This is a genomic window from Nocardia sp. NPDC003183, from assembly GCF_053590715.1.
The window spans coordinates 452216-509574 of the sequence record NZ_JBSFTG010000003.1; the positions used below are offsets into that span (position 1 = coordinate 452216).

50 protein-coding genes and 1 pseudogene (2 of these 51 running past the window's edge) are annotated in these 57359 nt (G+C 69.5%); 23 read left to right on the plus strand and 28 right to left on the minus strand.

Translation table 11 applies throughout. The annotated features are described in order from the left end of the window. The 8 genes from mvk to hutC all read right to left on the minus strand — a co-directional run. On the minus strand, positions 1–858 hold the 5' portion of the coding sequence (mvk, locus tag ACWDXS_RS13990) for a mevalonate kinase (protein ID WP_449965595.1). 189 nt of this gene lie to the left of the window's left edge; 858 of the gene's 1047 nt are visible here — the first part of the coding sequence; its start codon is at positions 856–858; its stop codon lies off the left edge, out of view. Between the two features lie 36 nt (positions 859–894). Continuing rightward, entirely contained in the window at positions 895–1692 is a 798-nt protein-coding gene (locus ACWDXS_RS13995) for a methyltransferase family protein (protein WP_378627342.1), read from the minus strand. Beyond that, positions 1683–2678, minus strand: coding sequence for a fatty acid desaturase (locus ACWDXS_RS14000; protein ID WP_378988261.1), 996 nt, complete (start codon positions 2676–2678; stop codon positions 1683–1685). The genes ACWDXS_RS13995 and ACWDXS_RS14000 overlap by 10 nt, the downstream gene beginning before the upstream one ends. Before the next feature lie 50 nt (positions 2679–2728). Next, positions 2729–3991 (minus strand): hypothetical protein, encoded by a 1263-nt coding sequence (locus ACWDXS_RS14005; protein WP_387443214.1) that lies wholly within the window; start codon positions 3989–3991, stop codon positions 2729–2731. Continuing rightward, positions 3988–5037 carry a polyprenyl synthetase family protein gene (locus ACWDXS_RS14010; RefSeq protein WP_378656323.1) on the minus strand — a complete coding sequence of 350 codons (1050 nt, stop codon included), beginning with the start codon at positions 5035–5037 and terminating at the stop codon, positions 3988–3990. Before ACWDXS_RS14010 ends, ACWDXS_RS14005 begins: the two co-directional genes overlap by 4 nt. Before the next feature lie 719 nt (positions 5038–5756). Then, positions 5757–6359: a hypothetical protein gene (locus tag ACWDXS_RS14015; RefSeq protein ID WP_378988267.1), complete on the minus strand. Its 603-nt coding sequence runs from the start codon at positions 6357–6359 to the stop codon at positions 5757–5759. 10 nt (positions 6360–6369) lie between these two features. Beyond that, complete coding sequence (locus ACWDXS_RS14020; protein WP_378988270.1) at positions 6370–6696, minus strand: hypothetical protein; 327 nt, start codon at positions 6694–6696, stop codon at positions 6370–6372. A gap of 381 nt (positions 6697–7077) precedes the next feature. Then, positions 7078–7833 (minus strand): histidine utilization repressor, encoded by a 756-nt coding sequence (gene hutC, locus ACWDXS_RS14025; protein ID WP_449966226.1) that lies wholly within the window; start codon positions 7831–7833, stop codon positions 7078–7080. A gap of 85 nt (positions 7834–7918) precedes the next feature. Here hutC and hutU point away from each other — a divergent pair, with 85 nt between their 5' ends. Together hutU and helR are read left to right on the plus strand one after the other, a co-directional pair. Next, positions 7919–9595: a urocanate hydratase gene (hutU, locus tag ACWDXS_RS14030; RefSeq protein ID WP_449965604.1), complete on the plus strand. Its 1677-nt coding sequence runs from the start codon at positions 7919–7921 to the stop codon at positions 9593–9595. A 142-nt stretch (positions 9596–9737) separates the two neighbouring features. Then, complete coding sequence (helR, locus tag ACWDXS_RS14035; RefSeq protein ID WP_449965607.1) at positions 9738–11864, plus strand: RNA polymerase recycling motor ATPase HelR; 2127 nt, start codon at positions 9738–9740, stop codon at positions 11862–11864. Between the two features lie 214 nt (positions 11865–12078). Here the strand turns inward: helR and hutH are convergent, their stop codons facing one another. Beyond that, positions 12079–13638, minus strand: a complete 1560-nt coding sequence (hutH, locus tag ACWDXS_RS14040) for a histidine ammonia-lyase (RefSeq protein ID WP_449965610.1) — start codon at positions 13636–13638, stop codon at positions 12079–12081. Positions 13639–13891: 253 nt separating this feature from the next. Between hutH and hutI the strand changes: the two genes are divergently transcribed. Next, complete coding sequence (gene hutI, locus ACWDXS_RS14045) at positions 13892–15079, plus strand: imidazolonepropionase (RefSeq protein ID WP_449965613.1); 1188 nt, start codon at positions 13892–13894, stop codon at positions 15077–15079. Further along, positions 15076–15996: a formimidoylglutamase gene (hutG, locus tag ACWDXS_RS14050; RefSeq protein ID WP_449965616.1), complete on the plus strand. Its 921-nt coding sequence runs from the start codon at positions 15076–15078 to the stop codon at positions 15994–15996. Before hutI ends, hutG begins: the two co-directional genes overlap by 4 nt. 15 nt (positions 15997–16011) lie before the next feature. Here the strand turns inward: hutG and ACWDXS_RS14055 are convergent, their stop codons facing one another. Genes ACWDXS_RS14055 through ACWDXS_RS14065 form a run of 3 tightly spaced genes read right to left on the minus strand, consistent with a single transcriptional unit; the run spans position 16012 to position 18073 of the window. Continuing rightward, positions 16012–17295, minus strand: coding sequence for an ArsB/NhaD family transporter (locus ACWDXS_RS14055; RefSeq protein ID WP_378988291.1), 1284 nt, complete (start codon positions 17293–17295; stop codon positions 16012–16014). Between the two features lie 14 nt (positions 17296–17309). After that, on the minus strand, positions 17310–17768 hold the full coding sequence (locus ACWDXS_RS14060; protein WP_378988294.1) for a CBS domain-containing protein: 459 nt from the start codon (positions 17766–17768) through the stop codon (positions 17310–17312). A gap of 29 nt (positions 17769–17797) precedes the next feature. Then, positions 17798–18073 (minus strand): hypothetical protein, encoded by a 276-nt coding sequence (locus ACWDXS_RS14065; RefSeq protein ID WP_378988297.1) that lies wholly within the window; start codon positions 18071–18073, stop codon positions 17798–17800. A 176-nt stretch (positions 18074–18249) separates the two neighbouring features. Here ACWDXS_RS14065 and ACWDXS_RS14070 point away from each other — a divergent pair, with 176 nt between their 5' ends. Together ACWDXS_RS14070 and ACWDXS_RS14075 are read left to right on the plus strand one after the other, a co-directional pair. Then, positions 18250–19266 carry a histidine kinase gene (locus ACWDXS_RS14070; protein WP_449965620.1) on the plus strand — a complete coding sequence of 339 codons (1017 nt, stop codon included), beginning with the start codon at positions 18250–18252 and terminating at the stop codon, positions 19264–19266. Next, positions 19263–19916, plus strand: a complete 654-nt coding sequence (locus ACWDXS_RS14075; protein ID WP_364405344.1) for a response regulator transcription factor — start codon at positions 19263–19265, stop codon at positions 19914–19916. The genes ACWDXS_RS14070 and ACWDXS_RS14075 overlap by 4 nt, the downstream gene beginning before the upstream one ends. A gap of 54 nt (positions 19917–19970) precedes the next feature. On the opposite strand, the gene ACWDXS_RS14080 is transcribed toward ACWDXS_RS14075, so the two are convergent. Genes ACWDXS_RS14080 through ACWDXS_RS14090 form a run of 3 tightly spaced genes read right to left on the minus strand, consistent with a single transcriptional unit; the run spans position 19971 to position 22196 of the window. Continuing rightward, positions 19971–21164 (minus strand): cation:proton antiporter, encoded by a 1194-nt coding sequence (locus ACWDXS_RS14080; RefSeq protein ID WP_378988475.1) that lies wholly within the window; start codon positions 21162–21164, stop codon positions 19971–19973. Between the two features lie 10 nt (positions 21165–21174). Beyond that, on the minus strand, positions 21175–21657 hold the full coding sequence (locus tag ACWDXS_RS14085; protein ID WP_378988303.1) for a cation:proton antiporter regulatory subunit: 483 nt from the start codon (positions 21655–21657) through the stop codon (positions 21175–21177). A 59-nt stretch (positions 21658–21716) separates the two neighbouring features. Further along, a complete protein-coding gene (locus tag ACWDXS_RS14090; RefSeq protein ID WP_378627311.1) occupies positions 21717–22196 on the minus strand; it encodes a cation:proton antiporter regulatory subunit in 480 nt (159 codons plus the stop codon). A 333-nt stretch (positions 22197–22529) separates the two neighbouring features. Between ACWDXS_RS14090 and ACWDXS_RS14095 the strand changes: the two genes are divergently transcribed. Next, on the plus strand, positions 22530–22865 hold the full coding sequence (locus ACWDXS_RS14095) for an STAS domain-containing protein (protein WP_378988309.1): 336 nt from the start codon (positions 22530–22532) through the stop codon (positions 22863–22865). A 63-nt stretch (positions 22866–22928) separates the two neighbouring features. Here ACWDXS_RS14095 and ACWDXS_RS14100 read toward each other — a convergent pair whose 3' ends face one another. After that, positions 22929–23966 carry an LLM class F420-dependent oxidoreductase gene (locus ACWDXS_RS14100; protein ID WP_378627308.1) on the minus strand — a complete coding sequence of 346 codons (1038 nt, stop codon included), beginning with the start codon at positions 23964–23966 and terminating at the stop codon, positions 22929–22931. 150 nt (positions 23967–24116) lie between these two features. Here ACWDXS_RS14100 and ACWDXS_RS14105 point away from each other — a divergent pair, with 150 nt between their 5' ends. Continuing rightward, positions 24117–24776 (plus strand): cyclodeaminase/cyclohydrolase family protein, encoded by a 660-nt coding sequence (locus ACWDXS_RS14105; protein ID WP_378988312.1) that lies wholly within the window; start codon positions 24117–24119, stop codon positions 24774–24776. Between the two features lies 1 nt (position 24777). Here ACWDXS_RS14105 and ACWDXS_RS14110 read toward each other — a convergent pair whose 3' ends face one another. Continuing rightward, positions 24778–25662: an NADP-dependent oxidoreductase gene (locus tag ACWDXS_RS14110; protein WP_449965627.1), complete on the minus strand. Its 885-nt coding sequence runs from the start codon at positions 25660–25662 to the stop codon at positions 24778–24780. A gap of 75 nt (positions 25663–25737) precedes the next feature. Between ACWDXS_RS14110 and ACWDXS_RS14115 the strand changes: the two genes are divergently transcribed. The 3 genes and pseudogenes from ACWDXS_RS14115 (at position 25738) to ACWDXS_RS14125 (ending at position 28293) form a co-directional block, all read left to right on the plus strand. Next, complete coding sequence (locus ACWDXS_RS14115; protein WP_449965630.1) at positions 25738–26181, plus strand: winged helix-turn-helix transcriptional regulator; 444 nt, start codon at positions 25738–25740, stop codon at positions 26179–26181. Positions 26182–26412: 231 nt separating this feature from the next. Next, positions 26413–26829, plus strand: a pseudogene (locus ACWDXS_RS14120) (L,D-transpeptidase); the annotation flags it as partial. Between the two features lie 111 nt (positions 26830–26940). Beyond that, entirely contained in the window at positions 26941–28293 is a 1353-nt protein-coding gene (locus ACWDXS_RS14125) for a hypothetical protein (protein ID WP_449965633.1), read from the plus strand. Between the two features lie 179 nt (positions 28294–28472). On the opposite strand, the gene ACWDXS_RS14130 is transcribed toward ACWDXS_RS14125, so the two are convergent. Beyond that, entirely contained in the window at positions 28473–29324 is an 852-nt protein-coding gene (locus ACWDXS_RS14130) for a bifunctional 5,10-methylenetetrahydrofolate dehydrogenase/5,10-methenyltetrahydrofolate cyclohydrolase (RefSeq protein ID WP_449965636.1), read from the minus strand. Between the two features lie 163 nt (positions 29325–29487). Between ACWDXS_RS14130 and ACWDXS_RS14135 the strand changes: the two genes are divergently transcribed. Together ACWDXS_RS14135 and ACWDXS_RS14140 are read left to right on the plus strand one after the other, a co-directional pair. Then, positions 29488–30360, plus strand: a complete 873-nt coding sequence (locus ACWDXS_RS14135) for a YdcF family protein (protein ID WP_379311979.1) — start codon at positions 29488–29490, stop codon at positions 30358–30360. 58 nt (positions 30361–30418) lie between these two features. After that, positions 30419–31222: a putative protein N(5)-glutamine methyltransferase gene (locus ACWDXS_RS14140; protein WP_378988330.1), complete on the plus strand. Its 804-nt coding sequence runs from the start codon at positions 30419–30421 to the stop codon at positions 31220–31222. A 136-nt stretch (positions 31223–31358) separates the two neighbouring features. Here the strand turns inward: ACWDXS_RS14140 and ACWDXS_RS14145 are convergent, their stop codons facing one another. Both ACWDXS_RS14145 and ACWDXS_RS14150 read right to left on the minus strand, forming a co-directional pair. After that, positions 31359–32186: an SDR family NAD(P)-dependent oxidoreductase gene (locus ACWDXS_RS14145; RefSeq protein WP_378627296.1), complete on the minus strand. Its 828-nt coding sequence runs from the start codon at positions 32184–32186 to the stop codon at positions 31359–31361. 42 nt (positions 32187–32228) lie between these two features. Continuing rightward, positions 32229–33803 (minus strand): succinic semialdehyde dehydrogenase, encoded by a 1575-nt coding sequence (locus ACWDXS_RS14150; protein WP_379311977.1) that lies wholly within the window; start codon positions 33801–33803, stop codon positions 32229–32231. A gap of 147 nt (positions 33804–33950) precedes the next feature. Between ACWDXS_RS14150 and ACWDXS_RS14155 the strand changes: the two genes are divergently transcribed. Then, positions 33951–34631, plus strand: coding sequence for a TetR/AcrR family transcriptional regulator (locus ACWDXS_RS14155; protein ID WP_378988336.1), 681 nt, complete (start codon positions 33951–33953; stop codon positions 34629–34631). Here the strand turns inward: ACWDXS_RS14155 and ACWDXS_RS14160 are convergent. Then, complete coding sequence (locus tag ACWDXS_RS14160) at positions 34605–35522, minus strand: DMT family transporter (RefSeq protein WP_449965642.1); 918 nt, start codon at positions 35520–35522, stop codon at positions 34605–34607. The genes ACWDXS_RS14155 and ACWDXS_RS14160 overlap by 27 nt on opposite strands. A gap of 262 nt (positions 35523–35784) precedes the next feature. Between ACWDXS_RS14160 and ACWDXS_RS14165 the strand changes: the two genes are divergently transcribed. The 3 genes from ACWDXS_RS14165 to ACWDXS_RS14175 all read left to right on the plus strand — a co-directional run bounded on the left by ACWDXS_RS14165 (position 35785) and on the right by ACWDXS_RS14175 (position 39536). Further along, positions 35785–36486, plus strand: coding sequence for a response regulator (locus ACWDXS_RS14165; protein WP_378656277.1), 702 nt, complete (start codon positions 35785–35787; stop codon positions 36484–36486). Further along, positions 36483–37520, plus strand: a complete 1038-nt coding sequence (locus ACWDXS_RS14170; protein WP_449965646.1) for a HAMP domain-containing sensor histidine kinase — start codon at positions 36483–36485, stop codon at positions 37518–37520. Before ACWDXS_RS14165 ends, ACWDXS_RS14170 begins: the two co-directional genes overlap by 4 nt. Positions 37521–37592: 72 nt before the next feature. Beyond that, positions 37593–39536 (plus strand): DUF4153 domain-containing protein, encoded by a 1944-nt coding sequence (locus ACWDXS_RS14175; protein ID WP_449965649.1) that lies wholly within the window; start codon positions 37593–37595, stop codon positions 39534–39536. Between the two features lie 49 nt (positions 39537–39585). Here ACWDXS_RS14175 and recD read toward each other — a convergent pair whose 3' ends face one another. Genes recD through recC form a run of 3 tightly spaced genes read right to left on the minus strand, consistent with a single transcriptional unit; the run spans position 39586 to position 48325 of the window. Next, positions 39586–41520, minus strand: a complete 1935-nt coding sequence (gene recD, locus ACWDXS_RS14180) for an exodeoxyribonuclease V subunit alpha (RefSeq protein WP_387443171.1) — start codon at positions 41518–41520, stop codon at positions 39586–39588. Continuing rightward, entirely contained in the window at positions 41517–44879 is a 3363-nt protein-coding gene (locus ACWDXS_RS14185) for a UvrD-helicase domain-containing protein (protein WP_449965654.1), read from the minus strand. The genes recD and ACWDXS_RS14185 overlap by 4 nt, the downstream gene beginning before the upstream one ends. Further along, a complete protein-coding gene (gene recC, locus ACWDXS_RS14190) occupies positions 44876–48325 on the minus strand; it encodes an exodeoxyribonuclease V subunit gamma (RefSeq protein ID WP_449965656.1) in 3450 nt (1149 codons plus the stop codon). The genes ACWDXS_RS14185 and recC overlap by 4 nt, the downstream gene beginning before the upstream one ends. Positions 48326–48514: 189 nt before the next feature. On the opposite strand from recC, the gene ACWDXS_RS14195 reads away from it, so the two are divergent. From ACWDXS_RS14195 to ACWDXS_RS14210, 4 genes are all read left to right on the plus strand, one after another. Further along, the gene (locus ACWDXS_RS14195) at positions 48515–48721 is read left to right on the plus strand and encodes a hypothetical protein (protein ID WP_101467248.1); all 207 of its coding nucleotides are present in this window, start codon (positions 48515–48517) and stop codon (positions 48719–48721) included. Between the two features lie 130 nt (positions 48722–48851). Beyond that, on the plus strand, positions 48852–49736 hold the full coding sequence (locus ACWDXS_RS14200) for a serine hydrolase (protein WP_378988357.1): 885 nt from the start codon (positions 48852–48854) through the stop codon (positions 49734–49736). 158 nt (positions 49737–49894) lie between these two features. Next, positions 49895–51316 carry an NAD(P)/FAD-dependent oxidoreductase gene (locus tag ACWDXS_RS14205; RefSeq protein ID WP_378988360.1) on the plus strand — a complete coding sequence of 474 codons (1422 nt, stop codon included), beginning with the start codon at positions 49895–49897 and terminating at the stop codon, positions 51314–51316. A gap of 205 nt (positions 51317–51521) precedes the next feature. After that, positions 51522–52301, plus strand: coding sequence for a hypothetical protein (locus ACWDXS_RS14210; RefSeq protein ID WP_387443165.1), 780 nt, complete (start codon positions 51522–51524; stop codon positions 52299–52301). Between the two features lie 61 nt (positions 52302–52362). Here ACWDXS_RS14210 and ACWDXS_RS14215 read toward each other — a convergent pair whose 3' ends face one another. The 4 genes from ACWDXS_RS14215 to ACWDXS_RS14230 form a co-directional block, all read right to left on the minus strand. After that, the gene (locus tag ACWDXS_RS14215) at positions 52363–53031 is read right to left on the minus strand and encodes an urease accessory protein UreD (protein ID WP_449965663.1); all 669 of its coding nucleotides are present in this window, start codon (positions 53029–53031) and stop codon (positions 52363–52365) included. Beyond that, a complete protein-coding gene (gene ureG / locus ACWDXS_RS14220; protein WP_449965666.1) occupies positions 53021–53728 on the minus strand; it encodes an urease accessory protein UreG in 708 nt (235 codons plus the stop codon). Before ureG ends, ACWDXS_RS14215 begins: the two co-directional genes overlap by 11 nt. A gap of 31 nt (positions 53729–53759) precedes the next feature. After that, positions 53760–54410, minus strand: a complete 651-nt coding sequence (locus tag ACWDXS_RS14225; protein ID WP_379315714.1) for an urease accessory protein UreF — start codon at positions 54408–54410, stop codon at positions 53760–53762. 116 nt (positions 54411–54526) lie between these two features. Continuing rightward, positions 54527–56014 carry an MFS transporter gene (locus ACWDXS_RS14230; RefSeq protein ID WP_387443159.1) on the minus strand — a complete coding sequence of 496 codons (1488 nt, stop codon included), beginning with the start codon at positions 56012–56014 and terminating at the stop codon, positions 54527–54529. A gap of 91 nt (positions 56015–56105) precedes the next feature. Here ACWDXS_RS14230 and ACWDXS_RS14235 point away from each other — a divergent pair, with 91 nt between their 5' ends. Together ACWDXS_RS14235 and ACWDXS_RS14240 are read left to right on the plus strand one after the other, a co-directional pair. Then, a complete protein-coding gene (locus ACWDXS_RS14235) occupies positions 56106–56777 on the plus strand; it encodes a TetR/AcrR family transcriptional regulator (protein WP_449965671.1) in 672 nt (223 codons plus the stop codon). 33 nt (positions 56778–56810) lie between these two features. Beyond that, positions 56811–57359, plus strand: partial view of a zinc-binding dehydrogenase gene (locus ACWDXS_RS14240; protein WP_449965674.1) — the 5' portion only. Its footprint extends 423 nt past the window's final position; the window shows 549 of its 972 coding nt (coding positions 1–549); it begins with the start codon at positions 56811–56813; its stop codon lies beyond the right edge, outside the window.

Here is a 57359-nt window from a genome sequence, read left to right on the forward strand (position 1 = left end):
GCCGTACGCGCCCGCCTCCAGCGCCGCGGCGACCAGTGTGTCGATATGCGGGGTGCTCACGCCGAGTTCGGCGAGCAGGTCCTGGAAGTCGAGCATCGCCCGGCCCAGCGACGCGGCGTCGCCCGCCGCGAGATCGGCCGCGGCGCCGCCGATCAGCTCGCCGGCCCTGGTCAGCACGCGGCGCGCGGACCGCGGGTCCCGGTCGAGCGTGCGGCGCACCCCGGCGACCGCGTGCTGGGTGGACCCGGGCACCCCGGTATCGGCGATCACCAGCGCGGCGTCGAGACCGATATCGAGTGCGGTGGCGGTGCCCTCGCGGAACAGGATCGGGCCGTCGGCCAGCACCGCGCTCGCATCGATGCCGCTGGCTCTGCCGTGCGCGACCTGTTCACCACACTGCACGAATTCGTAGAGCGTGGCGGCGTCGACGGTTCGGCCGTGCAGGTCGGCGACGGCACGCACGGCCGCGCCGGCGCACGCCGCACTCGAGCCGAGCCCGCGAGCGAGCGGAATGTCGCACTCCATCACCACATCGGCGATATGGCCGGTCAGGCCCCAGCGCCGCAACGCCTCCTCGACCGCTACGCGCGGTCCGGACAACGTGTTCTCCGCGGCATTCGGGTTGCCCGCGACGAACCCGAAGTGTCCTTCGGGAACCTCGACGACGCCGCCGGGGGTGCCGGGACGGGCGACCGCCCGCACCGACAGGGTGGGCAGCGGAAACGCGATGGCGGGCGTCCCGTGCACCACGGTGTGCTCACCCAGCAGGATCGCCTTGGCGTGGGCTCGGCCCACGCCACGGACCGGGCCGGTCGCTGTGGAGCTGTGTTCAGTACGTTCTCGAACGGGACTGTTCACGACGATTCCTCTCCAGACTCGGCCCGGCCGTGCCGGTTACCGAGACGATCGGCCGAAAATGGCGCGCACGGACGGGAAGAACGCGGGCACCTGCGCGGCGTACGCGCGATAGGACGCACCGAAACGAGCGATGAGATCGCGCTCCTCCAGGTAGGTTCCGAGCAGGATGTACCCGGTCAGCCCGAGCGCCCACACCAGGTGTCCGACGGTGAACTCACTGGCGAACCAGAACGACACCAGCAGACCGGTCATCAGCGGATGACGAACCAGCTTGTAGACGCCGTTCACCTGCAGACGGTCGACCGTCGCGTCCGGTACCTGGATCACGTACTGGCGGTAGGCCTGACTGATGCCGAGCAGGTGGAAGTGGTTCAGCAGCAGGGTAGCCGCGTAGACCAGCACGAAGCCGATCCAGAACCCGGTGTCGAGCACCACCGCGAGCGCGCCGTCGGCCGACCACAGCACGTGCGGCACCGGCTGCCACGCCAGCATGATCACCCACATCACCAGGCACACGCCGATGATGTAGACGGTGCGCTCGAGCGCCTCGGGCACCCAGCGGGTGATGAACGCCTTGAACGAGGGCCGGGCCATGCCCGAGTGCTGCAGCGCGAACAGCGCGAGCAGCACCAGGTCGATCGCGATCGCGGGGACCGCGGACAGGTGCGGTCCCTTGTCCACCGTCTTGGGCAGCCACCAGCCGCCGGCGAACAGCAGCATCAGCGGCACCGTGATGCCGGCGAAACCGTAGACGGCGAAGGAGAACAGGAACGGGACGAGCCGCGAGGGGCTCGTCACCACACCCCGAACCTGTTGCGGTGACATCAGATCCATGCGAACCACGGCAGGTAGCGTGAGCGAACGGTGCCCGCTTCCAGACGCGACTCCAGGCGCGCCTTCCACTTGTTGCCGTACCCCTCGTTGAGGAAGCCGCCGGGCACGACCAGACGCCAACCCGACTGCGCCACCATCCAATACGGCACGATGACGCCGGGGTTCACGTCACGCATGTAGTCGAGCTTGTCGGGGATCTGGCTCCAGTGGATGCCGGGGTAGCGGTGGTGCACGCTGTGGTAGCCCTGGTTGAAGATCAGGAAGTTGAGGATGTTGCCCGCGTTGTTCAGCGAGGTGCTCGGCTCATCGGTGAATCCGCGTGCGGGAGCGTGGCTCAGCCAGGCGAAGTAGCCGGCGTTGACCTGGGTGATCAGGAACGGCACCCAGTAGAACAGCACGAACTTCTCGAAGCCCGCGACGTACCAGACAGAGCCGATCACGAGGGTGTACACCGCGAGATCGAAGATGAACTGGTGACGCGTCTTACGACGGCGCGGCGCCGGGTTCGCGGCGAACACCGTCCGCACCGTGTGGATCTTGACGACCATGCCGTAGCGGACCCAGTACCAGAGGGCGCCGATGCCCTTGTCCAGGCCGGTGGTCGCGGTGACATCGCCCGGGCCGTCGTTGAACCGGTGATGGTTGAGGACGTGCACCTCGCGCATCTCGGCCGCGGTCAGGTTGCCGGGCAGGCAGCACAGGATGTCGACCACCCGGTTGGGGAACTTGGACACGAACAGCGGGCGATGGGTGTGCATGTGCATCACGCCGATGGTCAGCGAGAGGTTCAGCAGCGAGAGCACGATGATCAGCGGTACCGCGATGTACCAGGTGGAGGTGCCGGGGATGAACAGCGCGGCTGCGGTCATGCCGATCCACAACGCGATGTGGAGCAGCGGGCCGACGTTGGATGCGTGCTCGAGTTTGAACACGCGCCGGCTGAACGGCGGTTTCTCTGTGGGCGCGACGGGCGTTCCGGTGCTCATGGGAGAGCTCCTTCGCTAGTAGTGACGATCATCGAGGAGGTGTTCCCCGACTACTGGTGGCTGCTGTTGTCGAGAGCGGCGAGCTGCAGCCGTGTGGCCAGCGCCCGGATCGCGTCGGGTTCGTGGCTCGGCACCCGCTCCATGGCACCGAAGGCCAGGTGATCGGCGATCATCATGGTGCGGATCGCCGAGTCGGAGAGTTCGCCGGTCAGGCGGCCTTCGGGCAGGGTTTGCACCAGCGCGAAGGTGGTGTCGACGATCAGCGGCATCAACGAGGTTTCCGTCGAAGCCAGGTCGCCCGCACCGAGCACCTGCGAGGCCGACGCCGAGCCGGTGGTGAAATCCGGTGAGGCGTCGAGCATCTGATGGATCGCGGCGTCGCCACTGCGGCGCACACGCTCGAGCATCGTGGTCCAGTAGGTGGACGAGGCGGCGGCCAGCGTGGCCGCGGCGACCGGGCGCCGGAAGGGTGCGGGCGCCCCGACCGCGCCACACAGGAACGCCGAGGTCGTGATCGTCATGTACGCCATCGCCGCCCGCGCGCCCAGGCTCGGCGTGCCGGGACCGAGCTTGGCCAGCAGCGCAAAGCCGCCGAGGGCGGGGGTGAGCTGGCGCAGCATCACCATCCGGGTGAGTTCCTCACGGTCGGCGGCGCCGTAGATCGCGAGTTCGTTGTCGCGCAGGTCGTTGGCCGACTGGGCGATCACGGCGACACAACCCGTCAGTTCCCGCAGATCCGCTTCGGGCAGCACATCTTCGGCGACCAGGGCGCAGGCGTAGTGGGTGATACGGCCGAGCACGCCTTCGCTGTAGGCGACGCGGGTCAGCGGTGCGTCGATATTGCGCGCCATGACCCGGCCCACATCGGTGAGCACCAGCCCGACCCGCTCGCGACCCTGCTCGGACAACGCCGCGAGCAGCGCCCTGATGTCGGCGATGCGCTCGGCGAGTACCCGGTCGACGGCTTCGCTGTCGCGGATCTTGCCCTCGAGCGCGGGCAGCGGCGGTGGGAGGGTGTCGCTCGCGCCGTTGAGGTAATCCACTGCCGCCAGCACGGCGCCGCTGGCTACCGCGCGATCGCTGAGGTCTTCGAAAGCGTCGAGCACACGACAGGCGAGCAGCGCTGCGGTGGCCTCGTCGCGCAAGGTCGCAGGCAGCAGACCGACGGCGATGCCCAGGTTGCGGCCCGCGGGGATCAGCGCGAGCGCGGCCAGTTCCCGCGGTGACCGCGCGGCGCGCAGTGCGTCCAGATCCGGTGCGCGGCGCAGGTTGCGCAGTCCGCGGATCAGGAGGGGAAGTCGTGCTGAGCTCATCGGGAGATCACCTGCTCGAGAAGTTCGCGCAGGTCGTCGCGCGCGAGGGAAGGGGGAAAGACGTCGAGTGCGCGGGTGGCCTTCTCGGTGGCGTCCATCGCGACCAGGCGGGCCGCTTTGGTGGCACCGCTCTCGACCAGGTCTTCCTGCAGGGTCGCGCTGGAAATCTCTGCGTCCAGCCACATTTCGCGGGCGCCGGGCCGCGAGCCGAGCCATTCGATGACCGGCCAGGTCGGCACCCGGCGTTCGAGGTCACCGCCGGCGTCCTTGCCAAGGCCCGGTCCGCCCTCGATGTCGCGGACGTCGTCCATGATCTGGAAGGCGAGCGCGAGCTGGTCGGCGTACTCCATCAGGGCGTAGAGCCGGTCGAGATCGACCCCGCCCGCGGTGCCGCCGTACGCGCACGACAGCCGGAACAGGGTGCCGGTCTTGGCCCCTGCCACGAGTTCGTAGTGGCGGCGCAGCGCGACCTCGTCGATCGAGGGCGGCAGGGTCTCGATGAGCTGACCGTAGGACAGATCGGAGAGCCGGTCGGCGTAGGTGATGCCGGGCGCCTCACCGACCCGCGCGAAGACCTCGGGGTTGTCGGTCAGCACGCGGGCGACGACCTGCATCGATGCGCCGGCCAGGTGGAATCCGGCGCGGGCACTGGTGCGCACGCCGAACGCGGCGGGCACCGACGGTGCGTCGCGGCGCAGCAGCGATCCGTCGCAGATGTCGTCGTGGACCAGCGAGGATTCGTGCAGCATCTCCATCGCGCAGGCCAGGTCGACGGCGTCGCCCAGCGGGGCAGCGGTGTCGGCGGCGTCGGGGAGCAACCCGGCGCAGGCCAGGACCAGCCGGGCCCGCACCCGTTTGCCGGGAGCGGCCAGGATGTGGGTGTAGATCGCGTCGAAATCCTCACCGGTGATGAGCAGTTCCCGCAGTCGTGCGGTGACCAGCGCCAGCTGCTCGGTCGGTCCGGCCGGTCTGGGCATGACCACCACTTGGTCGCCCGAGTGCTGGTCACCCGAGTGCTGTGCTGCGGGTAGCGCGGGATTATCCATAGCGCTGAGCTCCTTTGGTGTGGTCACGATGCGGAGAGGTTCACCGGCAACTGCCGGACACGGGTTTATGGAGTTTCCGGCGGGGCAGTCGTAGGGAGTCACCTCTCGCAGCCGACGGGGTCGAGCGTCCCGTTCGCTGGCTACCGACGGGTAGTTTTGTAGAGGAAGCTCGAGATGTCAAGCATTCCAACATGTTCCAAGTTTGAAACCTACAATTGTGCTGTACCACAATGGTTTACGGACACTTCAGGCGGGGAACACAGCAGCGACAGCCGACTGCCGGTTCCAGGTGTGCGGCGTAATCGCCTGCACTACAACGGCTTCCGCGTCATCGCGATAATCCGGGGGCGAACTCATGAGTCGCGGAGCTGCCCGGGGTAGACACCTCGGGAGTCATCCGGCGATGCGTGGGGTCGACCGCGATACGGTCGGGTCGGCGCTCGCAACGTCAATGTTGTTGGCACACACACGATTCGGGACCAGAGTGACACGAACTGTCCGTCCGTCAACAACTCCGGTGACTGGGACAGCCCTGTGTGAACCATACAATCCGATTCGCGTTACCGCGAGCCGAGGCGCGATCGGGAACCGACCCGAAGGCCCGCGGCGATCCGATATCACGCCCACCGTAACGATGAAACCTGGTGCAGCACTGTTAGTTTCGCTAGCAACGCAGCGGACAGCGAAGCGGCCGAGTGAAAGGCCGCGACCGGGTTCGGTCAGCGGGCGGCGGTGCTGCCCAGGCTGCCGAGGACCAGGAGGTTCGGCGCCGGGTGGTCGACGGACGGGGACGGAGCCGTGGAACGGGCAGGGGGGCGCATGATCGTGCAGCGACGGACCAAAACGGTGCCACAGGCGTGGACGGTGGTGGTGATCAGGTCCTCGGCCAGCGGCAGGTCGTCTTCGCGATAGGCGTAGACCGAGAAGCGCACCGTGCGACATTCGCTGTTCGGGTCGGCCTGCCGAACCGCTTCGGCGGGGCAGCTCGACAGGAGCATGATCGCGGCGGCCAGGTCCGCACAGGGATCACCACCGACCAGCGAGCCGGCGGCGAAGGCAGCGAAAAGTGTGCGCAGGCAAGGCTGTTCGGGTCTCTGCTGGGAGTCCTGGATCTGCGACCAGCGGCGCAAGGCCGGATGGTCGGCGATGTCGGCCCTGCCCTGCCACCGCCGGCGCGCGCAGTCGAGCAGCCGGGCGGACGTCGAGTCCCACACATGGGGCGCCTCGATCCGGGCGACGATCCGCAGTAGGCGGCATTCGTCGGCAGCGGTGGCCACGGGCGGTTCGATGAGCGGCGCCGTCGCCTGTCGGTGCGTCTGCATTGTCGACCTCCTACCGCACGAGAGAAGAACCGAACGGGCGCTGCGCGGCGGCGGAACCACGCCGCCACGCCAGGCGGAACGCCCACGCCGAGGCCAGCACCGACATGACGACGACGGTCGCGATCACCCCGAAGACCACCCCACCGGACCACCCGACACCGTCGTATCGCGCGATCAACGCCGACGCGAGAATCGGGCCCGCCGTGATGAACACGGGAATCAGCAAGATCAACCCGAGGGTCACCAGGCTCGACGGCGTCATCACTGTTTTCGCTGCGGAGAAATCACGTCGAGAGATCATGGTGTGCGGCCCCGACGGCTGCGTGACTGTAGCCATTTCCGCCCTCTCCGTTACCTGAATGGAACCCAGCGAAACTATCGAGTCCCAAACGTACAGCCCCGATCCGGCCAACCGCGTACTTCGTCACGAAACAGTGATAACCCGAAACTGAACCAAATCCGTACAGCAGGCATAACCCCAGCTCAGACAGCATTTACTCGGTAGCCATCAATTTGCTGTTCTTGTTTATCATTCAGATCGGATAACAATTTCAGGGGGCGATCATGCACACGTCAGCCTTCTCGATGAGCATGTCTTCGATCCCATCCGGAAAGCGAACAGTTCGACAATCCGCCTGATCGAAATCTCGTCGCGCAATTACCAAGCGGCGACAGCTGTTTCGAGTCGGGAACATTGTTCGGCGCGCACGACGCGGAGTCAACCCGGCTCGCTACCGAAGCTGCCTTCCAGCCGATTGCGCGAACCCGGATGCACGAGCCGTGCCACGCTGACCAACCCGCCCGACGACCAGGTGCGGCGCCGGATGAGCAGGCACGGCTCGTCGGCGTCGATGCCGAGCAGCACGCACTCCTCGCGGGCGGCCCGCACCGCCTCGACGACATGCTCGCCGCGCAGCAGCGGCGCGACCTCACTGAGGTAGCTGTTCGGGGTGACGGTGGTGAAGTCCTGGGCGAGGTAGTCGGGGGCCTGCGCCGGGTTGACGTAGCGGTCCTCGAGCTGGATCGGCACGCCGTCCTCCAAGTGCACCAGCACCGAGTGGAATACCGTGCCGCCCATGGCATTCGCCATTTCCGCGTCGCCGGGCACCTCGGACCGCACGAACACCACCTCGGTGCGATGACGATGCCCGCGACCGGTGATCTCGTCGGCGATGTTGCGGACCTCGAACAGCGGTGAGGTGGCCTTGCTCGCCGCGACGAAGGTGCCCACACCCATCACCCGGGTGAGCGCGCCGTCGGCGGTCAGGTCACGCAGGGCGCGATTGATCGTCATCCGGGACAGCCCGAGTGCGGCGACGAACTGGTTCTCCGAGGGAATCTGCTCCCCCGCGTTCCACCGGCGCGCTTTGATCTGCGCCATGATCAGCTGCTTGACCCGTTCATACGCCGCGAATTCGCTGCCGAGCTCGCCGTAGAGCGCGGCCAGCTCCGCATCGACCACCTCGATCGCCACCACCGAACATCTCCTCGCCTCGCCCAGAGAATACGTTGCGCTCGAACCTCGTCGGCACTTGTATATACAGGACTATACTGCCCTCATGACCGACGCGACACCGCCTGTCTCCGGCCCCCGTCCCGTGTCCGCTCCGCGCGGCACCGAGTTGCACACCCTCGGTTGGCAGCAGGAGGGTGCCTTGCGGATGTTGATGAACAATCTCGATCCCGAGGTCGCCGAACGCCCCGATGACCTGGTCGTCTACGGCGGGACCGGGCGAGCGGTACGCAGTTGGGCGGCATTCGACGCGATCGTGCGAACGCTGGAGACCCTCGCCGCGGACGAGACGTTGCTCGTGCAGTCCGGGAAACCGGTGGGGGTGTTCCGCACCAACGAGTGGGCGCCGCGGGTGCTGCTGGCGAATTCGAATCTCGTCGGCGACTGGGCCACCTGGGACGAGTTCCGCAAGCTCGAGCAGTTGGGGCTGATGATGTACGGGCAGATGACGGCCGGGTCGTGGATCTACATCGGCAGCCAGGGCATTCTGCAGGGCACCTACGAGACCTTCGGCGCGGTGGCACGCAAGCGATTCGGCGGCACCCTCGCCGGCACCATCACGCTCACGGCGGGCGTCGGCGGGATGGGTGGCGCGCAACCGCTCGCGGTGACGATGAACGACGGCGTCGCGCTGTGCGTGGACTGCGATCCGGCGCGTATCGACCGGCGGATCGCGCACGGCTACCTCGACACGAAGGCCGCGACCTTGCGGGAGGCACTGGATCTCGCCGTCGCCGCGCGTGACGAGCGCAGGCCGCTCTCGATCGGCCTGGTCGGCAATGCGGCCCAGGTCTTTCCCGCACTGCTGGCCATGGGCGCACCGATGGACATCGTCACCGATCAGACCTCGGCCCACGATCCGTTGTCCTACTTGCCGATCGGCGTCGCACTCGAGGACTGGCACACCCTCGCCGAGAAGGATCCGGTCTGGTTCACCACCGAGGCGCAGGCGTCGATGGCCGCGCACGTCGAGGCGATGGTCGGATTCATGGACGCGGGCGCCGAGGTGTTCGACTACGGGAACTCGATTCGCGACGAGGCCCGCAAAGGCGGCTACGACCGGGCTTTCGCCTTTCCCGGCTTCGTTCCCGCCTACCTCCGCCCGCTCTTCGAAGAGGGCCTCGGTCCGTTCCGGTGGGCGGCGCTCTCGGGTGATCCGGCCGATATCGCCGCCACCGACCGCGCGATCCTGGAACTGTTTCCCGGCAACGACCATCTGCGCCGCTGGATCACCCTGGCGGGCGAGAAGGTGAGGTTCGAAGGTCTGCCCGCACGGATCTGCTGGCTCGGTTACGGCGAACGCCATCGCGCGGGCCTGAAATTCAACGAGATGGTCGCCTCGGGTGAGCTGTCGGCTCCCCTGGCCATCGGCCGCGACCACCTCGACTCCGGCTCGGTGGCCTCCCCCTACCGCGAAACCGAGGCGATGGCCGACGGTTCCGACGCGATCGCGGACTGGCCGCTGCTCAACGCACTGCTCAATACCGCGTCCGGGGCGAGCTGGGTGTCGATCCATCACGGTGGCGGGGTCGGGATGGGCCGTTCGATCCACGCGGGCCAGGTGTGTATCGCCGACGGCACCGAGCTGGCCGCGCGGAAGCTGGAGCGGGTGCTGACCAACGACCCGGGCACCGGGGTGATGCGACACGTCGACGCGGGTTACGAGCACGCGGCCGAGGTGGCTCGTGAACGGGGTGTGCGGATTCCGATGCAGGAGGGCTGACCAGCCTGGAAAAGACGAGAGCCCCGGCAGTGCCGGGGCTCTTTCCACTTTCAATATATAGCGTAAACAGGGACTTGCGGCAAGGCCCCGGGGTTGCTGCACAATCATCCGGTCGCACCGGAAAAAGTACAGTTAGGGGCCTATGTCAGCGCACGGGTACGAAGAGGAACGCCGATCCGAGCAAAGCTATGTCGCCGGGTTGTACTCGCGCCTCGATGCCGAGCGGGCACGGGTGAAGGGCCGCTACAGCGCGGCGCTGCGCACCAAGGGCGACTCCCCCATGGAGCGCGACAACGAGGTGCGGGCGCTGGGCAAGGAAGTACAGCGCCTCGACGTGGCCGACAACGGGCTGTGTTTCGGCCGGCTCGACGCGGCCTCGGGCGAGCGGTCCTACATCGGCCGGATCGGGCTGTTCGACGAGTCGAACGATCTCGAACAGCTGCTCCTGGACTGGCGGGCACCCGCGGCGCGCGCTTTCTATGTCGCCACCGCGGCCAACCCGGAGGGCATGCGCCGGCGGCGGCAGTTCCACACCCGCGGCCGCCGGGTGGTCGATTTCACCGATGAGGTGCTCGGCCGCCCCGACGGGAGCGAGGGCGGAACCGACGCCGCGCTGCTCGCCGCGGTCGACGCGCCACGCGGGGACGGGATGCGCGATATCGTCGCGACGATCCAGGCCGAACAGGACGAGATCATCCGCCTGGAGCACCCGGGTGTGACCGTGATCGAGGGCGGTCCCGGCACCGGGAAGACCGTGGTGGCGCTCCACCGCGTCGCGTACCTGCTCTACACCCAGCGCAGGCGGATGGAGCGCCAAGGCGTGCTCGTGGTCGGGCCCAATCCGGCCTTCCTGAACCACATCGCCCATGTGCTGCCCTCGCTCGGCGAGACGAATGTCGTGTTCGCCACCACCGCCGACCTCGTGCCCGGTCTGCGCGCGACGGCGGAGGACACCCCCGAGGCGGCCCGGCACAAGGGTTCGCTGCGAATCCTCGACATCCTCGCCGCGACGATCGCGGATCGCCAGCGACTGCCCGAAGCGCCGCTGACGATCGCGCTGACCGATGTGACGGTGCGGATCGATGCCGCGACCGCGGAGTGGGCCAGGCAGGAGGCGAGGGAGAGCGGGCGCCCGCACAACGAGGCGCGCGCGGTGTTCACCGAGATCATCACCTACGTTCTCACCGAGCGCGCGATCGCCCGGATCGGCGAGGGCTGGCTGACTCGCGACGACACCGAGGCATGGGAACAACTGCGCGCCGACCTGGTCCGCGAGCTCGCCGACAACGACGAGTTCACCGCGGCGCTGGATCAGTGCTGGCCGATCCTGAAGCCGGAAACCGTGCTGTCCCAGCTGTATTCGTCACACGATCGGCTGCGGGCAGCAGGCGCGGACGCGGCGCTGTGGCGGGCCGACGGTGGCGCGTGGACGGTCTCGGACGTGCCGCTGCTCGACGAACTCGTCGACCTGCTCGGCCGCGACACAGCCGCCGACGACTCCGCCGAGCGAGAGCGCAAAGCCGAGGCCGAGTACGCGGCCGGCGTACTGGACACCCTCATCAGCCGCGAAGACCTGATGGACGACGAGGACCACCTGCTCGCCCAGGACATGCTCTACGGCGAAGACCTGGCCGAACGCTTCCTCGAACGCGACACCCGCGAACTCGCCGAACGTGCCGCGGCCGACCGGGAGTGGACCTACGGACACGTGGTGGTCGACGAGGCCCAGGAGTTGTCGGAGATGGACTGGCGGGTGCTGATGCGGCGGTGCCCGAGCCGCTCCTTCACGATCGTCGGCGATCTCGCGCAGCGCCGGTCGGCGGCGGGCGCGAGGTCCTGGGCCACGATGATGGAGCCCTACGTCCCCGGCCGCTGGATCTATCGTGCCCTGACGGTGAACTACCGCACCCCCGCCGAGATCATGGCCGTGGCCGCCGATGTGCTCGCCGAGTTCGCGCCCGATGTCCGCCCGCCGGACTCGGTGCGATCCTGCGGTGTCGCACCCTGGTCGCATCGGGTCACCGACCACGAATTGCCCACCGCGATCGAGGAATTCGTGCGGGCCGAGGCGGGCCGCGAGGGAACGAGCATCGTGATCGGGCCACCCGGGGTACCCGGCACGGTGCCCGCGTCGGCGACGAAGGGCCTCGAGTTCGACGCGGTGCTGGTCGTGGATCCGCAGCGCATCCTCGCCGACGGCCCCCGCGGCGCCGCCGAACTCTACGTCGCCCTCACCCGCGCCACCCAACGCCTCGGCGTCCTGCACTAGACCCCGCTGCCCGAGTCGCTGCGCGGGCTCACCGAGATCGAACCGGCACAGCAGCTGCAGGCGTAGCGCGATCACTGACTGCGGCAATCGCCTTCGCCGTCCGCCCGCGTGGGGCCGATCGCAGGTCAGCGGCAACAGCGTCGATGCCATCGGGCGGATCAGCGCAGGCGAGACAGCGGTCCCAGGCCGGGGTTTCGCTCGCGCGTACCCCCGCTCAGCCGAGCGGACCGGTCACCGATTCGGCGGCGGCGAGCAGCGCGCCGGATGCCGCGAGGCGGACCGCTGCCTCGATGTCCGGGGCGAGGTAGCGGTCGGGCCCCGGGCCGGGGACTCGGTCGCGCAGCGCGGTCAGTACGGCAGCGGTCGCGGGCGCCGGGGTCAGCGGGGCGCGGAGGTCGAGGCCGCGGGCCGCGGTGAGGGCTTCGATGGCCAGGACTCGGGTGAGGCCGTCGAGGGCGCGGCGGAGTTTGCGGGCGGCGGACCAGCCCATCGAGACGTGGTCCTCCTGCATGGCCGAGGAGGGGATCGAGTCGACCGAGGCGGGCGCGGCCAGGCGTTTGAGGTCGGAGACGATGGCGGCCTGGGTGTACTGGGCGATCATGTGGCCGCTGTCGACGCCGGGATCGTCGGCCAGGAACGGGGTGAGGCCGTGGTTGCGGGCATTGTCGAGGAAGCGGTCGGTGCGGCGTTCGCTCATCGAGGCGACGTCGGCGATCACGATGGCCAGGAAGTCCAGCACATAGGCGACGGGGGCGCCGTGGAAATTGCCGTTGGACTCGACCCGGCCGTCGAGGGTGACGACGGGGTTGTCCACGGCACTGGCCAATTCGTGGCCGGCGACGCGTTCGGCGTGGTCGAGGGTGTCGCGGGCGGCGCCGGCGACCTGGGGTGCGCAGCGCAGCGAGTAGGCATCCTGGACGACGGTGCAGTCCGGGGTGGCGTGGCTGGCCACGATCGGCGAATCCGCCAGCACGCGCACCATATTGGCGGCCGCGACCGCCTGGCCCGGTTGCGGGCGCAGTGCTTGCAGGTCGGCGGCGAAGACCTTGTCGGTGCCGAGCAGACCCTCCACGCTCATCGACGCGGTCACATCGGCCAGGCGCAGCAGGGCCCGCAGGTCGTGGCAGGCGAGTACCAGCATGCCGAGCATGCCGTCGGTGCCGTTGATCAGCGCGAGGCCTTCCTTCTCCGCGAGCTCGACGGGGGCGATGCCGGCGTCGGCCATGGCCTGGGCGGCAGATCGCAGCTCGCCGGTCGCGTCCCGGACGGTGCCCTCCCCGATCACCGCCAGTGCGACGTGGGCCAGCGGCGCGAGATCACCGGAACAGCCCAGGCTGCCGTACTCGTAGACCACCGGGGTGATGCCCGCCGACAGCAGCGCGGCATAGGTCCGCGCGACCACCGGGCGCACCCCGGTCCGGCCGGTCGCGAGGGTCGACAGGCGCAGCAACATCAAGGCGCGCACCACCTCCCGCTCCACTTCTGCGCCCGACCCCGCCGCATGCGAGCGAATCAGACTCCGCTGCAACTTCTTGCGTGACTCCGGCGGAATATGACGGACGGCCAGTGCACCGAACCCGGTCGACACCCCGTACACCGGCCTCGGGTCCGCGGCCAGCGCTTCGATCCGCGCACGACTCGCCTCGATGGCGGCGACGGCATCGTCGGACACCACCACCGCGACGCCGTCCCTGGCCACCCGGACCAGATCCCGCGCCGAGACCGGACCCGTGCCGACGACGACCGGTCCGGGCCGATCCGGGCCGATGCTCACGATGCTTCTCCCATCACTGCGGGCTACCCCTTGACGTTCTTGTCTATACAGGTCTATACCTACCGTACGTGTCCTGGCGCGCGTCCGCCGGGCCCGCGCCACCTGATCTCGAAGGAACGCGTCGACCTGCCCGCGCTTTACGATCCGAAGGGCCGCTACGGTGCGAGCAACGTGCCCGCGCTGCTCGCCCGCGCACAGGGTCTATCGCGCGCACACCGCCATACTCGACATCCGCGCCGAGGAGGACTCCTCCATGCCCACCACCGTGCTGACCGATATCGGCACTCTCGTCACCAACGACCCGGCGCTGGGCGAGGGCCCGCTGGGGCTGCGGCGCGACGCCGCGCTGGTCATCGACGACGGGCGGGTGGCGTGGGTCGGTGACAGTACCGCCGCGCCGGCCGCCGACACCGCGTTCGATCTCGGCGGACGCGCGGTGCTGCCGGGGTTCGTCGAGTCGCATGCGCATCTGGTGTTCGCGGGCGACCGCGCCGAGGAGTTCGCGGCGAGGATGGCGGGGCAACCCTATGGGGCCGGTGGCATCCGCACCACGATCGCGGCGACGCGGGCAGCGAGCGACGAGCAGCTCGCGGCGACGGTACAACGACTGCTGGACGAGTCCTTGCGGGCAGGCAGCACCACGGTCGAGTGCAAGAGCGGCTACGGGCAGACCGTGGCCGACGAACTGCGCAGCGTCCAGATCGCGGCCCGCTGCACCGACGAGGTGACGCTGCTCGCCGCGCACGTGCCGCCGCCCGAATACGCCGGGCGCGCCGACGACTACGTGACGATGGTGTGCGAGGAGATGATCCCGCGGTGCGCGCCGTACGCCCGGTGGATCGATGTGTTCTGTGAGCAGGGCGCCTTCGATCGCGATCAGGCGCATGCCGTGCTGACCGCGGGGATCGCGCACGGGCTGGTGCCGCGAGTCCACGGCAATCAGCTGCATCAGGGACCAGGGGTGCAGTTGGCCGTCGAGCTCGGCGCCGCGTCGGTGGATCACGTCTCGCACGTGAATCGTGCCGATATCGATGCGCTCGCGGGCAGCGATACGGTGGCCACGCTGCTGCCGGGCGCCGACTTCTGTACGCGCAACAGCTATCCCGATGCCAGGGCACTGGTGGACGCGGGGGTCACCGTCGCGCTCGGCGCGGACTGCAATCCGGGCACCAGCTACACCACGAGCTTGCCGTTCTGTATCGCCCTGGCGGTGCGGGAAATGCACATGACACCCGACGAGGCGGTCTGGGCGGCAACCGCAGGTGGTGCGAAGGCGTTGCGGCGCACCGATATCGGTTCCCTCTCCCCCGGTTTTTGTGCCGATGTCATCGCACTCGACGCCCCCTCGCACCTGCACCTCGCCTACCGCCCCGGCGTTGCGCTGGTCGGTCAGGTGTGGCGCGAAGGAGCCCTCGTCGCGAATCGAGGTGGGGTGCGGTGACTTCCGAATCCGCCTGGACCGGTCGCGTCGACGGCACGACGCCGGAGCACCTGCGCTGGCATCAGGCCGTCACGCCGTACGAGCCGGGCAACGACGATCCCGGCGCCTGTGTTTTCGTCGGCTTCGCCTGCGAGGAAGGCGTGCGCCGGAACAAGGGCCGCCTCGGCGCGGCGGCGGGCCCGGACGCGCTGCGCCGCGCGTTGTCGCCGATGGCGCTCGCCACCGAGCTGCGCGCCTTCGACGCGGGGACGATCGCCGTCACCGACGACCGGCTGGCGGACGGTCAGCGACGACTGGGCGAGACGGTGTCCGCGCTGCTGGACGACGGCGCTTTCCCGGTCGTTCTGGGCGGCGGCCACGAGGTCGCCTACGGCACCTACCTCGGACTGGCCGGTTCGGCTCGCCGCGTCCCGGGCAGCGTCATCGGAATCCTCAACCTCGACGCGCATTTCGACCTGCGCCCCGATCCCGTGCCCAGTTCCGGCACCCCGTTCCGGCAGATCCTCGAGACCGGCGACGACGTCCGGTACGCGGTGATCGGGATCAGCCAGCCCAGCAACACCCGGGTCCTGTTCGACACCGCGGACAGATTCGGGGTGCGTTATCTCCTCGACGACGACTGCGAGCCAGTCCGGGTCGCCGCCTTCGTCGACGACTTCCTGGCCGGGATCGACCTGCTGTATCTGACGATCGATCTCGACGTCCTCCCCGCCGCGGTGGCTCCCGGTGTGAGTGCCCCCGCGGCCTACGGTGTCGCGCTGTCCACGATCCAGGCCGTCTGCGACCGCGTCGCCGCCTGCGGCAGACTCGCGGTTGTCGATGTCGCCGAACTGAATCCGCGGCTCGACATCGACAACCGCACCGCCCGCACCGCCGCCCGGCTGATCCACCGGATCGTCACCCGCCACGTCGGGTGAGCACCGTCGCGGGACTCAGAAGTACCGGATCCACACATAAATCCAGGCGATGACACTGCTGAGCAGCGTGACCAACATGCCGTACTTGGTGAACTGCCAGAAGGTGATCCGCTGTCCCGCGCGGGCGGCGATCCCGAGGGCGACCACATTGGCGCTGGCCGCCACCGCCGTGCCGTTCCCGCCGAAGTCGGCGCCCAGGGCGAACGCCCACCACAGCGCCTGCCCGGTAGCTGGATCCGGTGCGCCCGCGACGATGTCCTCCACCACCGGCGCCATGGTCGCGGTATAGGGAATGTTGTCGACGAACGCCCCGAGAATCGCCGAACCGAACACCAGCGCGGTCGCGGCCAGGAAGTAGTTGTCCCCGACCCAGCCGATCGCGGCGTCACCGATCGTGGCGATCACCCCGGTGTGCACCAGGCCCGCGACCATCACGAACAGACCCATGAAGAACACCAGCGTCGGCCATTCCACCTCGTGCAGGACATCGCCGATGTCGAGGCCGGAGACCAGCACCATGATGCCCGCGCCGACCAGCGCGATCACCGACGGCGCGACGTGCAGCACGCTGTGCAGGCAGAAGCCGACGACCACACCGGTGAGCACGATCATCGAGCGCACCAGCAGTTTCGGATCGCGGATCGCGCGCCGTTCCTGCAGCGCCATCACCGCGTCGACCGAGGTGGGATCGGTGCGCAGCGCCGAGCGGAACAGCACCCGGGTGAGCGCGACGAACAGCACGAAGGTGATCACCACGATCGGGGCCATGTGCACGAGGAAGTCGTTGAACGTCAGCCCGGCCCGGCTGGCGATGATGATGTTGGGCGGGTCACCGATCAGCGTCGCCGCGCCGCCGATATTGGACGCGAGCACCTCGGCGATCAGGAACGGTTGCGCGGCGATGCCGAGACGTCGGCACACCACCAGCGTCACCGGGGCGACCAGCATGATGATGGTGACGTTGTCGAGAAACGGCGACGCGACCGCGGTGATCAACATCAGCATCACCATCAGGCGATACGGGTTGCCGCGCGAACGTTTGGCCGACCAGATCGCCAGGTAGTCGAACAGGCCGGTCTGCTTGATGACGCCGACGATGATCATCATCCCGAGCAGCAGGAAGATGACGTTCCAGTCGATGCCCTCGTGGGCGGAATAGAAGACCTCGTCGCCGGGGATCAGGCCGAGCAGAGCCATCGCGCCCGCGGCGATCAGGACGGTTTTAACCTTGTCGGCTTTCTCCGTGGCGATGAAGAAGAAGGCGATCACGAAGATGACGACGGCGAGCGCTGCAGCCATGCGCGGCGTGACGTTCAGTCGCCGGGGCCGACGACAGCGAGGCTGGTCAGCAACCGTTCCAGGGTGATCGCGCCGCGCAGGGTGCGCGAACGGTCGACCACGGCGATGAGCGGACTGTGCTTGCGCGCCATCAGGATCGCGATTTCGAGCAGGGTCGCGTCGGGGGGGACCGTGGCCGGCTTGCTCGCGCCGTCGGGCAGACAGTCGCCGACGGTGAGGCTGCCGGGTTCCTGCCAGAACAGGTCGGCGTGCACCTCGTCGATCGTGCGGACCAGCGTCGGGTCGTCGTGATAGGAGGCCGGAATCGCCAGGCGTAGCACCTGGGTTCCCGGCAGGACCGCCACCGGCCGGTCGAGTTCGTCGACGACGATCAGACCGGGCAACCGGTTGACGACCATCAGCCGCACCGCACGGGCGACGGGGTCGCTGGTGCGAACGGTCGGCAGGTTCATCGCGATATCGCGTGCGCGCATGGCATGGCTCCGGGGGGATTCGACGGTGCTCACGGCTGGGCCTGCCGTCCGGTCAGGTGGTCCAGGCGTTGTTCCAGGCGGGCGAGCCGGTCGCCGAACGGCCGCGAACGCATGAGCTCGGCGACCTGGTCGGCCTCGTCGGGTTCCAGTTCGATGTCGACCGTCGGTTCGTCGCTGCCCCCCGCGTAGGCGAGCAGGCGTCGCGCACCCGACGAGTGCGTCAGCAGGGCGAAGCGAATGCCGTGGCGGGTGTGGAAGCTGTGCAGCACACCGGCTCCCGGGATCGTGGTCCGGTCGATATCCATGGCCGGCGGTCCTTCCTCGGATCGTCGAAAGCGTCTGATCGAAGTCTGGTTCGCGCAGGTGGCGGGCACTATCGGCCGTGACACCCATTTCCTGGGCAGGTCGGTGCCGGTCAACGGGTGCGGGATGGGTGCTGGGCACCATGGACAGAACGCGGGGGCGCCAGCATGCTGGTGTCATGAACCGTCTCGCAGCGCTGCGAGCAGGACGCTCGCGGCGAATCCGAACGCCGGTGACGGCGTTGTTCTGGCGGATCTGCTTGCTCAACGGCGTGATCTTCACCCTCGGCACGCTGATCTTGGCCTTCTCACCGGCCACGGTGTCGGCCCGGCTGCGCCTGACCGAGGTGCCGGTGCTGGTGATCGGGCTCGCGGTGATCCTGACGGCGAACGCCGTGGCGCTGCGCACCTCGCTGGCTCCGCTCGACGAGCTGGTCGCCTCCATGCGCCGCGTCGATCCGCCCCGGCGCGCGGTCCGCCTCGAGCGCGGCGCGAGCGGGGACTTCCATCAGCTGATCGAGACCTTCAACGCGATGCTCGACCGCTTGGAAGCCGAACGTTCGGTCGCCGGTGGGACCGCGCTGGCCGCCCAGGAAGGTGAGCGGCGGCGCATCGCCCGCGAACTGCACGACGAGATCGGCCAGAGCCTGACCGTGGCGCTGTTGCGGCTCAAACGGGTTGTCGACCGGGCGCCCGCCGACCTGCGCGAGGACGTCGAGCAGGCGCAGGAAACAGTGCGCGGTTGTCTGGACGAGGTGCGCGGGATCGCCGCGCGGCTGCGGCCCGACGTGCTCGAGGAACTCGGCCTGCACAGCGCGATCACCGCGCTGTGTCACGAATTCAGCCGCACGGCAGGCATTTCCGTGCGCCGCGAGGTCGACCCGGCGATCAGCCGCCTCGACCCCGACATCGAACTCGTCTGCTACCGGGTCGCTCAGGAGAGCTTGACGAACGTGTTGCGCCACGCCGACGCCGACGAGGTGAGCTTGCTGATCGCACCGCGAGCCGGCACCGTGCTGCTGCGGGTGACCGACAACGGTCGCGGCGGCGCGGTCGAGGACGGGGCGGGCATCCGCGGGATGCGCGAGCGCGCGATGCTGATCGACGCCACGCTGACCATCACGTCCCCGGCATCGGGCGGTACCGCGGTCGAACTGATCGTCCCGGTCGCCGCACGCGAAGGAGTGCCCGCATGAGCGCGCCGACCCGGATTCTGCTGGCCGACGACCACGCCCTGGTGCGCAGCGGGTTGCGCATGATCCTGGACAACGAACCGGACCTGCTCGTGGTCGCCGAGGCCGCCAACGGGCTGGACGCGGTCACCGCCCTCGCCGACGACGGCATCGACCTGGTGATCCTCGATATCGCCATGCCACGGATGACCGGCATCCAGGCCGCCCGCGAGATCACCAGGAACAACCATCCGGTGCGCATCCTGATGCTGTCGATGTACGACAACGAGCAGTATTTCTTCGAGTCGCTGAAGGCGGGCGCTTCCGGCTACGTGCTGAAGTCGGTGGCCGATCGTGACCTCATCGAGGCGTGCAGGGCCACGATGCGCGGTGAGTCGTTCCTCTACCCGGGCGCGGTCACCGCACTCGTGCGCGACTACCTGCAACTCGCCCGGCAGGGCTCCGCGCTGCCGGAAACGATCCTCACCCCGCGCGAAGAGGAGGTGCTCAAGCTGATCGCCGAGGGGTACTCGGCGCGCGAGATCGCCGCCGAGCTGGTGATCAGCGCGAAGACCGTCGACCGGCATCGTGCCAACATCCTGCAGAAACTCGGCCTGCGCGACCGGCTCGACCTGACCAGATACGCCATCCGCGCCGGATTGATCGAGCCGTGAGAACACCGAGGGCCCCCGCAGCGAACGATCGCGCGGGGGCCCGGACACGGGTGGTTATTCTGCGTGCGGGTCGACCGTCACACGCTGCTTGCGACCGACCACCAGTCGCATCACCGGTTCCACGATGCGGGCGCCGATCGGGCCGATGATGGCCATCAGCAACACGTACGTGGTGGCGAGTGCGGCGAACTCGGCGGGCACCGCTCCGGCGGCCACCGCCAGGCCGGCGATGACGATCGAGAACTCACCGCGCGCGACCAACGCGGTACCCGCGCGAGCGCGGCCCAGTTGCGAGGCCCCCGCCCGTTTGGCCGCCCACCACCCCGTGGCGATCTTGGTGACGGTGGTGACCACCGCCAACAGCACCGCCCAGCCCAGCACCGGCGGAATACTCGCCGGATCGGTACTCAAACCGAACAGCACGAAGAACATCGCCGCGAACAGATCACGCAACGGTTCGAGGATCTTGGTGGCGTCGTGCGCGGTCGAATCCGAGATCGCGATACCGAGCAGGAACGCACCGACCGCCGCCGACACCTGCACCGCCGAAGCGATACCCGCCACCAGCAGCGCCGAACCGAGCAGCTTGAGCAGGAAGATCTCCCGATCCTCACTCGCCACGATCGCCGAGACGTACCTGCCGTATCGCAGCGCGACGATGAGCACCAGGGTCACCGCGACCAGCGCGATACCGACCGTGGTCATCCCCGCCACGAATCCGACACCGGCCAGCACGGCGGTGAGCACCGGCAGGTACACCGCCATCGCCAGGTCCTCGAACACCAGGATCGACAGCACCGTCGGCGTCTCCCGGTTACCCAGGCGGCCGAGGTCGTTGAGTACCTTGGCGACGATTCCGGAGGACGAGATGTAGGTGACGCCCGCCATCGCGATCGCCCCCGTCGGCCCGAGGCCGAGCATCAGCGCCACGATCACACCGGGAGTCGCGTTGAGCACCAGGTCGAGCAGACCGGCGGGCCACGATTTACGCATGCCGGTGACCAGTTCACCGGCGGTGTATTCCAAACCGAGCAGCAACAGCAGCAGCACGACGCCGATCTCGCTGGCGATGTGGATGAAGTCCTCCACCTCGTGCAACTCGATCAGACCGCCCGTACCGAAGACCAACCCCCCGAGCAGGTAGAGCGGGATGGGCGAGAGGCCGATGCGGGCGGCGATCCGCCCGAGCACCCCCAACCCGAAGAACACAGCCCCCAGCTGGATCAATGCCAGCGCGGTTCCACTGATCTCCACCGGCTCAGCCGTCGGTCAGGATCGAAGCGGCGGCGTCGAGTCCGGCATTGGTGCCGACCACGACGACCATATCGCCGCCCGCGAACACGAACTCCGGTCCCGGCGATGCCAGGACCTGGCCCGCGCGCAGAACCGCCACGATCGAGGCGCGGGTCCTGGTCCGCAACTCGGTGTCGCCCAACCGTCGTGACGCATAGGGCGAACTCGGCGGTACCAGCATCGACCGCGTGCTCACTCCATCGAGTTCGCGATGTTCCTCGCGCAGTTGCGCGACCAACTGCGGTGCGCCGAGCAGACTCGCCAGCGTGCGGGCTTCGACAGCGGACAGTGGAATCTGGACCGTGGAATCCGGGTCGCCGACCTTCGTGAAAATCAGATCGGTACCACCATCGCGGTGGTCGACGATGCCGATCCTGCGGTCCACCTTCGACAGTGAAAACTCTTTGCGGACACCGATTCCCGGCAGGGATGTCACTTCTACATTCATGGGATCACCTAACCTCAGCTAGGGATACCTTACCTGCCCTTTACTATCGGCATGGATTGTCAGCCGGCGTCGAGGAGCCGTCCCGCCGCGTCCAGACCCTCGTCGGTGCCGACCACAACGACAAGATCACCGGGGATGAAAGTGAAATCCGTTCCCGGCGAAGGAGTCACCTCACCCGCGCGCACCACCGCCACGACCGAGGCCTTGGTGCGCGTGCGCATCTCGGTGTCGCGCAACGGCCTACCGTCGAACGGGCTGCCGCGATCGATCGCGAACTGCCTGGTCGACAGCTCGCCCGCGCTGTGGGTCTCGCGTGTCTTCTGCACCACCTGCGGTGCGCCGAGCAGGCCGGCCAGCACACCGATCTCGGTGTCGGACAGGGGAATCGAGGTGGTCGAGTCGTAGTCGCCCGCTCGCGAGACGACCAGGTCGACGGAGCCGTCGCGATGTTCGATCACGCCGATCCGGCGGCGCGCCTCCGCCAGCGGAAAGTCCTTGCACACGCCGATTCCCGGTAAAGGCGTCACATCGATGTTCACGCCCTCACAGTACGACCAGATGGGAATAACACCAGCCCCTACCCTGCGCACCGGGCATACCAGGCGAAACAGCTCGCGGCCCTCGGGCTGTTCGCCTCGTTGACGATGGCGGTGACGACACAGTCGAGATCATCGGACTCGACGCCGCCGCCGACGCCGGGCACGAGCGCCTGTCCGGCTTCGGCGGCGAGGAGCCACCAGCACCGCCGCAACCGAGGCCGACCATGGCGATCCCGTGGCGAGCAACCGCGGTAGCTTGCGTATTCGGGCAAAGTTGTGTGTTGTTGAACAGTGACCAACTCTTCCGGAGACGCGTATCCACTCACGGACACGATGACCACCACGACGGCGGTACACGACGGCGTCACGGTGCTGACGGTGACCGGCGAGGTCGACCTGGCGACCGCACCCGCGCTCGATGCCACCATCGAGGCCATCCTGGCCGAGAAACCGGCGGCGCTGGTGATCGACCTGACCGCGGTCGGGTTCCTGGCGTCGGCGGGCATGGCGACGCTGGTCGCCGCGCATCAGCGGGCAGGCGAGACCACCGCGATCGCGGTCGTGGCCGACGGACCCGCCACCAGTCGTCAGCTGAAGATGACGAGCCTGGACCAGGTGTTCGCCATGCACACCACTCTGGACGCCGCCTTGGCGTCGTTCACGTCCTGACACAACACAACGCGCCGCCGCCCGGGAATCCTCCGGACGACGGCGCGTTTGTCGTCGGTGGGGTCAGCAGAGCGAGCGCAGCTGCTCGATCAGCTTCACGCGACCGGCCGCGTTCTCGGCGATCGGCGTGACGTTGAGCGTGGTGACGCCCGCCTCGGCCATCGCGGCGATGCGCTCCTTCACGAAGCTCTCCGGGCCGATCAGCGACACGTCGCGCACCAGCTCGTCGGGCACGGCCTGGGTCGCGGCCTGCTTGTCGCCCGCCAGGTACAGCTCCTGGATGCGGTCGGCGGCCTCGCCGTAGCCGTACTTGGTGGCGAGGGTGTGATAGAAGTTCTTGCCCTTGGCACCCATGCCGCCGATGTAGAGCGCCAGGTGCGGCTTCACGAACTCGAGCAGCGGGGTGACGTTCTCACCGATCGCCAGTGCCGGACCGGCGAAGATGTCGAGCTCGCCCAGCGCGGGATCACGCTTGGCCTTGCCCGCGGCGAGCGCGTCGCCCCACACGTCCTTCGCCTTCTCCGGCAGGAAGAAGATCGGCTGCCAGCCGTTGGCGACCTCGGCGGCCAGCTCCACGTTCTTCGGGCCGAGCGCGGCCAGCAGCACCGGGATGTCCGCGCGCACCGGGTGATTGATCAGCTTGAGCTCTTTGCCGAGGCCGGTGCCACGCTCGGCGGGCAGCGGGATCTGGTAGTACTTGCCCTGGTAGTTGAGCTTCTCGCGGCGCCACACCGTGCGGCAGATTTCGAGGAGTTCGCGGGTGCGCCCGATCGGGGCGTCGTAGGGGACGCCGTGGAAGCCCTCGATGACCTGCGGGCCCGACGCGCCGATGCCGAGGATGAAACGGCCGTCGGAGACGTAGTCCAGGCCCGCCGCGGTCATCGCGGTGAGGCTGGGGGTCCGGGTGTAGAGCTGCAGGATGCCCGAGGCCAGCTGCACCCGCTCGGTGCGGGCGGCCAGGAAGCCCAGCGCGCTCACCGCGTCGAACGAGTACGCCTCCGGCACGAAGACGATGTCGAGGCCGGCGCGTTCCAGGTCGGCGACCTCGGCCGCCGTCTCCTTGAAACCGTCCGTGTAGTTGATGCTCAATCCGATCCGCATGCACCCAACATAGCCCCGGACAACACGCGCACCCCGACCGGTCGGTCTGTCGGCACAGGTGCTGGTCGAGCGGGGTGCGTGGGCGGGCACGCGGTAGCGTTGAGGGGAAGATTCCACGCAATTCTCGCCGCATCGAAAGGCCACCCCGTCGTGTCGCAGCCCACCGTGTCGCCGCAGCAGATCGCCCCCTCCTTCGGTTCGGTGACCTTGGAGCACTACCTGTCGGAGCTGGCCGCGAAGGTGCCCGCCCCCGGCGGCGGGGCCGTGGCCGCGCTGCACGCCGCGCAGGCCGCCGCGCTGGTGGCGATGGTGGCGCGCTACACCACCCGCGCCAAGGACGCGCAGAACCGGCCGGTGATCGACCAGATCATCGTGGCCGCCGACGCCGCGCTGGCCAGGTCGCTCGCGCTCGCCGACGCCGACGCGGCCGCGTTCACCGCCGTCGGCGCGGCCTACAAGCTGCCCAAGGACACCGACGCCGAGATCACCGCCCGCACCGCGGCGATCAACGCGGCACTCGTCGAAGCCGCGCGGGTGCCCGCCGCCGTGGTCGACGAGGCCGACGAAATCCTCTCGCTGGCCGCCGAACTGCTGCCGATCGGCAATCCGAACGTGGTCACCGATATCGGCGCCGCCGCCGACGCCGCCCGCGCCGCGGCGATGAGTTCGCAGCTCAATATCGAGATCAACGTCGGCTCGCTGCCCGCCGACCTCGGCGACCCGTTCGCCGCCGCGCTGTTGCGCGTCGATACCATCGCGGCCCGCGCCGACGCCCTGCACGGCGACGTGCTGCACGCGGTCCGCGGCTGAGTCAGCGGTCCGCGGTGAGCACGATCTTGCCGCGGACCCGACCGGATTCGCTGCGCCGATGCGCGGCGGCGAGTTCGGTGATCGGCAGGATCTGCGCGATGTCGACGGTCAGCTCCCCGCGGTCGACCGTCGCCGCGAGCTCGTCGAGCACGGCCGTCGTCGGATCGACATAGAATCGGCGCACGCGCGAATCCGGGTGTGTCGCAGGGCCTTCGGCGGCCACCACCTGCCCGGTGCCGCTCAGGACGGTCAATGATCGATCCGTGTAGTCGCCGCCGATCAGGTCCACCACCAGGTCGACCTCGCGCACCGCGGTGGTGAAATCGGTGGTCCGGTAGTCGATCGGTTCGGTGACGCCCAGTTCGCGGAGATAGGCGTGATTGCCGGTCCGCGCGGTGGCGGCGATCGTCGCGCCGCGTCGCGCGGCGATCTGCACCGCCAGATGCCCGACACCACCGGCCGCCGCGTGCACCAGGACCCGCTCGCCCGGCCGTACCGAGGACAGTGCCTGCCAGGCGGTGACCCCGGCCACCGGCAGTGCGGCCGCGTGCACCGGGTCGATCGAGGCGGGTACGCGGGCAAGTCGATTCTCCTGCGCCACTACGTATTCCGCGTTGGCGCCGCCGAACACCATGCCGTATACCGCGTCTCCCGGCGCGAAGCGTGTCGCCTCGTCACCCACCGCGGCGACGATCCCGGACACATCGAGCCCGAGCACCAGCGGCGGCTCCCCCAACTGCCGGATCACACCGCTGCGCACCTTCCAGTCCGCGGCGTTGACGCTGGTCGCCACGACGCGCACCAGCACCTCCCCCGGACCCGGTGCCGGCCGCGGCACCTCTGCCCTTTCGAAGACGTCCGGACCGCCGAAAGATCTCTGCACCATCTGCCACATACCGCCGAGTCTGCGCCGACTGGTGTCCCAGCGGTAGTAGGCACCTTTCGGATACCGTGGTACCCCGTGGATACCGTCAGGGGCGATCAGAGTTCGGTAGAGGCGTTCCTGCGGGACTGCCCCGCGCGGCAACTGCTGTCGGTACTCGCCGACAAATGGGTCCTGCTGGTTCTCGGCAGTCTGCGCGAGGCGGGCGGGCCGGTGCGTTTCAACGCCCTGCGCAGGCGCCTGGACGGCATCACCCAGAAGGTGCTCACCCGAACGCTGCGCGACCTGGAACGCGACGGCCTGGTCCGGCGCGAGGTATTCCCCACGATGCCGCCCCGGGTGGAGTACAGCATCACCGCGCTCGGGGCGGATCTGGGGCGGATCAGCCAGGCGATGGGTGCCTGGGTGGTCGAACACCACGCGGAGATCACCGCCGCCAGAGCCGAATTCGATGCCGCGCGCACCGCCGAACCGGCCCCGGTGCCGCAACCAGGGCGCCCGCTGTCACCGGTCTCGAAGTGAGAACGGTTTATCGGGGCCCCGACCTGCGTGAACGCAAGACGACACACCGTTGACCCCGTCGGCCGTTACCACTTCGATAGGTCGAGTTGATCATGGCGGCCTAGACTTGGAATCCGCCTACGAGTGAGTGAAGGGGTGGCGTTTATGAGGAGCGCATTTCGTGTCCTGTTCGTCGCGATCATGGCGGCAATACTGGCCGCAGCCTGGTCGGGAGCCGCGTCCGCGGACCTGATCGGAGGCCAGCGCACCCAATACGGCGGTGGCACTTACGCCGAGGCCAACCTGTCGACGCACACCTTCACTGTCAGCCAGGGTGGACAGGTAGTGCGGGTGATGCCCGCGTCGATGGGCAAGCCCGGATTCGAGACTCCCACCGGCACCTTCAGCGTGCTGGAGAAGGATCGGTCGGTGGTGTTCGACTCGCGCACCATCGGCATCCCGCTCGACGACCCCGAGGGCTACATCATCGACGGTGAATACGCCGTGCGCCTCACCTGGGGTGGCGTGATGGTGCACTCGGCTCCGTGGTCGGTCGACTCGCAGGGCAACGCCAACGTCAGCCACGGCTGCATCAACCTCGCACCCGACGACGCCGCCTGGTACTACGAGAATGTCGGCATCGGCGATGAGGTCTATATCCACTGGTAAACATTTTCCCTCGTGGCATTCGGCGAACGCGCCGTCAGGGCAGTATCGTGCCCGTAACGAAATCGTTGCGGGACATACCCTGACGGCGACGAGCCTGATGAAGGTGGGGCGATGGATCGACCGGAAGCGCACAGACCGATCGGGGCTCGACAGCACGACCCGGGATCGGCCGGTGCTCCGCTCGCGGCTGTCACCCCGATTCGACGGTCCCGCGACCTGAGCGCGCCACGGCCCCGCCGAGCGAGCGATCAGCCCGCCGGCGGCGCCCGCCACCGGATCGAAGGCGGACCGACGACACCGGCCGGTATTCCGGTCATCTCGGCGGCCCGGCTTCGCGACGCCGAACACGACGAGGTCGTTCCCGTCGTTCCGGCGGACGCCACCGTCACCGATCGGCTGCCCGTGGTCGGCGGGAAATTCGATCCCGGTGCGCGCCACCGCCTCCCGGACACCGCGTTCTCGATCGACGACAACGGCCCCGACACCGATCAACTGCCGATCGTCACCGCTTCCGGCCCCGCGTGGGCGGCTCTCGAACATCCGAGGCCCGGCTACGACGCCGCGGCGACCTGGCATTCGCGTCCCACACCCGAGTACCCCGGTGCGGACACCTTCCCACCACGCCCGGCGGCCGTGCCGACCAGCGGCGCGGACACGTTCCCACGGCGCCTCGCGCCCGAGGACCGTGCGGATACCTTCCCACCACGCCCCGCACCCGAGAACCGTGCGGATACCTTCCCACCACGCCCGGCACCCGATTACCGCGGACCGGACAGCTTCCCACCACGCCCCGCACCCGATTACCCGGACACGGACGCCTTTTCGCCACTCGCCGCTCCCGGCTCCGACGGTGCCGACAGCGAGCCTTCGCGTCCCGCACCCGACTACAACGGTGATGACGAAGTCTTCGCGCGGATGATCGATCGATCCAAGCGACGGCGTGTGCCCCGCTGGGTCGCACCACTGGTCGCGTCGGTGGCCGGCGCCGTGCTGCTCGGCGGCACCTACGTCCAACTACGCGGGCCCGCACCGGCATCCACGGCGGCCAGTACCCCACTCGCACCGAGTTCGGTGAGCCCGGTGACGGCCGAGTGCCCCACCGAACAGATCGGCGCCATGGTGCGGGGCAACGGCGCGGGCGGCACCGAGTCCGGCATCGCGGCGATCATGGCCTTCCAGTACGCGTACTACGTCGCGCGCTCCGGCGACCAGGCCCGGACCCTCGTGGCATCGGACGCGGTCGCACCCTCGGCGGCCGCCATCCAGGCCGGGATCGACTCCACTCCGGTGGGGACCACGCACTGCGTGGAGATCACACCGGGCGCCTACGCCGGGCAGTTCCTGGTCAAGATCACCGCGTTCCGACCGGATTCGGCGCCGAGCACCTACACCCCGCAGCTCGTGGGAACCGCGGAGGTCGGCAACAAGACGCTGATCACTTCGTTCGGAGCCGCACCCCGCTAGACCCCGAACACGGATCGTTGTGCACCACCCCGGCCCCGGTAGTTCTCCCCGCTGACCAGCAGACGACCGCCGGTCTACCGCTATGCCGGTGGCCGGGCTCGGTGCGATGCAGCATCGAGACCGACGGCAGCTGCGTCCTCAGCAGGCGGTAGATCCCGCGACCGGATGGCGAAAGGTGTTCAGGCGCGGGACTTTTCGGCCGCCACGACCACATGGCGCATGAGCAGCGCGGTGGTCACCGGGCCGACGCCGCCGGGGACGGGGCTCAGCGCCGCCGCCTTGCCGATGACCGACGCCGCGTCGACGTCGCCGACGATTCCGCCGTCGGCGGACTCGTTGGTGCCCACGTCGATCACCACGGCGCCGTCACCGATGTGCTTGCCGGTGACCAGGCCGATCCGGCCCGCCGCGGCGACCACGATATCGGCGGGAGCCGTCACCGCGGCCAGGTCGGCGGTGCGTGAATGCGCGACGGTGACGGTCGCGTTCTCGGCGAGCAGCAGCTGAGCGAGGGGCTTTCCGACGATGTTGGAGCGGCCGACCACGGTGACCAGACGCCCCTGCAGCGCGATCCCGTGATGCTTCAGCAGCTCGACGACGGCTTCGGAGGTGGCGGGGACGAAACCGTCGAGGCCGGAAGCGAGCAAGCCGAGCGAGAGTGGGCTGACCCCGTCGACGTCCTTGGTCGCGGCGATCGCCGAACTCACGTCGTCGAGGTTCACGCCCGCGGGCAGCGGGGTCTGCAGCATGATCGCGTCGGTCGCCGGGTCGGCGCTGCGCGCGCTCAGCTCGGCGCGGATCGTCTCGGCGCTCGCGTCGGCGCCGAGATCGATACGCTCGCAAGCTATTCCGAGTCGTTCGGCCGCCTTGCGCAGGGAGTTCACATACCAGGCGCTGGCCGGGTCGTCGTTGGCGACGATCAGCGCCAGCGTCGGCGCGGTGCCCGCGGCGGTGAGCGCGGCCGCGCGCTCCTTCGAGTCGGCGTTGATGGCGGCGGCGAGTTCCTTGCCGGTCAGCGAAGCGGTATCCACGGTGTGACACCTTATCCGCCGCCGGACCGACGACGTGGCGCCGGGCCGCGACGCGCGCAAGCTGGTCGAGGTCCACCGCGGTCCGGACGGGCAGTCGTAGGGTGTCGGCAGCTCTGCTCTGCCAGCACGTACCGAACCGTTCGCGGGAAGGGTTGCGACTGTCGTGAAGATCTCGAAACACTGGAAACACCTGGCCGCCGCTGTCCTGGCGACCGCCGCGCTGACCGGCACCGCGGTCGGTCCGGCCGCCGCGGAAGCCGATGTGGCCGCGCTCTACAACTCAGCACAGCGCCACTTCACCGACGGTGACGACGCCGCGGGACGCGCCGACCTGCGTGCCCTGATCGCCGCCGACCCCCATGACGCCGACGCGCTCGCGCTGCAGGCGATCTGGTCGCACTACGCGGGTGACGGGGCCGCGGTCGGTGACGCCCTGGCCCGGCTCGGCGGCATCGACGCGGGCATGGCGGCGGGCACCAATCGCGTGCTGCACGCGGTGACCGCGGCGGCCGCCACCCTGCCCAACCCACTGCCGGCGCTCGTCGGTCCACAGACCGGCATCGTGGTTCTCGGCTACGGGCTGCTGCCCGACGGCGCGTTGCGCCCGGAGCTGGAGAACCGGCTCACCGCGGCGTGGTTGCAGGCGATCGCCGCACCGTTCTCACCGGTGATCGTGACCGGCGGCAATCCGCAGAACGGCATCTCCGAGGCCGAGGCGATGCGGCGCTGGCTGGTGGCGCGCGGGCTGCCGGGCGATCGGATCCATGTGGAGGACCGGGCCGGGTCGACCGTGCAGAACGCGCTGTTCAGCACGCGACTGCTGCGCGATCTCGGCGCGACCAGCGCGGTGGTGGTGACCTCGCCGAATCACATTCGGCGCGCGGTCGCCGACTTCATCGTCGCGGGGACGACCGTGGTCGGCGCGACGACCTCGCTCGAACAGCTGGTTTCCCAGTTGCCCCCGCCCGCGCGCAACGCCCAGCGCGGGATCTATCTCGACGCGACGCGCACCTTCGAACTCGACACCGAGCGCTGATTCGTCGCACCGCCACCGGCGGTGAAAATTCGGTTGCCCGGTCAGGAACAATCGGCGCATGAGTGGTTCCGGTTTTCCCGAGGTGGTCGTCGAGTTGCGGCGCGCGGGATGTGTATTCGCCGAGGACGAGGCCGCGCTGCTGATCGAGGCGGCCGACGGCGATCCTGGACGCCTCGATGCGTTGGTCGGACAGCGGGTCTCGGGGACTCCGCTCGAATATCTGCTCGGCTGGGTGGAATTCCGGGGGCAGCGGGTGGGGGTGCGTCCTGGCGTTTTCGTACCGCGTCAGCGCACGGCGTTCCTGGTGGAACAGGCGGTCGACGGCGTCGCGCCGGACACGACGCGAGCCTGCGTGGTCGACCTGTGTTGTGGCTGTGGAGCTCTGGGGCTGAGCGCGGCGACCGAGCTCACCGCACGTGGATGCGACGTCGAGCTCGTCGCCGCTGATATCGACCCCGTCGCCGTCGCCTGCGCGCGCGAGAATCTCGCGCCGATCAGCGCGCCGGTCTTCGGCGGTGATCTGTTCGACGCGCTGCCGGTCGACCTGCGCGGGCGCATCGACATCCTGCTCGCGAACACACCGTACGTGCCGAGTGCCCGAGTCGCGGATCTGCCACCGGAGGCACGCGAGCACGAGCCGCTCGCCGCGCTCGACGGTGGAGCGGACGGGCTCGACGTGTTCCGCCGGGTCGCCGAAGGGGCGGCCACCTGGCTGGCACCGGGCGGCACGGTATTGGTGGAAACCGGGGCGGGGCAGGTCGACACCGCGTGTTCGGTGCTCACCGCGCACGGTCTCGCGCCGCGCGTCGCCGAGTCCGGGGAGCATTACGCCACGGTGGTTCTCGGCACCCGGGATCGCTGATCGCGTGGACACCACGACCGTCGAGACCGATCAGTAGCCCGTCGACGAGGCCGCGCGCACTGCCGACGGACGCGGCGATGCCCCCGTCGACCGATCGCCTGCGCGACCCGTCGACGGGGGCACCCGTCCCGAATGCCTACTTGCGTCCGGTGAACTGATCCATCGAGTGGTATACGCCCACCGCGTTCAGGTAGAAGTCGCGAACCTTGATCGGCAGTAGACCGGTCAGTGCCCGGTTCATCCGCGAGGTCCACGGGAGCACCACCAGGGCGCCGCCCTTCTTCATCTCCGACCACGAGGTGTCGACGACCTCGTGCTGCTCGAGCATCGGCGTGAACAGAATGCCCTTCGCGCCGTCGAACATGCCGGTGTTGATGTAGGTCGGGCAGACCGTGGTGACCTTCACGTGGTCGTGGCCCGCCTGCTCGAGCTCGAGGCGCACCGAATCCGACCAGCCCAGCGCCGCCCACTTCGACCCCGCGTACACGGCCATGCGCGGATTGGCGACCAGACCGGCCGACGACGCGATATTGAGCACGCGCCCCTCGCCGGCACCGGCGACCATGCCGGGCAGGAACTCCAGGGTGACGTACATGGGGGCCAAGGAGTTGATCGCCATCGTCTTGTCGATGTCGGCGCGGTTCTCGGTTTCCCAGAAGTAGGTGTTGCCACGCACGATGCCCGCGTTGTTGACGAGGATGTCGATGCCGCCGACCTCCTTGCGCACCGCCTCGCCCGCCTCACGGATCGAGTCCTGCGACGACACGTCCACCACGTAGTGGTGGACCTTGCCGCCCGCGGCGGTCAGCTGCGCCGCGGTCTCGCGCAGCGCCAACTCGTTGATATCCCACAGCACCACCGCGTCGGCGCCCTCGGCAACGGCCTTCTCGGCGAACAACTTGCCGAGTCCCATGGCGGCACCGGTGATGAGGACCCGCTTGCCTGCGACCGTTTCCAACTTCATTCTCGCTACCTACCCCTGCTCGTGTTGCTACTTCTGCCGCGTCTACTTCTGACGCAGCGTCTTCATGACTCCGAAAACCACCGTCATCGTCTTGGCCCACATCTGCTCGGACATGCCGGGCAGCGGCGCGATCGGCAGCACTCGCTGGACCGCGATGGTCTGGGTGTCGATGTACTTCAGCAAGCCTTCGGGGCCGTGGCGACGCCCCTGGCCGGAGATACCGAGACCACCCGAGGGCGCGTCGACGCTGCCCCAGGCGGCGCTGAAGCCCTCGTTCACATTCACCGAGCCGGCGTTGATCCGGGCGGCGATCTCCTTGCCGCGGTTCACGTCCCGGCTCCACACGCTGGCGTTGAGGCCGTAGGCGGTGTCGTTGGCCGCCTCGACGGCGGCTTCGTCGGAGTCGACCTTGTACACCGACACGACGGGGCCGAAGGTCTCTTCGCGGTAGACCGTCATACCGGGCGCCACGTCGGCGAGCACGGTGGGCTCGTAGAAGTACGGGCCGAGATCCGGGCGGGCACGGCCACCGGCGAGCACCTTGGCGCCCTTGGCGACCGCGTCGTCGACGTGCCCGCTGACGGTGTCGAGCTGACGCTGGAAGGTCAGCGAACCCATGTCCCGGCTGTAGTCGAGCTCGCCGCCGAGCGACATGTTCTTGACGTTGCCGACGAATTCCGCGACGAACTGGTCGTACACGGTGGCGTCGACGTAGATGCGCTCCATCGACTCACACAGCTGACCGGCCGACGAGAAGCACGCGCGCACAGCCAGTTTCGCGGCCTTGGAGACATCGGCGTCGGCCAGTACGAGCAGCGGGTTCTTGCCGCCGAGCTCGAGGGAGTAGCCGATCAGGCGCTCGCCGGCCTGCTGGGCGATGGTTCGGCCGGTGGCGCTGGAACCGGTGTAGTCGACGTAGTCGGCGCGCGCGATCACCTCGCCACCGATCTCCCGGCCGCGGCCGAGCACCGCCTGCCACAGACCGCGCGGCAGCCCGGCCCGCTCGGCGGCGTCGATGGCCCACAGCGCGGTGAGCGCGGTCTGGTTGTCGGGGCGCGCGATGACCGCGTTGCCCGCGATCAGGGCGGGCAGCGCGTCGGAGGCCGCCAGCGCGAGGGGGTAGTTCCACGGCGAGATGACCGCGACGACGCCCTTGGGCCGGTTGTGCACCTCGACCGAGGTGAGTACCGGCAGCACGCCGCGCGGCTTGCGGTCGGCGAGCAGTTTGGGCGCGACGGTGGCGTAGTAGCGCGCGTTCAGCGCGACGTCGGCGATCTCGTCGAAGGCGTGCGGCCGGGACTTGCCGGTCTCGGTCTGCACGATGTCGAGGATGGTGTCCTGCTCGGCGAGCACGATGTCGTGGAAGCGGCGCACGATCTCGGCACGCTGCTTCACTGCGACCTTGGCCCAGTCGCGCTGCGCGTGCCGGGCGACCGCGAAGGCACGCTCGATATCGGCGACCGAGGACTGCGGCAGGTCGCCGATCTTGTGGCCGGTAGCAGGCGCGAAGACCGCGACCGACGGCGCGCCACCGGCGACGCCGCGCTCGAACAGGGGCTTGACCAGCGCGGCGGGCAGCGCGGTGGGTTCGGCGGTCAGCTCGGGGGCTGTCGTCATTGTCGGCCCTTCTCCTCAACAGATGGATCGCGCGGAACGGGTCGCGCACGTTCAGCTCATTTACTGAACACTAGTGTTAGATTAATGCCAGCGCCCTGGTTCGTGTCAAGCTTTCAGTGTGCGAGGACCGGCTGTGAGGGAGGTGCGATGACCGAGGAAGCGACGACGGTGCGTCGCGGGCGCCCGCCGCAGACCCAGGAGCAGGCCGAGGAAGTCCGCGCCCGGATCATCGAGGCGACCGCGGCGGTGTTCACCCGCAACGGTTCGCGCGGGTTGAGCGTCGCCCAGATCATCGAAGAGGCCGGGCTGGCCAGGCCCACGTTCTACCGCTATTTCGGCAATGCGTCCGAGCCGCTGCACGCGGTGCTCGACGCGTCCAACGACGGCCTCGTCGGCGGCATCCGCGAGGCACTCGCCGGCACCGACGAGCCGGTCCAGCTGGGCATCCGGCTGATCGACGCGTATGTGGACTGGGCGCGCGGGCACGGCCCGATGCTGCGGCCCCTGTTCGCCGAGCTGCACGATCCGGGCTCGGTGGTGTCGGGCTATCGCGAACGCGCCCTCGACGACATTCGCGACCTGGTGCGCAAGACTTTCGGCGAACTCGGGCGGCCGGTCCCCGCACCGCTGGACCTGGACGCGGCGCTGCACGTGTGCGAGTACATCGTCTACCGGCTCACCGCGGGCAGCGAGCCGGGCAGTGATCCCGATCCGGCGCTGGCGTCCGAGGCCAGGGTGACCATGATTCGCGTCCTGCTGGTCACCCTGGGCACCCGCGACGATCTCGCCTACGCGATGGAACTACCCGGCCTGTTCCCTGATCCGTAGCGCTGCGGGGTCCCCGGCCGCGCGTCCCGCGGTGACCAGGGCGAGCGAGAGCAGCGCCGCACCGCACCAGCCGACGAGACCGAGCCGCTCGTCCAGGAACAGCACCGCCAGCAACGTGCCGGTGAGCGGTTCGAGCAGCGCCAGCAGTGCGCCGGTGCCCGCGCCCGCTGCGGTGAGGCCGCGGAAGTAGCGCGTGTACGCGATGGCCGTCGGAAACAGCCCGAGCGCGAGAGCTCCGAGGATGCCGGGCAGATTCGGGTCGATCGCGGTGCTGGTCAGGGCCGCCGGGAGGGCGAGCAGGATCGCGCCCGCGGTGAACCCGGCGCCGGTAGCGGTGACGGGGTCGAGTTCGGGAACCGGAACCGCGGCGATCACCGTGAGCACGGCGAAGGCGGTGGCCGCACCCAGCGCCATGGCCGCGCCCCACAGCGCCCTCGACCCGTCCGCACCGGGTGCGCCGACCAGCAGCGCGAGGCCGGTGAGGGCGAGCGCGATGCCGCGGGCGCGGGTGCGATCGAGAGCTCGCCTGCCGGTGAGGTACTCGGCCAGGGCGACGACGACCGGGGACATCCCGATGGTGATCAGGGTCGCCAGGCTCACCGAGGACAATGCCACCGCGCCGAAGTAGCAGCCCTGGAACACCGGCGCCAGGACGGCGATCGCGCCGATGCGTCGCCACGCCGGCGCACCACGCGGGATCGCCCGGCGGGTGAGCACGCAGAGTCCCACCAGCAGCAGCCCGCCGACGGCAAGGCGCACGGTGGCGACCGCGATCGGGGACAGACCGGTCGATCGCTGGACGAGGGTGCCGAGCAGGCCGCCGGTCCCCCAGAGGATTCCGGCGACGACGAGATCAGCTGTGCCCGTGCGGGCGGACAGCGAAACAGACATGGATGTGCGCTCCTGCGACAGAAGGTGAGGGGGTCGCGAGAAGCGAGGTGCTGGAGTGAGCAGGCTCGACGGGTCGGCCCGGCGAAACCACGGGCGGCCGGTTCGGCCGGTGCGCGCTACTGACGAGCGCGGCGGGGCACCTCGCTCAGGAGGCGGGCGGCGGGGTGGAACGGAAGCACTCGTGCACGTCGCGAGTGTACTCCACACAGAATCTCTACATTTGGCGTCGCAACCCTCCACACCCGCTCGCTAGGGTCGCACCATGGACAACAGTGGGGGCGGGACAGGACAGGCGGCACGCCGGATCCTGGTGGTCGACGACGAGGTGACGATCGCCGAGTCCGTGGCCGCGCGGTTGCGGGCCGAAGGGTTCACCGTCGACCTGGCACACGACGGGCCCGCCGCGGTGGCGGCGGCGCTGGCGGGGGAACCCGATCTGGTGGTTCTCGACGTGATGTTGCCGGGGTTCGACGGGCTGGAGGTGTGCCGCCGGATCCAGGCCGAGCGCCACGTGCCCGTCCTCATGCTCACCGCGCGCACCGACGAGACCGACCAGCTCATCGGGCTCGGCGTCGGCGCCGACGACTATCTCACCAAGCCGTTCTCGATGCGGGTGCTCGCCGCCCGGGTGCACGCCCTGTTGCGGCGGGTGGATCGGGCCGCCGAGCGCGGCGACACCAGCATCGTCGTCGGCGATCTGCGGATAGACCTCGCCGAACGGCGGGTGTGGCGCGGCGACACCGAAGCACGGCTCACCCCCTTGGAATTCGACCTGCTGACCCGGCTCGCGCAACGTCCGAGGGCGGTGCTGGCCAGGGAACGACTACTCGAGGACATCTGGGACTGGTCCGACGCGGCGGGGACGCGCGCGGTGGATTCGCACGTGAAAGCGTTGCGGCGCAAGCTCGGTGCCGATCTCATCCGCACCGTGCACGGTGTCGGATACGCCCTGGACGCGCGATGATTGCCGCCGACCGCGCCACGAAATTGATGGACCGGATCGCCGACGTGCTGCCGCGGCCGCTGGACCGGCTGCGGTCGATCAAGCTCAAGCTGGCCGTGTTGATGTTGTGCTCGGGCGGTGTCGCGTTCGGGTACTTCCGGCTGAAAATCGGCTGGCTGCCGCCGCGTACCACGGTGGCCGCGATCGGGATCGCACTGCTCACCTCGCAGTTCCTCGCCCACGGGATCACCCGGCCGCTGCGCGAGATGACCGCAGCCGCGCGGCGCATGACCCAGGGCGACTACAGCTTTCGCGTGCGGGCCTCTTCGCGTGACGAAGTGGGGCAGCTCGCGACCGCCTTCAACCAGATGGCCGCCGACCTGGCCGCCGCCGACCGGCAACGGCGCGACCTCATCGCCAATGTGTCCCATGAGCTGCGCACGCCGGTGACCGCGCTGCACGCCGTGCTGGAGAATCTGGTCGACGGGGTGAGCGAACCCGACCCGGCGACGCTGCGCACCGCCCTGGCCCAGACCGAACGCCTCGGCCTGCTCGTCTCGGAACTGCTCGACCTGTCCAGCATCGAGGCGGGCGCGTTCACGCTGGATCGCGAAAACCTGCCGCTGGCACCACTCTTGGCGGAGGTGATCGCCGAAGCCGAGGTGATGACAGCCGCGCTCGGTCGTGGTGTCCGGTTCACCACCGCGATCGAACCCGGCAGCGCCACCGTGTTCGCCGATCGGGCCCGTCTGCACCAGGTGCTGTTCAACCTGCTCGACAATGCCGCCCGGCACGGCCCGTCCGGCGGCGAGGTCCGGGTCTGGGCGTCGACCCACCCCGAGGGGACCGTCCTCGAGATCCAGGACGACGGCCCCGGCATCCCGCAAGCCGAGCGCGCCACCGTCTTCGACCGTTTCACCCGTGGCGGGCGCACCGACGGCGGCGGCACCGGCCTCGGCCTGGCCATCGCCCGCTGGGTGATCGACCTGCACGGCGGCACCATCGCCGTCGCCGACCCCGGCTCCCGCATCCGCGTCGTCCTCCCCACGGGCTGACCTCTACGTCGAAACCACCTACCCGGCACTTCGGTCCCGGGACGCATCCGCACACCTCCAGGAGGGGAACCTATGTCCGACAAGCCGATACCCGAGGCGCCGACGCCCGATCAGGGCACTGCCGAGAACCAGCACACCGCGACACAAGCCACCGACAAGACCGGCGCCGACACGACCACAACCGCGACCGACCCGGCGAGCGAGGCAGTCGCGAGCGGCGTGCCCGACTCCGGCAGCACCGCAGACCCCCGGGTGGGCTGCGATGCGACAGGCGCCGGTACTCAGGCGACAGCTGTGCTCACCAAGACCTCGCCGGACCCGGCCGCGCCGCCCGCGCCGCCCGTCTCGGTCTCGTTCGCGAAATTGCTGGCCGCACCGCCCGGGACCGCCGACCTACGAACCGCAGCGTGGCCGAGTCTGCCACCGCCCATTCCCCCTGTCCCCCCACGCTGGCAGCGGGTAGCGCGCCCACCCGGTGTCCTCCCGGCCGCGGCACTCGCCGGAATCATCGGCGCCACGGTGATCCCGCTCGACCGTCCCGGCATCGGCTGGCTGATCGCGGGAACCGCCATCGCCGGAGCTCTCTGCGTCGTCGACTATCGCGCCCGGTCCGGCGGTCCGTCATCCGAGCCCACCTCGGATTCCGCACCGACGGCCGAAACATCACCCGCGCCGGCTCCGTCCACGCCGGCGCCGTCTGCGACCGACGAAGTCAGCACGAATGCCGCTGAGCCACTATCACTTTCAGATGCCGGTGCACTCGCACCGTCCGACGCCGACGACGTCGTGGCAGCCTCCCGCGCTGTCTCGATCGGCGATCGGGCCTGGTGGGCGGCAGCCGCGATCGTGCTGCTGGGAGTGGGAACGGTGCGGGCGGCGGGCTGGCTGTTCGTGCTGTGTGTGCTCGCGGCGTGTGTCGCCGGGTCGCTGGCGGTGCTGGGACGACGCAGTGTGCGTGGCATCGCGCACGACATGTTCGCGGTGCCGTTGGCGTCGTTCGGGGCGGTGCCGTGGGCGTTCTCGGGGCTGCGGGAGTCGCGATCGGTGGGGACCTCGAGTGTCCGCCGGTACGGGATCTCGGTGGCCGCGACGGCGGCGTTGCTGGTGGTGTTCGTGCCGCTGCTCGGTGGGGCGGACGCGACTTTCGCCAAGCTACTGAACGGGCTCGTCCCGACCGTGGACGGCCCGGCGATGTGGCAGTGGATCTTCTTGTTCGCTGTCGTCACGGTAGGTGTGCTCGGAGCGCTGTATGTGCTTGCCGGGCCACCTTCGCGCGCAACGGATTCGGTGCGGCCGCAGCGACTGTGGTCACGCAGTGAGTGGATGCTGCCGGTCGGGGCAGTGACCGTGTTGTTCGCGGTATTCGTCGGCGCGCAGTTCGTCGCGCTGTTCGGTGGCGACGATTACGTGCAGCGCACCGCTGGTCTGACCTATGCCGAATACGCTCGCAGCGGTTTCTGGCAGTTGTCGGCGGTGAGCATTCTGACGCTGGCCGTGATCCTGGCGATACTGCACTGGTCGGTGCGGGAAACCGCTGCCGACCGCCGGTCGCTGCGCGTCCTGCTGAGCGCGGTGAGCGTGCTGGCGCTGGTGATCGTGTGCTCCGCGCTGGGCCGGATGTGGACCTACCAGCAGGCTTACGGATTCACCGTGCTGCGCCTGCTGGTGACTACCTGCGAGCTGTGGGTCGGCCTCGTCTACGTTCTCGTGCTGGCCGCCATCGCACGACTGCGCTGGAGCTGGGTGCCGCGCGCCGCGATCGGCACGGCGCTGGCCACCCTCATCGCACTCGCGGTGATCAACCCGGAATATCTTGTCGCCGAACGCAATATCGACCGTTGGCAGACCAGCGGCCGCCTGGACGCGGACTACCTGAGCAGTCTCTCCCCCGACATCCTTCCCGCCCTCGACCCGCTGCCCGCACACCTGCGGACACAGATCGAAACCCCCGTTCTCGACGACCTCGACCCCGACCACTGGTGGTCCTGGAACTGGTCTCGCAGCGCGGCCCGCTGACCACCGCAGGCGCGGTCGCTCGTGACGGGCGACCGCGCGTCACCACTCACTATCCCTGTGGCGCAACAGTTCTGGACAGTCCGCTGGCTCGCAGGACCCGGCGGCCGATCGCGGCGCGGATGGCATCCTCGGTACCGATGACGCGGACGTGGGAACGCGCCCTGGTGATGGCCGTGTAGAGGAGTTCCCTGGTGAGCAGCGTGGATTCGGGTTCCGGCAGCACGACCGAGACGGTGTCGTACTGGCTGCCCTGGCTACGGTGGATGGTCATGGCGAAAACCGTGACGACAGCGGGGAATTGGGTGGGGTGAACCAGGTAGGGCTCGCTGCCGCGCTGGAGCGCGGCGCGCAGCGAGCCGTCGGGGCGGCGGATGATGACGCCGGTGTCACCGTTGTAGATGCGGGCTTCGTGGTCGTTGGCGGTGACCAGCAGCGGCTGGCCGGGGTACCAGACCGATTGCGGCCCTTCGGGTCCCGCGCCGCCTGCCGCGGCCCACTCGGCTGCCATGCGGTCCCAGCGTTCCACACCGAACGGACCCTGGCGGTGGGCGCAGAGCAGGCGATGCGACTCGAGGGCGGTCAGCGCGCCGATCGCATCACCCGCCTCGGCGGCGGCCGTGACGGCGAGGGCAGCGGTCGTGACGTCCGCCCGCACCGCGCGAACATCGTCGGGGCCGCACAGCGACACATCGTCGCCTCCCGCACGCAGAATCGCCAGCGCCGCATCGGCATCACCCGCGCGAACGGCGACCGCCAGATCGGCGATGTGGCCGCCGAATCGCCGTCCCCTGGTCAACCGGACGATCCCGCCCTGCAACCGCCGCTGTTCGAGTGCCGTCAGCGAGTGCGCCTGCGTCGCTGGTGGATCGGCCGGCGATCCTTCGGGAGTCCCGGGTACCACATCGCCGTGGAGGCCGAGTACCTCGCGCAGCGCGGGATTGGGCGCGCCGCTCACCGGCCCGGCCACGAGGTCGGCCAGCACGGCGCCCGCGTCGACCGAGGCGAGCTGGTCGGGGTCGCCGACGAGCACGAGGCGAGTATCCGGGCGCAGCGCGGAGAACAGGTGGCTCATCATCGTCAGCGACACCATCGAGGTCTCGTCGACCACGACGACGTCGTAGGGCAGACGGTTGTGCTCGTGGTGGCGGAAGCGGGTGGTGCGGCCGCGCTGCCAGCCCAGCAGGCGGTGCAGGGTCGAGGCGGTGAGCTCGGGCAGGCCGAGGACGGCGGCTTGTTCGCGAACCGCTTCCTGCAGGCGGGCCGCCGCTTTACCCGTGGGGGCCGCGAGCGCGATCCGCAAGGCGGGCAGTTTCGGCGAGGCGGCGCGATGGGCGGTGAGCAGGGCCAGGATCCGGGCGATGGTGTGGGTTTTGCCGGTGCCGGGTCCACCGGCGACGACGGTGGTCCAGTGGGTCGCGGCGAGGGCAGCGGCCAGACGTTGCCGGTCGGGACCCGCGCCGAGCGGGTCGGCGAAGAGCCGATCCAGTTGTGCGCGTACCAGTTCGGTCTCGATGACGGGGTGGTCGGCACTGCGCTCGGTGAGCACTCGTCGCAGGGTCTGCTCCTGCTGGTAGTACCGGTCGAGGTAGAGCAGCGCGCCACCCTCGGCATCGGCTTCGACGATCCGCAACGGGCGCAGCGGACCGGACTGCCCACCGCAGATCAGCGGACTGCGACGCAGGGCCGTGAGCACCCGCTCGGTGTCCGGCCACGGCAGGGTCGCGGGGTCGATTCCCGTGACGCTGTCACGGGTTTCGTCGGCATCGATGCCGATCTCGCGCATCCGGGCCAACTCGAGACACACCGATCCCGAGCGCACCGCGCGCACGGCCAGCGCCGCCGCGAACAACACGTCCTCGCTGTCCTCGCGCCCCATACGACCCAGCCGCACCGCCACGTGCACGTCCGCCGCCGACAGGACCCCCGCCTCGTTGAAGACCCGCAACAACCCGGTCCCCCGCTGCGCCACCTGGATAGATGTCATGATCGCCCCGCCAGTAGGTCCGACAGCGCGACGACGAGTTCCGCCGAAGGATGCCAATCGAAGACACCGTGTCCCGGTGGGGTCGCCGCGCCGATCATGCCCCGCACGAACAGGTATCGGGCGCCGCCGAGATGGCGAGCGGGGTCGTAACCGGGCAGCCGCCAGCGCAGATACCGGTGCAGCGCCACGGCATACAGCAGCGCTTGCAGTGGATAGTGCGAGCGGATCATCTCCGCGACCATGTGGTCGCGGCGATAGTGCTCGACGGTGAGGTCGCCGGTCCCGAGCCGGTTGGTCTTGTAGTCGACGATCAGATAGCGCAGCTCACCCGTCTCATCGGGCACCCGCAGCACCGCGTCGATACTGCCGGTGAGATAGCCGCGCAGCACCGTATCCGGTAGTGCGGCAACATGATCGGCGTAACCGGCGAGATCGTCGTCGGCGGGCAGGTGGGTACGCAGCAGCGCGGCTACGGCGTGCATCCCGGCCGAGCGCGGTCCGGGTGAATCACCACCGCCGAGCGGGAGCTCGAATTCCAGTTCGTTGAGCCGGTCACGGGTCGCGATCGCGGCCAGGGACCCGAAATCGGCCGGGGTACGCAGAACTTCGAGCAGCGCGGTCGCGAGCAGATCGACATCGAGCTCGGCCATCGTGTGCTCTACCGCCTCGACACAGCGCTGGTGGACCTCGGCGGCGAGATCGGGCACCGAGGTGTCGACCGTTTCGAGAACGCCGTGGACCAGTGTGCCGAACTCGGCGCCGTAGGGCAGGTCGTTCATCAGCGACGGGTCGGCTGTGCTGCCGGTCAGGGCGTCGATCGGCGCCTCGGTCGGCTCGTCGTCCGGGCCGGGACCGTCCTCGGGTTCCTCGTCGGCCACGCCAGGGGCGTCGTGCGCGCCCGCGGTGAGCGCCGAATACGACGTGCGCCGCCACTGCTGGTCGAGCGCGCGCGTGAACCCCGCGGCCGCCAGCTCGCCGGTCGGTAGCTCGGAGCGCACCCGCCGGGGCGCCACATCCTCGGGACGGTCGACCACGGTCACCGAGATCACCTCCGATGCGGACGCGGCCCATTCGGAAATCCGTTGCGCCGCAGCGGTGTCGGCGGGAATCTCGGCCCGGCGCGGTACCTGCGCCGATCCCGGGCGCCTGCCCAGCATCATCCGGTGCAGCGGCGCGGCGCCGGTGGTCACCGCGGGCGCCCACCACGCGACGATCTGGCACATCGCCCGGGTCAGCGCCACATACAGCAGCCGCAGTTCCTCCCCCGATTCCTCGGCCTCACACCGCAACTGGCGCTCGCCGTACCCGGGCGCCTCCTTACCGCCGATATCGAGCACCCTGGTGCCGTTGTCGTCGTGGAACAGCAGCGTCGCCGGATACGGATTCTTGGCGCTGTCCCAGGTGAAAGGCAGGTAGACGATCGGAAACTCGAGGCCTTTGCTGGCATGCACGGTGGCGATCTGCACGGCCGCCGCGTCTCGATCGAGGCGGCGACTGCGGCCGCTGACGCTACCGGCCTCCGGCTCGCGCACACGGTCGGCGAGCCAGCGGGTGAGCGCGGTCAGGCCGAGCCCCTCGGCCAGTGCCACCTCGTCGAGCAGCTGCGCGAGATGGCGCAGGTCGGTGAGTTCGCGTTCGCCGTTGTCCACCGCCAGCAGGCGGGGCGCGAGGTCGGTCTCGGTGGCGAGCTTGTCGAACACAGCGGCGAATCCGGCGCGCGCGAACAAGCGCGCGGCGTCACGCAACTGGGTGGACACCCGGCCGACGAGATCCGCACCGCCCGCGTCGATCTCGGCGGCGCTCACCCCGAGGATCGGTGTGCACGCGGCCAGCCGCACCCGGTCACCACGATGCGGTTGTTCCAGGGCCCGCAGCACCCACAGCCAATCGGTCGCGGCGACGGTCGCGAAGACACTGGTGCCACCGGCGAGGACGGAGGCCACCCCGACCCGGTCCAGCGCCGCGCGCACCACATCGATCTGGGAGCGGGTGCGCACCAGTACCGCGATATCGCCCGGCCCGATCGGCCTGCGCACCCGGCCGTCGCCGACCTCGCGCAGCGATTGATCCCCGCCGCGTACAGGTTTGGCGTCGATGGTGGTACCGGATTCGAGCAGGGTGACGATATCGGCGGCCAGGTCGTCAGCCACCTTGGCCCGCTGCCTGCCCACCGACGGGAACCCCGACCGATTGCGCGGACCGGCCCCCGTCCGTGGGAGCACCCGGAGTCGCAGCGGGGCGATGACGTCCGGCTCACCGTGCAGACGGGTCATCGGCCGCGTCGGCGTGACCGGGTAGACGCTGATCTCGGGATGACCCAATTCCGCACCGCCACACAGGTGGTCGATGGCGCGCAGCAGTCCGGCGTCGCTGCGCCAGTTGCGGGTGAGCTCGCTGCGTCGATCGGCCAGCGCGACGGCGTCGAGGTAGCTGAGCACTTCGGCGCCGCGGAAGGCGTAGATGGCCTGCTTCGGGTCGCCGACCAGGACGAGGGTGGCGTGTTGATGGAAGGCCAGGCGCAGGATGTCCCACTGCAACGGATCGGTGTCCTGGAACTCGTCGACCAGCGCGACCCGGTAGCGCTGCCTGATCCGGGCGCGGGCGCGCGGCCCGTGGTCGGCGTCGGCCAGCACGTCGTGCAGCAGGACCAGCAGATCGTCGAAATCACGCAGTCCCGCACGGCGTTTGCGTCGTTCGGTCTCGGCCCGCACGGCACTCGCGAAGGCGACCCGCTCCCCCGCCGCACCGTCGGTGCGCGGGGCGAGGTCGGCGTGCCGGTCGTGGACGGCCGCCAGTGCCAGGGTGTGGGCATCGCGCAGGGTGAACGGGGCGCGGTCGCGGGCGTAGCGGGCCAGATACAGGTCGTCGGCGACGGTGCCGACCAGTTCGTCCACAGATTCGACCAGCCGAGCGCCGGGATCGTGTTCGCCGGCCAGGCCGAGTTCGTCGAGCATCCGCTGGCAGAACGAGTGGGTGGTGGCGATCGTGCCCGCGTCGAAATCGGCCAGGGCGGTGAGCAATCGGTGCCTGCGCGAGCGCACCGTGGCGGGGTCGGTGTCGGCCATCGCGCGGACGAGCTCGTCCTGATGGTGCCGTGCGGTATCTGGTTCGGCCAGGGCGGTCGCCACCGTGACGAAACGGTCCCTGGTGCGTTCGCGCAATTCCTGGGTGGCGGCGCGGCTGAACGTGACGAGGAGCAGTTCGGTGATCGCGATGCCCGCCTCGGCGACATAGCGGACGGCGAGCCCGACGATCGCGTGCGTTTTGCCGGTGCCCGCGCTGGCCTCGAGCACCGTGGTGCCCTGCGGCAGCGGACCGGTGGCATCGAAGGCGGTCGGCGCCGAGACGGTTCCCGTCACGGCTGTCCCTGACTTTCGGCGGCGAGCAGCGGCGCCCACCAGCGGCGCGCGAGGGCACCGAAGTGGGTGCTCTCCGGCTCGCCCGGCCGGCTGGTTTCGGTGGCGAGACCGGCGAATCGGGGTGCGCGGCCCCAGACGTAGCGCAGGTAGCGGTCGGTGTGGTCGCCGAACTTGTCGGGGCCGTTGGGGCCACCGTCGAAGGCGTGTTCGGCGGCGAGCAGGGCGTCGGCGACGCTGTCCCCGCGGAAGCGGCGCTCGGCGTAGGCCGCGGTGGCGGCGGGCGCGCAGGGCAGCGGTTCGCACAGCCCCTCGTCGCGCAACCGGACCAGATCACGCAGGATCGCCAGTGCGGCAGGCGCTTCGGGTGCGGTGATCACCGATCTGGCCACCGGCCTGCTGCGGAATTGCCCCCGCCCGGTGCTGATCGCCTGCCACGAGCGGTCTTCGGTGGCGGCGAGGGCGAGCAGCGACACCCAGGACGCGAGCCGGTGTTTCGGCGCGAGCCGCGAGTAGGTGGTACGCACCAGCGTTTCGCCGCGAACCTCGGGCACGGTGCCCGCGAGGGTGCGGCCGTTGCCGAGGTCGACGGCGATGTCGACGGCGCGCGGGGGCGCCTCGTAATCGGGCAGAGCGGTCCGCACGAGGGTGTCGACGGTGCCCTCCACTTCGTCGAGCACCCTGGCCCCGAAACCGAAGGGGGGCAGGGTGCCCCGGCGCCATTCGGCGGCCCGCAGCCCGGCCGGGTCGGCGCCGGTGAGGCGCGCCGTCAGCATGCGTTCGCCGAGGTCCCACTTGGCCAGGCCGTCGAGTTCGATCGGGAGCTGATCGGCGATGTCCTCGGATTCCTCGGGTACCCGCAGGCCGAGCCGCTGCCACAGGAACGCGCGCACCGGGTGTTCGGCGAACGAGATCAGTTCCGCCAGTGCGACATCCGCGACGGCAGCGGGTGGCAGCGCCGCCGTGAGCAGCGGTGGACGCGGCCGGGACGGGCGCGCGGCGGCGCGGGCACCGGCCAAGGCGACGGTGTCGAAGCTGCGCGGCTTCTCGGGGGCGAAATTGCGCCGGTCGAAAGCCTGCAGAGGATGGCGAAGGTGGACGGCGTCCATGGCCGCCGGACCCACATGGGTGGCGAGCACGTCGAGCAGTTCGGCGACGGGGACAGCGGGCGGACGGGCGGCACCGGTGACCGGGTCCGCACCGGTGTGCAGGATCAGCAGCCTGTCCCCCGCGGCCATGATGGCGTCGAGGAGGAGTTGCCGGTCTTCGCTGCGCGCATCGCGTTCGCCGACCAGCGGGTTCCGGGCCAGCAGATCGTCACCGTCGACGCTGCCGGGACGCGGGAAGACATCATCGTCGAGGCCGAGCAGTACCACCACACGGTGGGGCACCGACCGCATCGGCACGAGCGTGCACACGGTGAGTTCGCCGGTGCGGAAGTTCGCGCGGCCGGGGCCGCCCGCCAGGCGGCTGGTCAGCAGGACCGCCACGTCGGCGAGGCGCAGCGGGGTGTCTCCCGCGTGTTCGGTGGCGGCCACGATCTCACGGCGCGCTTCGGTGCGGATCCAGGCGTGCGCGGTGGGCACGTCGGTGAGCAGCTCGACCGCGCGCAGCAGCACCGCGGTCCATTCGGCGGCGGGGCGCGGGCCGCGCAGGTCGCGCAGGCACACCGCGAGGCGGTCGATGAACTCGGCGAAGCGGCCGGCGAGGTCGACGTCGTTGGAGTCGACATCATCGAGCGGCAACGCCAGATCGAGCCAGTCGTCGCCGGATTCGTCGGCGGTGACACCGAGCAGGATGCGGTCCACCGCGGCGTTGAGGGTGTTCTGGGCGAAATCGGCGAGCCCGAACGCCTCGCGTTGACGCTGCCCGATCCCCCATCGCGCGCCTGATTCGGCCGCCCACTCGCGCAGCCGTTCGATGTCGTCGTCGTCGAAACCGCAACGGCGGCGGACGGTTTCGCTCGCCGCCAGGTCGAGCACCTGCGTCACCGTGACGCGTCCGTCGGCCAGTTCGAGCAGTTCGATCACCACCGACAGCATCGGGTTGGTCACCGCCCGCCCGCGATCGGCGAGCCGCACCCGCAACTGATGCGCCGGGTGTTCACCGTCGACCGGCAGATCCACTCCGGACCCGCGCTGGCCGAACGCCGCCCGCACCAGGGGCGCGAACGCCTCCACATCCGGGCACATGATCAGCACGTCACGCGGCTCGAGCGCCGGATCCGCCGCGAACGTGCTCAGCAGCAGATCCCGCAGCACTTCCACCTGCCGCGCCGGGCCGTGGCACGCGTGGATCTCGACGCTGCCGTCCGGCACCGCGCCGATCCCGGGGACGCGGTCCGCGCGAACAGCGGTCTGCACGGCACCGAGCAGGGTGGGCGCGGCCATCTCGCCGGCGAGGTGGATATCGCTGTCCAGCACCGGGTTCAGGCGCTGCTCCAATTCCCGCACATCCCGGGCCAGCCCCGAGAGCAGCGGGTGGGACACCAGATCCGCGGTGTGGTCGTCCGCGCGCGGACGGACGGCCGCGTCGTTCGCACGGCGATCAGCGCGCACGGCGTTGCCGCCCGGGTCGGCCGTGCCGTCGCCCCCGACAGCCCATTCGCCGAGGCGACCCTGCGCGGGTACGGACGCGTCCTCGTTCACCGCGATGCCGACGGCTACCCGGCCGAGCGCGGCCCACATCGCCGGACTCGGGTGCGCCGACCAGAGGTGAACTTCGCGGTGGGCGGCGAGCGCGGTGACCACGGCCAGCTGATCGGCGGGCAGACGGGTGAGCCCGAACAGGGAGAGCCGCTCGGGCAGGTCGATCGAGGCGGGTTCGGCGCGCAGGTGGGCGCAGGCATCGGCGAGCCGTTCGGCCGGGCTCGGGGCGCCCACGGCGGTGCGCAGGGCGCGCCACAACCGCGGTTGCCAGGCGAGGTCGTCGGGCACCGGCCCGCCCGCGCCGTCGGTGTCCGCGCCCGCCGCCCAGTCGAGCAGGACCTGCGGGCGTTGCGCGGCATAGGAGTCGAAGAGGGACGCGAGGTGGGCGGCCGTGGAGTAGCGCCTGCCGAGACGGTGATCGGTACCGGGCAGGCCGAGATGCCGAGCCAGGACGGCCGCCCAGGGCTGGTCGGCGACCTCGTCGATCACCCGCAGCAGCGTCCACACCAGTCGCTGACCCGCCCACGGATCGTCGGTGGGCGCGACCCCACTCGCACCGGCCAGCACCTCGGCCACCAGGGCCGCAGGCGCGGGAAACGCGATATTCGCGGCCACCCCGTCGCCGGCGCCGGCGACTCCGAGCACACCCGACAACCGTTGCGCCAGCCAGCGCTCCACCCCCTTGGCCGGGACCGCGACCACTTCTGTGGCGAAAGGATCGGCGGGAATCTCACCCAGCAAACGCCCCAGTCCGTCGGCCAGCGCGTCGGCGCGTTCGGCGCGATGGAGGTGCAACGGCATCCGTTGTTTATACGCCCAGCGACCGACCCGCAATCGCGCGGCCCCGCGACCACCACTGCACCGGGCTAGTGAAATACGCCACACCGCAAGATGTCCCGGCCCCGCCTGCGGCACCCTCGGCGCCGGGCGTGGGATCGTGGCGGTTCGGGTGGGACAGTACGGCCGCGGGCGAAAGGCTGGTTTCGTTTCATGATCGCGCAGGTGTTTCCCCTGGTTCCCGGTGGCGGCTTCATCGTCCGTCGAGTGGGCGGGCGCTGGGAGCTGATCAATTCCCGGCGCTACGGGCCTGATCAGGTGCTGCATTCGTGGCCGCTGGACCGACACGGCGAAGCGTTCGAGCACTGCCATCGCCTCAACGGCTGCACCATCGCCACTCCGCACGCCGCACATCACTGACAGCAATTGCGCTGTGCCGCAACAACCCTGAGAGACGGCAACCGTGCGTCTCGGCAGCGTTGTCGCGCCTGATGCCGGATTTGGGGTGAAGTAGTGCATTGCGGCGCCCGGTGTGCGAGTGTGGTCCATCGTGCGTGACCGTTCCCCCTCCACCCGTGTCGTTTCCCGAGTCGCAGCAACTGCCTGCCTCCTCGCCGCCGCGGCCGCCCTCACTCCGGGCGTCCCTGTTCTCACCGGCCCGGCTCATGCCGCGCCGCCCGCGCTGACCCAGGTGTCGGTGCCTGGATTCGACGCCGACCTGAGCTCCCGGATCGCCCGGGCCGACGCCTATCTCGCCGGCCGTCCCGGTGTGGTCGGCTACGTGCTGCGTGACCGCAAGACCGGTGGCATCTACGCCAACGAACACGCCGAGAACCAGGTCTGGACCGCGTCCACGATCAAGCTGGCCATCGCCGCCGACCTGCTCAACCGGGCCCGCGTCGGCGCCATCGGCCTGTCCCCCGACGACCGTTTCAACATCGAAGCGATGCTGGCCACCTCCAACGACCACGCCACCGACGTGCTGTGGCAGAAGTACATCGGCTTCGACCGGATGGCCTACAACAACGCGTTCCGCGCCTACGGCATGGTCAGCCTGATCCCGCAGCCGACCACGACCGCGCTGTTCCCGGACTGGTCGTTCCAGAAGTGCACGGCCGCCGACCTGGATCGGCTGATGAACACCATCCTCGACACCATGCACCCCGACGATCTCGCCTACCTGCTCGACCGGATGCGCTCGGTCGACTCCAATCAGCACTGGGGCGTGTGGGGCGCGGGTGCCTCGATGCGGCCCGGCCTGAAGAACGGCTGGTCGGCCGAAGCCGACGGCTGGGTGGTCAACTCGGTCGGCGTCGCGGGCGCCGGTGAGCGGTACACGCTGTCGATCATGAACGCGCTCGGCGGAGCAGGCGGATACACCGACGGCGCCGAGACCGACACCCGGGTCGCCGAGATCCTTCTCGCAGGTCGCTGACTCGGCGCATCCCGTATTGTCGATCGTGTCGTTTCGATGAGATACCGCGTCACACGCCGCGATCGGGTTCTTGTTGCGACGTCACAACCGGAGCCGACTACGGTTAACCCTGTCATTACCACCGCGGGGCCCACCCCAGTCTGTCGAGGAGCGCGACGATGAGCACTGAGTCTGTCGGGAAGCGGCACCACGTAGTGGTGATCGGTTCCGGGTTCGGCGGTTTGTTCGGCACCCGGCACCTGCGCCGAGCCGATGTCGACGTCACGCTCATCTCGAAAACGTCGACCCACCTGTTCCAGCCGCTGCTGTACCAGGTGGCCACCGGCATCCTCTCGACCGGCGAGATCGCCCCGGCCACGCGGCTGGTGCTGCGCAAGCAGAAGAACGCGCAGGTGCTGCTCGGTGACGTCGTCGACGTGGACCTGGCGAACAAGAAGGTCACCTCGCGACTACTCAACCGCGACACCGAAACCACCTACGACAGCCTGATCGTCGCCACCGGCGCCCAGCAGTCGTACTTCGGCAACGACCACTTCGCCACTTACGCGCCCGGCATGAAGACCATCGACGACGCGCTCGAGTTGCGCGCGCGCATCCTCGGCTCCTTCGAACAGGCGGAGCTGGCCACCACCCAGGAAGAGCGTGACCGGCTGATGACGTTCATCGTCGTCGGCGCGGGCCCGACCGGGGTGGAGCTGGCGGGGCAGATCGCCGAGCTCGCCGACCGAACCCTCGACGGCACCTTCCGCACCATCGATCCCCGCGACGCGCGCGTCATCCTGCTCGAGGGCGCCGGCGCGGTGCTCGGCCCGATGGGTCCCAAGCTGGGCGCCAAGGCGGCCAAGCGGCTCGAGAAGATGGGTGTGGAGATCCAGCTCAACGCCATGGTGACCGATGTCGACGCGCACGGCGTGATCGTCAAGGACGCCGACGGCAGCACCCGCCGCATCGAGGCCGTGTGCAAGGTGTGGTCGGCGGGCGTGCAGGCCAGTCCGCTGGGCAAGATGATCGCCGAGCGATCCGAGGGCACCGAGGTGGACCGGGCGGGGCGCGTCATCGTGGAGCCCGACCTCACCGTCAAGGGCCATCCGAACGTGTTCGTGGTGGGCGACCTGATGTCGGTGCCCGGTGTGCCGGGGCAGGCACAGGGTGCCATCCAGGGTTCGACCTACGCGGCCAAGGCGATCAAGGCCGGGCTGCACGGTCAGACGCCGCAGGAGCGCAAGCCGTTCAAGTACTTCAACAAGGGCTCGATGGCCACGATCTCGCGGTTCGACGCCGTCTGCCAGATCGGCAAGCTCGAGTTCAGCGGGTTCCTCGCCTGGCTCGCCTGGCTGGCCCTGCACCTGTATTACCTGGTCGGCTACCGCAGCCGAATCGTCACGGTGATCGGCTGGTTCGTGTCGTTCCTCGGCCGCAACCGCGGTCAGATGGCGGCGACCGAGCAGTGGATCTTCGCGCGGCTCGCGATCGAGGAGGTCAACGCCGATCAGGCAGAGGCCAAGGAACTCGCGGCCGACGTGGGCGCGCCGCCCGCCACCGCCGAACCGCTCACCGCGGAGCAGCGCAAGATCGGCTGACACAGCTCCACGAAGGCCGGGTGGTTCCGTCGAACCACCCGGCCTTTCTCGTGCCAGTTGCCTTTCCCTCGACCGCTGTTGCGGGTTGCCGACGTTTCGGACCCATCCGAGTCGGGCACCGGTCCGAATGTCGGAGGTCATATGTGTGACCAATCCCCAGGATGAAAGGTGATCTATGGCGACGGGGAAACACAGGGCGCCGAACTTGCAGCGACAGAAGGTAGGTTCGGTCGTCGCAGCCGGAGCGGTACCCCTGGTCATGGCCCTGATCGGCACGGGCACCGCGAATGCCGATCCCGCGCAGGCGGCGGTGACCCAGCCCGAGCATCAGGCCGGACCGGAGTTCGACGCGGTGGCGCCCAACGCCACCCCGTACGTGGGGCAGCCGATGCCCGCGAACACCCGCAGCTCGCTGCAGTGGTCGCGGACGGGGCCGGAAATGGATTACCTGTCCCCGGTGGGACCGCTGCACGCACCGACCGCGGTCGCGCCGGTGCCGCCGATCCTGCCGCCGCCGGGCCAGTTCCGCTTCGGTGACCAGCAGGTTCCGGTGCCGGACTTCGTGCCGGTGGACACCTCGATCCAGATCAACGACGCCGCGGCTAACACCGAGGCCAACCTGGCAACGTTCCTCGACTCGGTCGGGCTCGAGCGCAGCCGCTCGGACCGGATCGCGTCCGAGACCCTCGGTTCGGCGGCCAGGGGTGCGGCGGTCGGTTCCACCGTGGCGATCCCGTTCGCGATGATGGCGAGCACGGGTGGCGCGTTGGCGGGGCTCGTCGCCGGAATCCCGTTCGTGCCGATCGGTTTGGTCGCGGGTCCGATCCTGGGCGGTATGGCCGCGTACATGGCCGTGTCGATCCCCGTCACGGTCGTCGGCGCCGGTATCGGTGCGGCGGTGGGTGCGGCGAGCGGTTTCCTCGCGCCGCCGCGGGGGATGGCCCCCGAGGCCGCCGACAGCGACGCCGAGCTCGTCAACGCTTGATCGAATTCCCAGCGGTGGGAGTCGGGCTCTTGCTGCCCGGCTCCCACCGCCTTTTCGTGAGTTATCCGGGCGCGAACGCGAGCGCGCGCAGGCGGCTGCTCGTGCGGGTGGCGAGCGAGCCGCCCGCGGCCAGCGGGAGCCGAACCTCGTCCACGCTGCCCGACCAGGCAGGACGATGGTCCGGGTAGACCAATTCGCTGTCGAGCGCACGGGCCCCGCTCAGCCGATCGTCGGTCGACGAACCCGCTCCGAGCTCGAGCCGGTGCCGAAGCAACGGCACCTCGCCCAGGTCGGCCAGCAGATCACCGCGCCACCCACCGCCGTCCTCGCCGCTGCGGCCCACCTGCACCCGTTCCCGCAGCCGCAGCCGCGCGTCGGGCGCCACCTGGACCGTGGTCACCACATGATGGTGTGCGCCACCGGCCACGATCGTGGGTTCCGGATCGAAATCCAGTTCGGCGCCTTCGCCGATGTCGAAACGCCAGTGCGCGTGCGACACCATGGTGCCCGTGCCCGGCAGTGCGATCGTCGCCGCCACCGAACGAACCACCAGCCGCGCGCCTGCGCGCACGACGATGGTGATGTCGAGTTCGTCCCCGCCGAGCGGGGTCGCCGCGGTACCGATCAGGTGCACGGTGTCGATACCGGTGTGCCGCCCGGCCAGGCCGCCGATCGCGTCGATGCGGGGCAGCCTGCCCGGTGCGGCGACGATGCTCAGTTCAGTGCGCAACGCCGGTGGCCGCGTCCTGGTCGGCGGCGACCCGCAGCTGCTCGCGCACCCAGGCCAGGACCGGGGTGGCGGCCGGGTCGTCGGTGAGCGAGACCAGGGCGGTGGGGCGGCCGTCGCGGACCTTGGCGGCGTCGCGCTCCATCACACCGAGGTCGGCGCCGACCAGCGGGGCGAGGTCGGTCTTGTTCACCACGAGCAGGTCGGAGAAGGTGACGCCGGGGCCGCCCTTGCGCGGCACCTTGTCGCCGCCTGCCACGTCGACGACGAAGATCTGCACATCGATCAGACCGGACGAGAAGGTGGCCGTGAGATTGTCGCCGCCGGATTCCACCAGGATCAGGTCCAGCGGCGGATTGGACGCGACGAGATCGTCGATGGCGTCGAGGTTGGCGGTGATGTCGTCGCGGATGGCGGTGTGCGGGCAGCCACCGGTCTGTACGGCGGTGATCCGCTCGTCGGGCAGCACGGCGTGGCGGCGCAGGAAGTCCGCGTCCTCGGTGGTGTAGATGTCGTTGGTCAGCACCGCGAGGGACAGCTCGTCGCGCAGCTGCCTGCACAGGGCCGCCACCAGCGCGGTCTTGCCGGAGCCGACGGGTCCACCGATGCCGATGCGCAGCGCTTCACCGGCCGTGCGGTTGCGCTTGGGCCGGTCGTGGCTGTGATCGTGCAGTTCGCCATCGATCAGATGGGGAGGCATGGGGGCTCCATTCTTCTCGGAATCACGGGGGTCAGGACGCGAACAACGGCATGTCGCGATGGAGGTGACGTTCGGCGAGCGCGTCCTGCAGCGGATCGGACAGGGCGGCGAGGCCGACGGCGGCCTCGGCGGCGATCCGGTCGCACAGCGGCGCCAGGCGCACGGTGCTCGCGGCGATGGCCGCGGGATCGAGGGCGAGCAGTCGTTGCGCGGCGGTGGCGGCGCCGGTGAGCGTCGTGTAGACGACCACGCCCGCCAGCTGTTCGGTGCTCGCTCCGCTCGCGGCGCCGACCATGCCGAACACCGTCGACAGATGCGGGCGCGGGCCTACCGCGGCCCAATCATGGTGCGGCCACAGCTGTTTGGCCAGGCGGAGCAGCCCACGGCCTTGCGCGCGCGACGCCGTTCGCGCGGCGGGTGACGGCGTACGAGCGTCGGCTTCGAGCTCGGCGCGTTCGGGCGTGAGCACCCCGCCGCACACCGCGGCGGCCAGCGATGCCGTGACCAGTCCCGAGGTGGAGATCCGGCGCCGCAGATACAGCTCCACGCTCGCGTTGTCGCGCAGCAACCCCGACGACACCGCTTCCTCGACGCCGCCGGAGTGCACGTGTCCACCGATGGGCAGGCGCGAATCGGCCAGGGCGAGCAAGGTCGCCAGTCCTGTCGCACCCTCGTTTCGCATCCGCCGATCCTATGCAACGAACCTGGACGTCTGCCCGGTGAGGGCGATCAGCACGGCACACCGTGGCGGTCATCACCCCGGCCGGTGGTCGTGCTCGCCGATCAGCCGCGGGTGCTTCAGCGCGCCTCGGTGGCCGCCGAGCCGGTGCGGGCAGAGCGCCAGGCCAGTACCGCCATCGCGATCAGCAGCAGTGCGCCGCCCGCGGTAGCGACGTGCATGCCGCTGACGAAGGATTCGCGGGCCGCGTGGATCAGCCCGTCGTCGCCGGCGGACTCCAGGAGGGTGTCGCCCAGGGTCTCGCCGAAGTCGCCGCCGGAACGGAACACCAGCGCGGCCACCGAGCCGAGCAGGGCGAGACCGAGCGCGTTGCCGAGTTCGAAACTCGTTTCGGAGATCCCGACCGCCGAACCCGCCCGCTCGGCCGGCACCGCCGACACCGCGACATCCGACACCAGGGTGAACGAGAAGCCGTACCCGATACCGGCGATCACCGAGCCCGCGATGTACCAGCCGAGGCCGCCGTCGACACCGACGCCGAGCAACATCAGGTTGCCGATCGCCGACAGCAGCAGCGCGAGCGTGAACGTCGCCCGCACGCCGAGCCGCAGCCCCAGGCGCGCGCCGCTCATCGAGCACACGAACACCGCGATCGCCATCGGAATGCCGAGCAGCGCGGCGGCCAGCGGGTCACGCCCGGTGACCGACTGCAGGTAGATGCTGGTCAGGTAGCTCAGCGCGGCGAGCGACATCATGCCCGCCATGCTGGCCCCGATCGCCACCCGGAACAGCGGCCGCGTGAACAACGACAGGTCGAGTAGCGGTTCCGCGAGATGACGCTGCCTGCGCACGAACAGCACGAGCAGCCCGACGCCGATCATCGCGATCACCAGCGACACCGCGTCCAGGCCTTCGGCGGCGATGTGTTTGATGCCGTAGATCAACGGCAGGATGCCGCCGATCGACAGCGCGACGCTGGGCAGATCGATCGGCCCCAGGGCCGCGGAGCGATGTTCGGGCAGCAGGATCGGCCCGAAGATCAGCAGGATCGCCAGGACCGGGATGTTGATCAGGAATACCGAACCCCACCAGAAGTGGTGCAGCAGGACGCCGCCGATGATCGGCCCGACCGCCGAACCACCGGCGAAGAACGCGGTCCAGATGCCGATCGCGGTGGCCCGTTGCCGGGTGTCGGGGAACAGGGTGGAGATCAGCGCCAGGCTCGACGGCAGCAGCGTCGCCCCGCCGATGCCCATGAGTACGCGGGCCGCGATGAGGATCGGCGCGGTGGGGGCGAACGCGGCGAGCACCGACGCGACGCCGAAGATGGCGGCGCCGGCGAGCAGGATGTTGCGTCGGCCGATCCGGTCGCCGAGGTTGCCCATGGTGATGAGCAGACCGGCGAGCATGAACCCGTAGATATCGAGGATCCAGAGTTGTTGCGACGCGGTGGGATCCAGGTCGGCCGTGAGGGTCGGCATGGCAAGGAAGAGCACCGAGATGTCCATCGACACCAGCAGCACCGGCAGCAGCAGCACGCCCAGTCCGAGCCATGCGCGGCGTCCACCGGCGACTGCGGTGGGCACCGCCGGTTCCAGCTTCGTCATTCCGACATCCTTCCGAGGTTGTGCGTACGCCGTACGCGCGAGCTGGGTACAGTGTACGCATGAAGGTTGTATTACGAAAACGAGTCATGGGATGACCGAGACGAAGCTCACCCGCACCGCGATCGTCGACGCCGCGATCGCCCTCGCCGACGCCGACGGACTCGACGCGGTATCGATGCGCCGCATCGCCGACCGCCTCGATGTGGGCACCATGTCGCTGTACCGGCACGTGGCGAACAAGGACGAACTCATCGCGGCCATGACCGACGAGATCGCCGCCCGGCACCCCTACCCCGATCCCGCCAATCGCGGGTGGACGTGGCGCGACCGGGTGCGCATCGCCGCGGAGATCGATTGGGAGCTCTATCAGCAGCATCCGTGGGTGCTGCTCACTTTCGCGGTCCCCCGCTACAGCTTCGGCCCGCAAGGCCTCAACAGCCTGGCATGGCTGGTCGAAGGCCTGCGCGAACTCGACGTGACCGCCCGCGAGGCCACCACGATGGGATTCTCCGTCTGGAACTACATCTCCGGCGCCAGCTTGCCGGTGGTCGGCGGCGCACTGCTCGCCGAGAAGCGCACCGCCACCGACGACACCAACGGACTGCGCGATCTCCTCGAGGGGAAACCCTCCTTCCCCGTCCCGCCGGCGCTGGCCGAGCTCGAGGGCGCCGGGGTGAGCGACCTGACCTCCGAGGACCTGCTGTTCCTCGGCCTCGAAGCACTCTGCGACGGTTTCGCCGCCCGGGCCGCCCGTCGCGCTTGACCTCGAGCACCGTTCAGGTTGAACACTGACGTCATGCATGCGATTCAGCTCCACGAGTTCGGTCCCGCCGAGAACCTGCGCTACGCGTCGATGCCGGATCCGGCACCGGGCCCGGGTCAGGTCCGCATCGACGTGGCGGCCTGCGGGGTCCACCTCGTCGACACCGCGTTACGCCGTGGTGAGCCGGGCCCGTACCCGTTGCCCGAGCTACCGACGGTCCCCGGCCGCGAGGTCGCCGGAGTCGTGGACCGCGTCGGCGACGGTGTCGACGGTGCCCTGCTCGGTACGCGTGTCGTCGCCCACCTGGGCACCGCACCCGGCGGCTATGCCGAGCTCGCGGTCACCGAAGCCGAACGCCTCCTTGCCGTTGCGGACGGTGTGAGCTTCAGCGCCGCCGTCGCGATGGTCGGCACCGGTCGCACGGCGCTGGGCATTCTCCAGTTCACCGAACTCGATGCCGACAGCATCGCGGTGGTGACCGCGGCGGCCGGCGGGATCGGCACCCTGCTGGTCCAGTACGCCGTCGCCGCGGGCGCCACAGTGGTCGGGCTCGCGGGTGGACCGGACAAGGTGGCAATGGCG

Excerpts from the sequence above, each read along its gene's own strand:
- ACWDXS_RS13995 (WP_378627342.1), bottom strand. The coding sequence starts at position 1,692 with ATGGATCTGATGTCACCGCAACAGGTTCGGGGTGTGGTGACGAGCCCC.
- ACWDXS_RS14000 (WP_378988261.1), bottom strand. The coding sequence starts at position 2,678 with ATGAGCACCGGAACGCCCGTCGCGCCCACAGAGAAACCGCCGTTCAGC.
- ACWDXS_RS14005 (WP_387443214.1), bottom strand. The coding sequence starts at position 3,991 with ATGAGCTCAGCACGACTTCCCCTCCTGATCCGCGGACTGCGCAACCTG.
- ACWDXS_RS14010 (WP_378656323.1), bottom strand. The coding sequence starts at position 5,037 with ATGGATAATCCCGCGCTACCCGCAGCACAGCACTCGGGTGACCAGCAC.
- ACWDXS_RS14015 (WP_378988267.1), bottom strand. The coding sequence starts at position 6,359 with ATGCAGACGCACCGACAGGCGACGGCGCCGCTCATCGAACCGCCCGTG.
- ACWDXS_RS14020 (WP_378988270.1), bottom strand. The coding sequence starts at position 6,696 with ATGGCTACAGTCACGCAGCCGTCGGGGCCGCACACCATGATCTCTCGA.
- hutU (WP_449965604.1), top strand. The coding sequence starts at position 7,919 with ATGACCGACGCGACACCGCCTGTCTCCGGCCCCCGTCCCGTGTCCGCT.
- helR (WP_449965607.1), top strand. The coding sequence starts at position 9,738 with ATGTCAGCGCACGGGTACGAAGAGGAACGCCGATCCGAGCAAAGCTAT.
- hutI (WP_449965613.1), top strand. The coding sequence starts at position 13,892 with ATGCCCACCACCGTGCTGACCGATATCGGCACTCTCGTCACCAACGAC.
- ACWDXS_RS14055 (WP_378988291.1), bottom strand. The coding sequence starts at position 17,295 with ATGGCTGCAGCGCTCGCCGTCGTCATCTTCGTGATCGCCTTCTTCTTC.
- ACWDXS_RS14060 (WP_378988294.1), bottom strand. The coding sequence starts at position 17,768 with ATGCGCGCACGCGATATCGCGATGAACCTGCCGACCGTTCGCACCAGC.
- ACWDXS_RS14065 (WP_378988297.1), bottom strand. The coding sequence starts at position 18,073 with ATGGATATCGACCGGACCACGATCCCGGGAGCCGGTGTGCTGCACAGC.
- ACWDXS_RS14070 (WP_449965620.1), top strand. The coding sequence starts at position 18,250 with ATGAACCGTCTCGCAGCGCTGCGAGCAGGACGCTCGCGGCGAATCCGA.
- ACWDXS_RS14075 (WP_364405344.1), top strand. The coding sequence starts at position 19,263 with ATGAGCGCGCCGACCCGGATTCTGCTGGCCGACGACCACGCCCTGGTG.
- ACWDXS_RS14085 (WP_378988303.1), bottom strand. The coding sequence starts at position 21,657 with ATGAATGTAGAAGTGACATCCCTGCCGGGAATCGGTGTCCGCAAAGAG.
- ACWDXS_RS14095 (WP_378988309.1), top strand. The coding sequence starts at position 22,530 with ATGACCACCACGACGGCGGTACACGACGGCGTCACGGTGCTGACGGTG.
- ACWDXS_RS14100 (WP_378627308.1), bottom strand. The coding sequence starts at position 23,966 with ATGCGGATCGGATTGAGCATCAACTACACGGACGGTTTCAAGGAGACG.
- ACWDXS_RS14110 (WP_449965627.1), bottom strand. The coding sequence starts at position 25,662 with ATGGTGCAGAGATCTTTCGGCGGTCCGGACGTCTTCGAAAGGGCAGAG.
- ACWDXS_RS14125 (WP_449965633.1), top strand. The coding sequence starts at position 26,941 with ATGGATCGACCGGAAGCGCACAGACCGATCGGGGCTCGACAGCACGAC.
- ACWDXS_RS14140 (WP_378988330.1), top strand. The coding sequence starts at position 30,419 with ATGAGTGGTTCCGGTTTTCCCGAGGTGGTCGTCGAGTTGCGGCGCGCG.
- ACWDXS_RS14145 (WP_378627296.1), bottom strand. The coding sequence starts at position 32,186 with ATGAAGTTGGAAACGGTCGCAGGCAAGCGGGTCCTCATCACCGGTGCC.
- ACWDXS_RS14150 (WP_379311977.1), bottom strand. The coding sequence starts at position 33,803 with ATGACGACAGCCCCCGAGCTGACCGCCGAACCCACCGCGCTGCCCGCC.
- ACWDXS_RS14155 (WP_378988336.1), top strand. The coding sequence starts at position 33,951 with ATGACCGAGGAAGCGACGACGGTGCGTCGCGGGCGCCCGCCGCAGACC.
- ACWDXS_RS14160 (WP_449965642.1), bottom strand. The coding sequence starts at position 35,522 with ATGTCTGTTTCGCTGTCCGCCCGCACGGGCACAGCTGATCTCGTCGTC.
- ACWDXS_RS14165 (WP_378656277.1), top strand. The coding sequence starts at position 35,785 with ATGGACAACAGTGGGGGCGGGACAGGACAGGCGGCACGCCGGATCCTG.
- ACWDXS_RS14170 (WP_449965646.1), top strand. The coding sequence starts at position 36,483 with ATGATTGCCGCCGACCGCGCCACGAAATTGATGGACCGGATCGCCGAC.
- ACWDXS_RS14175 (WP_449965649.1), top strand. The coding sequence starts at position 37,593 with ATGTCCGACAAGCCGATACCCGAGGCGCCGACGCCCGATCAGGGCACT.
- recD (WP_387443171.1), bottom strand. The coding sequence starts at position 41,520 with ATGACATCTATCCAGGTGGCGCAGCGGGGGACCGGGTTGTTGCGGGTC.
- recC (WP_449965656.1), bottom strand. The coding sequence starts at position 48,325 with ATGCCGTTGCACCTCCATCGCGCCGAACGCGCCGACGCGCTGGCCGAC.
- ACWDXS_RS14195 (WP_101467248.1), top strand. The coding sequence starts at position 48,515 with ATGATCGCGCAGGTGTTTCCCCTGGTTCCCGGTGGCGGCTTCATCGTC.
- ACWDXS_RS14205 (WP_378988360.1), top strand. The coding sequence starts at position 49,895 with ATGAGCACTGAGTCTGTCGGGAAGCGGCACCACGTAGTGGTGATCGGT.
- ureG (WP_449965666.1), bottom strand. The coding sequence starts at position 53,728 with ATGCCTCCCCATCTGATCGATGGCGAACTGCACGATCACAGCCACGAC.
- ACWDXS_RS14225 (WP_379315714.1), bottom strand. The coding sequence starts at position 54,410 with ATGCGAAACGAGGGTGCGACAGGACTGGCGACCTTGCTCGCCCTGGCC.
- ACWDXS_RS14230 (WP_387443159.1), bottom strand. The coding sequence starts at position 56,014 with ATGACGAAGCTGGAACCGGCGGTGCCCACCGCAGTCGCCGGTGGACGC.
- ACWDXS_RS14235 (WP_449965671.1), top strand. The coding sequence starts at position 56,106 with ATGACCGAGACGAAGCTCACCCGCACCGCGATCGTCGACGCCGCGATC.